A 57,671-nucleotide genomic window follows, 5' to 3' on the forward strand; every position below is an offset into this window, starting at 1 on the left:
TGTCGGCGTCGGCCTCTAAAGCTGCTACAAGCTCTTTTACTTCAGTAAATTTTTTCATTTAATTACTCCTTTTAAATTTTGAGGTTTATTGTTTTAATTAAAGCTAAGCTAAAATGTTTTTTGTTAATTAAAAACTTTTAAAGCCAAAAAATACGGCCTTAATAGTGGTTTTTTTCCACATTTTAAGCTCTTTAAGTTTATTAGCGCCCGTTTATTTTTTATTAAAAAGTTTAAACCAAACCTATACTTTAAAATAAGTTTTATTAATAATTAAAATACGAAACATAAACTACCATAAATAATATTTACAGCCAACTATACAATCTAAACACAGTATTTAAATACTATTAAGTATTAATATATTCAGCAGGTTTAAAAAGTCTGCTGCAGTATGTCAGGATAGTGTTCGTGCACTTTTAGTATCAATTCGCCAAATAAAGTGTTAGCCCAGGCAAACCATTTGCGGGTAAAGTCCTTTGCATCGTCTTTATTAAAGGATTCGTGCATGAAACCGGTGCCTGCATGTGTGCTTTTCAGCCATTTGATACACTGTACAATCTCTGCTTTATCGGTTGATGTAATACCGCGCATAATGATTGCCATTGGCCAAATATAACCTATACCCACGTGCGGACCACCAATGCCTTCGGCAGCTGTGCCTTTAAAATAGTAAGGATTACTATCGCTCAACACAAACTTACGGGTGCTTTGGTACAGCGGGTCATCAACTTTTACAGAATCAAGATAAGGCAGGGCCAACAGACTCGGAACGTTCGAGTCATCCATGAAAAGTTGATTTCCATAACCATCAACTTCAAACGGAATAACCTGGCCAAATTGCGGGTGATTACCCACAGCGTATTGCTTAAGCGCTGCCTGAACCTCATTTGCTAATGCTTTGCAGGCATCAGCGGTGGCACTATCATGGCCTATAGTGCTGTACATTTCGGCCATCTGATTTAAGCTTGCTACCGCGAAATAGTTTGACGGGATCAGGAATGGATAAATGGTTGCATCATCCGACGGACGGAAGATAGAGCAGATCAAACCAACGGGTTTAACGGGATTCCCATAGCCTCTGTTTGGTGCGGTATCACTTTGTGTTTCGGTTTTACGTTGGAAGAAGTACGGGCCTTTACCATCCTTACGTTGCTGCTCTTTAAAAGTAGCGAGGATGATCTTACCTGCCTTTTGCCAGTTATCGTCAAAGAAGCTGCTGTCGCCACTTATTTTCCAATAATTGTAAGCCAGCCTTACAGGGTAGCAAAGTGAATCTATTTCCCATTTGCGTTCGTGCAATTCGGGTTTCATGGTAGTGCGATCGCTGTCCCATTCGCTGCCGGTTGGGCCCTCGTTAAAGGCATTTGCATACGGGTCAATGATCACGCACTTAGCCTGGCGGCTCAATACACCCTGGATTAATTTTTTTAATGCCGGGTCATTTTTAATAAGTGGTAGATACGGCCAAACCTGTGCCGATGAATCACGCATCCACATAGCGTTGATATCGCCCGTGATTACGAAGGTATCAGGCTTACCATCTTTTTCAGAATAGTTTACGGTAGTATCTAAAGTGTTTGGATAGCAGTTTTCAAAAAGCCAGGCAACTTCAGGGTCTTTGATGTCGGCCTTAACCTTTTTAATGATGGCTTCAACAGCCTTGCTGGTGAACTTACGGTCGGCCAGTTTTGGGCGCTGGCTTTCAAAGGCAGGAGCCACAGCCGAAGCAAATACAGGAGTTACACCTAAACCGATACCGGCAGCTGCAACGCTGTTAATTTTTATAAAATGTCGTCTGGTTAATTTCATGGTTTTGATATGGTAGGCGTAAAAATAGAAAAGGGTTTTTGTTAAACAAAAAAGCTTGCTAAAATAATTTAGAAACGTTTTATCAAGGATTTTTAAGGGGTAGCAATCTTCAACGTAGAGACGCATCACATACGTCTGCCCAAAGGGCAAAAGCTCCTCCCCATTTATTCACCATAGCGGCATTTCAAACTGGAGATGCATGTGATGCCTCTACATCAAATGCAAAAAAACAAAAAAGCCTCGGATCTCTCCGAGGCTTCTAAGTATTATCAAATGCGTTTAAGCAATCTCTAATTTATTTTCTTTGTAATAACCGGCCTTTAATTTTTCACCGATAGCGCTGTACGCATCAAGGGTACGTTGTACATCCTCCAAACTATGAGCCGCTGTTGGGATCAGCCTTAGTACAATTAAGCCTTTAGGGATAACCGGGTACACTACTATCGAGCAAAAGATACCATAGTTCTCGCGCAAGTCTCGGGTTAGGGCTGTGGCCTCAAAAAGATCACCCTTTAGAAATACCGGGGTAACCATCGTGTTTGAAGCACCCAGATCAAAGCCACGTTCTTTTAAACCTGCTTGCAAGGTATTTGCAATCAACCATAATTTCTCGCGAAGTTCTGGTTGAGTCTTTAACATTTCAAAGCGTTTTTTCAAACCTAATACCATAGGCATTGGCAACGCCTTGGCAAAAGTTTGCGAACGCATGTTGTAGCGCAGGTAGTGGATAATATCCTGATCGGCAGCTACAAAAGCGCCAATACCCGCCATTGATTTGGCAAAGGTGGCAAAGTACACATCCACCTCGTCCATACAATGCTGCTCTTCATGCGTACCCGCACCGGTTTTACCCATGGTACCAAAACCGTGTGCGTCATCAACCAGTAAACGGAAGTTAAATTTCTTTTTAAGATCGGCAACTGCTTTAAGTTTGCCTTGCGCACCCGACATACCAAAAACACCTTCGGTAATTAACAGGATACCGCCGCCGGTTTGTTCGGTTAGGCGAGTTGCACGTTCAAGCTGTTTTTCGCAGCTTTCAATATCGTTGTGCTGGTAAACAAAGCGTTTACCCATATGTAAACGTACGCCATCAATGATACAGGCGTGCGATTCGGCATCGTAAACAATAACGTCATTCCGGTCAACTAGTGCATCAATTATAGACACCATTCCCTGGTAACCGTAATTTAGCAAAAAGGCCGATTGCTTGCCAACAAAAGCAGCGAGGTTGTTCTCCAGCTCTTCGTGATGAATTGAGTTCCCCGACATCATCCTTGCACCCATAGGGTAAGCCATACCGTAATCGGCAGCGGCTTGCGCATCAGCCTGCCTTACTTCGGGATGATTAGCCAAGCCAAGGTAATTATTAAGACTCCAAACTAAATGCTCTTTTCCCTTAAACTCCATGTGCGGGCCTATCTCACCTTCCAGCTTAGGAAAAGAAAAATAACCATGCGACCACTTTTGATGCTGACCTATCGGCCCACCCAAGCTTTTTGTTATTTTATCAAATAAATCCAAAATGAATTGTTTTTATAAATTTAGTTGCAAATATAGCCGTTAAAACACCTTTAAACAATAGCTATAACTTTTTAGAATAGCTTATAACCTACGGAAGAGAAACAAGAAACCAAGAGGGAAGAATCAAGAGAAGAAATATTCTTTGGCCTAAATATAAAACGGCTGTCATTTCGACGAAAAGAGTGATGGCCTGTGTGATCAGGTGAGGAGAAATCTTATACGCCCTGCAATTACTACATACAACGCGCCACTGCATAGCATACAAGATTTCTCTTTCGCCCCAACGCCCTCTGCCCCCCCTTGCTCTATCGAAATGACATTTTTTATTTACTATAATAACAAAAAGGGAGATCAACTTTCAGATTTAATTCTTTTGTTGACCTCCCATTCAATTATTGTGGTTTTTCTATTTTATCTTGTCTCTTGATTCTAAAAGTCCTGACTCTCTTAGTCCGCGTTTCCGTGAAGGTATGAATTGTTATTCCTTATCTCTACGTTACCTTCGCTATCCTGCATCAGGGAAAAACGTGAGATCTGGCTTTCGTCAGATGCAGGCGTATCCTGCAATGCTATCTCTTTACGTTTGTAAGCCGGTACATTTTCCAATTCCTGGATATTACCTGTACGCAGTTTCATGCTCAGGTCTTTCAGCCTCATAATACGCTCGCGCGATTTTTTTAACTGCTCTTCTATCGATTCGTTGGTTTTATTATCATCGGCGCCAACCGGTTGCGGTGCAGGAGTTGGCTCCGGCTCAGGCTCGGGCATACGTGGCTGTTCCCTTACAGGCTGCTCGTAGCTAACCGGTTCACTCATTTTAAAAGTAAACCCGGCAGTATCTGGCTCGTTATCAACCTCTGGCTCTTCATTCATTAGGCTATGCCTTACAACAGCAGGTTCTTCCTGGCGACTGCCGGCAAACATATCAAACAACCCAGCTTGCTTTGCATCTTCTTTAGGTGCTTTAGCATAAGGCTCGGCAGGAGCATCAACCTTAACTGGTTTAATAAACTCGTTAACCGGCCTTGCCTGCTGAGGCTCTTCAGGAACCAGCATTGAAACTATTTTCTTGTTGCTATTTTCCTTTTCGCGCTCATCTTTGGTTTGGAAACCGGTAGCAATGATAGTTACTGATAATTGCTCGCCCAGGTTTTCGTCGATACAGTTACCCCAGATGAGGTCGGCAGCTAAGCCGGCTTCTTCCTGGATATAATCAGTAATTACGCTGATCTCATCCATGGTAACCTCTTTAAGGCCCGAGCTGATGTTCAGCAAAATATATCTTGCGCCTTCAATTTCATTATCTTTCAACAACGGCGATGCCAACGCGCCTTCAACGGCTTTAAGAGCACGGTTTTCCCCATCGGCGCTAAAGCTGCCCATGATTGATACACCGCTATCCTTCATTACCGTGCGCACATCCTTAAAGTCCACGTTTATATAACCCGGCAAGGTAATGATCTCTGCAATGCCTTTAGCAGCCGTAGTCAATATATTATCAGCCTGTGCAAATGCAGAGCTCATGGTAAGGTTACCAAAGATCTGACGAAGCCTGTCGTTCGAAATAACGAGGAACGAATCGACATACTTGCGCAGTTCTTCCAAACCTGCATCGGCCTGCATTTTACGGCGTTTACCTTCAAAAGAGAAAGGTGTGGTTATGATACCCACCGTCAATATATCCATTTCGCGCGCAGCCTTGGCAATGATAGGGCTTGCGCCTGTACCTGTGCCACCGCCCATACCAGCTGTGATAAACAGCATTTTGGTATTAACGCCCAACATCTGTTTAATATCGTCGATATTTTCAATAGCCGAATTTTTACCAACTTCGGGTATTGAGCCTGCACCCATGCCCTCGGTTAAACTGGCACCCAATTGCACCTTGTTAGGTATAGGGCTCAGCTCCAATGCCTGGGCATCAGTGTTGCATATTATAAAATCAACACCGGTAATTCCTTGCCTGTACATATGGTTTACCGCGTTACCACCACCACCGCCAACACCAATTACCTTGATGATTGACGATTTTTCTTTTAACATTTCAAAATGCATAATCTTCGTTTTCAGCTATATGTAATTCAACCCAACATTAGATTTTACCATCGTAATAATAACACTTTTTCAACAAGGTTTATCCACATTTGTGAGCAATGTGAATAAGTTTAACCCTTGTGAATAAATATTATTTCAGAAAGTCCTCATCCTTAATGTCATCCTTAATAAATGTTATACTTTTTTTCAGCAGCCTGTCTAACAAACCACCTTCTTTACTTTTCGCATCGTATTTTGGCTTAGCCGTTTTCACTTCGGCAGGGATTGCTTCATTCATGTATTCCATTTTCTGGATACCTTTTATTAACAAACCAATACCAGTAGCAAAAGTTGGGCTTTGCAATTCTTCGTATGTACCTTTTGGCAGCACTTCGTTTTTGGCCAGATGCTCGGTAGGGTAACCTACGCGGCAATCTAAACCGGTTACAAACTCAACCAGTTGACGCAAGTGTTTCAACTGTGCACCGCCGCCTGTTATCACGATACCAGCAATCAGCTTTTTCTCGTAGCCTGATGATTTGATCTCGTAGTAAACATGCTCCACGATCTCTTCCATACGGGCTTGAATTACATAAGCCAGGTTTTTCACCGAAATTTCTTTTGGCTCACGGCCACGCAAACCTGGCACACATACAATCTCATTTTCCTTGTTCTCATCGGCCAGGGCAGATCCAAACCTTACTTTCAGTTGCTCGGCAATGTTGCGCATTACTGAACAGCCTTCGCGGATATCCTCAGTTACACTATTGCCGCCGAAAGGGATAACAGCTGTATGGCGAATGATACCTTCATGGAAAATAGCTACGTCGGTAGTACCGCCACCGATATCAACCAAAACCACGCCGGCTTCTTTTTCCTCTTCGCTCAAAACAGATTCTGAAGATGCCAGCGGCTCAAGGATCAGTTCCTGGCTCTCCAGGCTGGCCTTGTTAACACATTTTACGATGTTTTTGATGGCCGTAACCTGACCAGATATGATATGGAAGTTAGCCTCAAGCCGAACGCCAGCCATACCTATCGGATCTTTAATACCGGGCTCATTATCCACAGTAAACTCCTGCGGTAATACGTGGATGATCTCCTCGCCAGGAGGCATCACCAGGTTATACATATCTTCTATCAGCTTATCAATATCCTTACGACCGATCTCTGATTGCAGATCGCGACGGGTTATTAAACCACGGTGCTGTAAACTTTTAATGTGCTGACCGGCAATTCCCACGTTCACTACCCTGATTTCTACATTTGATTGCGAGCCCGCCACCTCCACCGCCTGATGAATGCCTTGTACTGTTTTATCTATATTTGAAACCACGCCGCGCGTCACACCCGCAGATTCGGCCTTGCCAATCCCTAAAACCTCAATCTTCCCGTTCTTGCTCCTGCGCCCAACAATGGCACATATCTTGGTAGTCCCGATATCCAATCCTACTACAATTGGCGAACTTTTTTCCTGAGTTGAGCTTTTGTCCATATTACAATTTAATTTGAGATGTATCCCTTTTCGTCCTAAGCGAATCCTGTTTGGCAGTTTTAGCTGCCTTAATTGAATCTGCTTTTATATTTTCATTTTTTATACCAATAACCTGGTTGGTATATTTTACATTGATCACTTTATAAGTATCCCAGCCCACCTTTGGCAGCACCTGCTTGTAAAAAGCCTGCAGGTTGTTCAACTTTACGTTAAGCGAATCCGCGTTGCCGATCAGGATCCTTTGGTTACCTACCCTCGGAATCAGCTCAATCTCACGCTCGTTGTTTACATACATCTGCGCTATCTGTGCATCCCAAAGCGAATCCTTACGGATATAATCAGCCGTTTTAAACAAATCTTTAGCCAGGCGCGTATGTAACGAATCAACCCGGTTGGTAAACAGCTCTTCGATAAAACCATTAGCTACCAATACCCTCGCGGTAAAGTTTGATGATAACGGAATCTTTAAGCCGTTTTGATCTACATAAAAATCCATATCATAATGGTTCATGATCCGCAATATCGGTTGGCGCTGGCTTACCTCAACCCTCAATACACCGTCCATTTCAGTATAAACTTTGGCAAACTCAATAAACGGGTTTGCTTTCAATTTATCCTCCAGTTCCTGGATATTGATATTTTCGATAGGCCTGCCTACCAATGAGTGACTGGTAACTTCAATAATATGATCAACCTCCTGCTTGTCAATAAAATATTGCCCGCCGGGGATGCTCACGTTTACCGCGGTACACTTTACACCCGCTTTTTTTGCTTCAATAAAACTCATGAGCACCACAAGGCCACCCAGGCTTATTACCCAGGCGCAACCAATCAACAGGCGCTTCCAAATGAGTTTTTTATTCATTACTTAATACTTGTTTTAATGGCTGCACCAGCGTGTCAATATCACCGGCACCTACCGTTAATAATAATTCGGGCTTTTCGGCAGCTACTGCGGCTACCGCGGCCTCTTTACTTAATATGCTCTTGTTTTGCAGTTGCATGCGGTTAAGCAGCATCTGCGAGTTAACACCTTCTATCGGCAATTCGCGCGCCGGATAAATTTCCAGTAATATCAGTTCATCAACCATGTCAAGCACTTCGGCAAAGCCATCGGCAAAATCGCGGGTGCGGGTAAATAAATGAGGCTGAAATATGGCCGTTAACTTCTTAGCCGGGTATAATCTTTTTATTGATGATATACAAGCCCTCAATTCTTCGGGATGATGCGCATAATCATCAATGTAGATATGCTCTGGCGCTTTAACTATGTATTCAAACCTGCGTTTAACCCCTCTGAAGGATGCCAATGCTGCTTTAATGTTTTCCGGTGATATATCCAGTTTCAGTACCGCTTCAATGGCAGCTACGGCGTTCTCCACATTATGAGTGCCTGCTATGCCCATTTTTATATCGGTGATATTTACCGCCGCGCTGTTATAATCAAAGTAAAAATCACCGTCAATTATCCTCACGTTTGAAGCGTGTGCATCGGCAGTTTCATCTTCAAAAGCGTAGGTGTAACCACCATCCAAAGGCAAACCATTTTTATGCACCAGTGTACCTCCCGGTTTTATCTGCGAAGCGAACAGCTTAAACGATTCGGTTAGATGCGCGTGATCACCATAGATATCCAAATGATCGGCATCCATTGAGGTAATGATAGCAACATCCGGATACAGGGTAAGGAACGAGCGATCATACTCATCGGCCTCAACCACCATTACGTTGTTTTTGCCATACAGCACATTGGTTTGGTAATTTGATGAAATACCACCCAAAAATGCAGAGCAATCATTACCCGATGCTTTAAGCAAGTGCGCTACCATGGTTGAGGTGGTAGTTTTGCCATGTGTACCGGCCACAGCAATAGTAAATGAACTCTTGCTGATCAAGCCTAAAACCTGCGAACGCTTGAACAACTCAAAGCCCTGATTTTTAAAATAGTTTAATATGTGCGAATCCTTTGGTACAGCAGGCGTATAAATAATAAGCGTATCGCTGCATGGTTTCTGGAAGCTCATGGGAATGTAATCCGCATGATCTTCAAAAACAACCTGGATCCCCTCATTGTGCAACTGGTTGGTTAAATCAGTCGACGTTTTATCATATCCGCAAACAATACAACCCAAATGATGGAAATAGCGTGCCAGGCCGCTCATACCGATGCCGCCTATGCCTATGAGATAAACTCTTTTTATGTCGTGCAGTTCCATTTTTAAATTTGTTTAAAAAAGGCCCTCCTCCCTTTAGAAGAGGAGGACCATCATTCTAATTGTTACTTATTATTTGGATAAGTTCCTTTGCTATAACTTCATCAGCATTTGGCATGGCCATTTTACCAATGTTATTGCTCAATTTCTTTTGCAGATCGCGGTCTTCCAATAATTCAAGCGCCCTGTCAACCAGTTTTGCTTCGGCATCACGGTCGGCCACAAAAACAGCTGCGTTTTCATGCACCAGGGCCAAAGCGTTTTTAGTTTGATGATCTTCGGCCACATTTGGCGAAGGCACCAGGATCACCGGCTTTTTGATGGCACACAGCTCGGCAATAGTGCCTGCACCCGCCCTTGATATGATAATATCAGCCGCGGCATAAGCCAAATCCATCCGGGTTAAAAATTCCCTGATCTGCAAATCGGGGTGATAATTTTCGCCCAGCTTTTCGATAATGCTTTTATAGTAAAACTTTCCGGTTTGCCATATCACCTGTACATCAGCAGCCAGCAGTTTATCAATACCGTTCATGATACTGTTGTTCAGCGTACGTGCCCCAAGGCTACCGCCGGTTATTAGTATCGTTTTTTTAAAGGCCGAAAGATGGTACAACTCCAAAGCCTGCATGTGCTTGCCGGCAATGTTTACCGCATCCTTACGGATAGGATTACCGGTTTTGATGATCTTATCGGCAGGAAAAAACTTCTCCATACCATCAAAGGCCACGCAGATTTTCTTGGCATGCTTGCCTAACCATTTATTGGTAATACCTGCATACGAGTTTTGTTCCTGTATGAGGTACGGTATCCCTTTTAACGATGCGGCATACAGCAATGGGCCTGAAGCATAGCCGCCAACACCTACTGCAGCGTCTGGCTTAAAATCTTTTATGATCTTGATAGCCTTCCGTACGCTATTGGCAAGTTTGATAGGGAACATCAGGTTTTTTACGATAGAACCACGCTGAATCCCCTGAATATCCAAACCGATGATCTTGTAACCCGCCGCCGGAACCTTATCCATTTCCATGCGGCCGTTAGCGCCCACAAACAGGATTTCGGTATTGGGATCAATATTTTTTAAAGCATTGGCAATAGAGATAGCCGGGAAGATGTGTCCTCCCGTTCCGCCACCGCTTATGATGATACGAACCCCCCCCACCCCCTGAAGGGGGTGCTTTTGAGTTGCGTCTTTCATATTGCTTTTATCTTTCATTTGTTAGTTACTCTTTTTCAGTCACCTCTATTCCTCCCCCTTTAGGGGGTCGGGGGGTGCCTATGCCGTCCTGATCTCTCCCACTATAATCTTATTAGGCCCGGCATTGTCCTCTTTAATAGTCTTATCTTTTTTAGGTTCTTCAATATCCTTACTTACCGATAGTATGATACCAAAGGCGATGCTTGTAAACAATATCGAAGTACCACCCATACTTACCAACGGTAGCGGCACGCCGGTTACCGGCCCTAAGCCTACAGCTACAGCCATATTGGCAAAAGCCTGTATGGTTAAACTAAAACTTAAACCACAGGCCAGTAATGCCCCAAAGGCTTTTGGCGCTTTAGTTATGATCTTGATACATCGATACAACAAGAATACATAGATCCCCACTACGATTATACCTCCTACCAAACCATACTCCTCAACTATAATGGCGTAGATCTCATCAGAGTATGACTCGGGCAGGTAATTCCTTTCGGTGCTGTTCCCGGGACCTTTGCCAAATAAACCACCTGTTGCGATGGCAATTTTTGCGTGATCGCTTTGGAAAGATTTATCGGCCTTTGCCAGTTCGGGGTGCATAAACACCTTCATACGGGATACGTAAGTATGCCTCCTCGGCCCTAAGAATATTACGCCCAGCAACAATATAAAACCTGCAGCACAGGTAATAGCTATTTGCCTGATACTGATCCGGCCGATGATCAACAACAATATGCTAACCCCAAACAGCATTAAAGCTGTTGAAAGGTTGGCTAATGCAATCAGGATAAATACCACACAAACCGAACCCATGATAGGCAAAAAGGATTCTTTAACATTCTTAATGTTTTCCTGCTTGCGCGATAATGTACGGGCCAGGTAAGTAATCAATGCCAGCTTGGCCAAATCCGAAGTCTGAAAGCTCAACCCTGTTCCCGGGATAGCTATCCAGCGGCTTGCGTTATTAATATGACTACCAAAAACCAATGTATACAGCAACAGCGGAATGGTAACGATCATCATTACCTTAGAGATACCGGCATAATAGCGGTAATCAAGCTTGTGCGAAAAATACATCAGCGCAATCCCACCTACTATCATGAACACGTGTTTCATCAGGATGATCTCGACCCCCTTACCCTGCTTAAATGCCAGCGTACCTACCGAGCTGTATACCGCCAACAAGGATATAACAGAAAGCAGTATGACTATAAGCCATATCCAGCGATCTCCTTTTGTATTGTTTAATATCCTATGCATTGCAACTTTATTTTCTTTATTTGCCCATAGCCCATAGTCAATAGACCTTGATTTAATTTTCATAATCTATGGACTATCGACCATCGACTATGGACTGTTTTACTTACAACTCTTTCACAGCGTCTTTAAACTGCCTGCCGCGGTCTTCGTAGTTTTTAAACAGATCGAAGCTTGCGCAGGCCGGTGATAATAGCACCGTATCGCCTTTAGTTGCCAGGTGATAAGCTACGGTTGCCGCTTCCTGGGCTGATGACGTGTTTACTATAATTTCAACCATATCATCAAAGGCTTCGTGAATACGTTTGTTATCCTTGCCTAAACACACAATAGCTTTTACCTTTTGCTTAACCAAATCATTAAGCATACTGTAATCATTTCCTTTGTCAACACCACCTAAAATCAACACTACATCGCTAGTCATACTTTCCAGGGCGTACCATGTTGAGTTAACATTGGTAGCTTTTGAATCGTTGATGAAGCGAATGCCCGATATATTGGCAACAAACTCCAGGCGGTGCTCAATGCTTTTAAAGTTGCCCATGCTCTCCCTCATCGTTTCGTTGCGTAACTCCAACACTTTTGCTACAATACCCGATGCCATGGAGTTGTAAATGTTGTGTTTGCCTTGCAGGGCCAGATCTTGAATTGACATTGTAAAATGTTCTTGTGTTGTGTTAATGACAATATTGTCGTTGTTATCCAGGTATGCGCCCGGTTCAAATTTTTGCTGTATGGAAAACGGCAACAGCTGTGCCCCGAACGTTCGCTCTTTCATTCCCTTTATTGTTTCCGGGTCATCGGCACAATAAATAAAATAATCTGCTGCAGTCTGGTTCTGCGTTATCCTGAATTTGGATGCCACATAATTTTCCAGTTTATAATCATACCTGTCCAAATGATCAGGTGTGATGTTTAGTAGTACCGCTATGTCAACTTTAAACCTGAACATATCGTCCAACATAAAACTGCTTAGCTCCAGCACATACCAGTCAAACTTTTCGGTAGCAACCTGGTAGGCAAAGCTTTTGCCGATGTTGCCCGCCAACCCAACATTCATTCCCGCATCTTTTAAAATGTGGTAGGTTAAGCTGGTGGTGGTCGTTTTACCGTTTGAACCTGTTATACCAATGATCTTTGCATCAGTGTACCTCCCGGCAAACTCAATCTCCGATATTACAGGTGTCCCATTTTCATGCAGTTTTTTAATGATCGGGGCCTTATCCGGAATACCGGGGCTTTTGATCACTTCTACCGCATTCAGGATCAGTTCATCTGTATGCTGTTTCTCTTCAAAAGGAATATTCCAATCTTCGAGTTGCTTTTTATAGTTATCGGCAATGCCGCCAAAATCCGACACAAAAACATCAAAGCCCCGCTGCTGCGCAAGAAATGCAGCACCAACACCGCTCTCACCCGCGCCCAACACCACAAGGCGAGTCCCGGCCCCCCCTTGAACAGGGTGCTTTTGATTGGTCTCTTTGTTATTGTTGTCGTTCATTTTTATTTTCTTTTGGGATTTCACCGATTGTTTGATGATTTCACCGACTCATTTTCTTTCTTGTCTCCTGACTCTTGACTTCTTGCTTCTTTTCTTAACGAAGTTTCAGCGTTATCACCGTCACTATCGCCAGTATGATACAGATGATCCAGAAGCGTGTGACAATCTTAGCTTCATGGAAACCCTTTTTCTGATAATGATGATGCAGGGGGGCCATTAAAAACACACGCCTACCTTCGCCAAATTTCTTTTTGGTGTATTTAAACCATGACACCTGGATAATCACCGAAAAATTCTCTACCAGGAAAATACCACACAGCAATGGCAGCATCAGTTCCTTACGGATCATGATGGCAAACACCGCTATGATACCACCTATAGCCAAACTACCAGTATCACCCATAAACACCTGTGCCGGGTACGAGTTGTACCATAAAAAGCCTACGCAAGCCCCGACAAAGGCACCGGCGAAAATTACCAGCTCACCCGAATTAGGAATGTACATGATGTTCAGGTAATCGGCAATAACCGTGTTACCCGATACATAGGCCAGTATAGCCAGCGTAATACCTATAATGGCAGATGTGCCCGTCGCCAGACCATCAATCCCGTCGGTAATATTGGCACCGTTTGATATGAACGTAATGATGATGATCACAAAAAACAGGAACACCACCAACGCATATTGCTCATAACCTTTACCCAAAAACTTCAGCACTTTGCCGTAATCAAACTCATTGTTTTTGTAGAATGGCATTGTTGTTTTGGTAGAGTGTACGTCCTGAGTGTAAACAGGAGTATTGCGCTTCATGTGAAACTCAACAGGAGCATCGTCTTTCACCGGAAGCACAACTTCCTGGCGGATGATGATATTACTGTTGAAATACATTGTCCAGCCAACAATAAGTGATAAACCCACCTGACCAATGATCTTAAACCTGCCCGCTAAGCCCTCTTTGTTCTTTTTAAATACTTTAATGTAATCATCCAGAAAACCGATAGCACCCAGCCAAACGGTAGTAATGATCATCAGGATCACATACACATTCTCCAGCTTGGCAAACAGCAGTGTTGGTATTAAAATACCCAGCAAAATAATGATACCACCCATAGTTGGCGTACCTGATTTTTGCATCTGGCCTTCCAAACCCAAATTCCTTACGGTTTCGCCCACCTGTTTAAAGCGTAGATAATCTATTAGCCGCCTGCCATAAACAGTAGTGATCAGCAATGAAGTAATTACAGCCATCGCCATCCTGAACGTGATGTATTGAAATACACCTACCCCGGGGATACTGTAATTTTTGCTTAAATAGTTAAACAGGTAATACAACATTGCTCTTCTCTTTTACTATATAGTATCTTCTTAATCTATCCAGCCACTTTTATAATTGGCCCTTCTTTTACACCAAATCTTTGAACCGGTTCTCCAGCTCTTCCATATCATCGAAGTGGTTTTTCACCCCGTTTATTTCCTGATATTTTTCGTGCCCTTTGCCCGCTACCAGGATAATATCACCGGGGTTAGCCAGCATACAGGCTGTTTTAATGGCCTCATGCCTGTCGATAATGCTTACTGTATGACGCTTAAATGCCGGGTCAACACCTTCTTCCATTTCCTTGATGATCTGCGCCGGATCTTCGGTACGCGGATTATCGGATGTCAGGATCACCTTATCGCTCCACTCACATGCAGTTTTGGCCATGATGGGGCGTTTAGTTTTGTCCCTGTCACCACCGCAGCCAATTACAGTGATCACCTTTTCATTACCCTTGCGGATATCATGAATGGTACTCAATACGTTTTGTACAGCATCAGGTGTATGAGCATAATCAACAATACCTACAACTTTATTTGGCGCTGTGATATATTCAAAGCGGCCTTCGGCACCTGTAAGTTTGCTCAGGCTTGTAAGCACTTTCGCTTTATCCTGCTCAAGCAGCATCGCGGTAGCGTAAACACCTAACAGGTTGTAAGCATTGAATGTGCCCACCATTTTAAACCATACTTCCTCGCCGTCAATTTGCAGTAATAAGCCACTGAACTGATTTTCGAGAATTCGGGCTTTATAATCGGCCATGGTTTTAAGGCCATAGCTTTTTTTATGTGCTGCTGTATTTTGCAGCATTACATTACCATTTTTATCATCGCTGTTGGTAAGTGCAAATGCATCTTTAGGTAAACCATCAAAAAATTCCTTTTTGGCATTCAAATACCTCAGGAAGGTTTTATGGTAATCCAAATGATCGTGCGTTAAGTTGGTAAACACACCACCCGCAAAAACCAAACTCTCGATACGTTTTTGCGAAATGGCATGTGAGCTTACTTCCATAAAGCAATAGTCACAACCGCTGTCTACCATTTCGGCAAGCAAACTGTTTAGCTCAACCGGATCAGGCGTGGTATGGGTTGATGGGATCACTTTACCATTGATCTGATTTTCGACAGTTGAAAGCAGGCCACATTTATATCCCAGATCGCGGAACAGTTGATATAACAATGTTGCGATAGTTGTTTTGCCATTAGTACCAGTTACCCCAACCAGTTTCAGTTTGGTTGATGGATTATCATAAAAGTTAGCAGCTACAATACCAAGTGCCACCGCCGAATCGGCCACCATCAAAAAGTCAACTTCGCCGGTAGTATGGGCAGGCAGGTCTTCGCAAACCACTGCTACAGCACCTTTTTTTATTGCCTGGTCAATATAATCGTGCCCGTCAACAACGGTGCCTTTTACAGCAACAAACATTGCTCCGGGTATCACTGCCCTCGAATCAAAAGCTATCGCCGTGATCTCCACATCAGCACTTCCCTGCAACTCAGTGAAGGCCAGTCCATCAATTACATCGCTTAAATACCTCATTGCAGTTCTATTAAAATTCGTGATCCTTTTGGTATTGCACTTCCTCCGGTAACCGATTGATTGGTCACTATACCGCTTCCGCGTACAGTAACCTTATAGCCGGCGTTACCCATTACATATAACGCATCGCTAAGCCCCATGCCTGTTACCGCAGGCACGGTGCCGTTTTTATATTTTACCTCTTCAAACGGGATACCATTGCTTGTATCAACAGTGCTGTTAGCCGAAGCATACAACGGTTTAACACCCAATTTTGAATAAACCTTTTTCAGGGCCTTCATATTTCCCTGTTTTACCTGCGGCATTACTGTATTGCCTACATAATGGGCCTGCGAGGTTTGGTTAATGTCCAGATCGTTAGCATAAACCCTGTCGGCCACCTCCCTGAATACCGGACCGGCAACCTTTGCAGCCAGGTAGTCACCCTGGGTTGGGTTATTGATGACCACAATCATCGAATATTTAGGATGATCGGCCGGAAAATAACCGCAAAAAGAGGCCTGGTATTTTTTATCCTTATAACCTTTTGTTCCGTTAGCCACCTGTGCTGTACCGGTTTTACCCGCCACACTGTAAAGCTTATTTTTAATAACGTTTTTACCGGTTCCGTTCATTACAACTCCTTCAAGCATTCCGCGTACTTTACCTAAAGTTGCTTCAGAACATACCTGCTCGGTAATTACCCTTGCCTGAAACTGCTCGATAGGGTTACCCAATCTTCTGATCTCGCGGACCAACAGTGGAGCTATCATTTTACCATTGTTGGCAACTGAATTATAATAAGCCAGCATTTGCAGCGGCGTAATATTCATTTCGTAACCGTAAGCCATCTCCGGTAAGCTGTAATTTTTGTTCCAACTGCGGTTTGACGGATTTTTAATTACCGGCCTGCCTTCACCCTGAATTTGCAAACCAAGCTTTTCGTTCAGGTGGTAGCTGTACAATTTATTAATGTACTCCCAAGGGTTATTGTGGTAAAACCTATCAACCAATTTCGCAGCCGCCACATTTGATGACTCTTCAAAAGCACGCTTTACCGACATTTCATAATTGTCATGCTCGGTATCAGTAATTGTCGGCCCTTTCGGGAATTTATATTTACCACCCTCAGCATTAACTATGGTGCTGGTATCAATCTTATGCTGATCGAGCATAGTCATGTACGATGCCAGTTTAAAGGTTGATCCCGGATCGATAGCGTTACTGATAGCATAGTTCATTTGCTCTTTGTAATCGCCGTCTTTAGTACGGGTGTAGTTAGCAATAGCCCTGATCTCGCCGGTAGATACCTCCATAAGCACAACGCAGCCATGATCAGCCGCACTTTTAACCAGTTGTTTTTTCAATGCATCCTGCGCCACATCCTGAAAGTTTACGTTGATGGTTGAAATAATATCAGCACCATCTTTGGGTGCAATTTCATCATCATCGTCAACAGGCATCCAGATACCACCCGGAATGCGCTGCATTAAACGCCTGCCGCTTTCGCCGTTTATATAAGCCGAATAAGCACCTTCCAAACCCACCGGGTTCTTTACGTTTTCGTTTTTATAACCGATAGTACGTGCAGCCAGTGATTGAAATGGCAGGATCCTCCTGTTTTTTTGAATAACAATTAACCCTCCTTTATATTTACCCATGTTAAACACAGGGAACTGCCGGATCTTTTTCAAGTCCTGGTAAGATACCTTACGCCTGATCAACACATAACGGGAGCTATCCCTGCGTGCTTCACGCAATACGCGTGAGTATTCTCTTGCCGACCTGTCACCAAACATACCCGATAGCTTTGCAGCCAACAGATCGATATTGTTGTTAAACGCCGTATCCGATGCAATACCACCGGCCAGCATATCCATATGCAACTCATATTCAGGCACCGAAGTTGCCAGCAAACTTCCATCTACAGAAAAAATATTACCCCTTGCCGCCTCAACAGTTTGATATTGTGCCGAAAGATCGGCAGCCATAGCCTTCCATTTATCGCCCTGAATATATTGCAGGCGGCAAAGCTGAACCACAACGGCAATAGCCAAAAGCAAAACAAGACCAAAGGCTAAATAAACCCTGGCCAGTATGTTAGTCCTAATTCCCATCTGCAACCTCCTTCACTGTTATTTTTCCCGGCGGATCTACGGATTGACTTAAGCCTAAAGTATCTGCACGCTTGGCCACCTCGGTAAGCGTACTTTTAAAAGCCATATCGGCCTTTGTCGATTTATAATCCCAGCCCAGTTCCTTAACCTCTTTGGTAAGCGCATCAATTTCACGCACCGATTTTTCGGCATAGTGCATATTTCCTATATACACCATCCCCAAAAAGGCTAAAAACAAAATAAAGGGCAAAGCATTGGTGGCCTTCTCGGTTGTAAGAAAGCCTTTGGTAAAAAGTTGCGTAAAAAAGTTATCAGGCAGCTCCCTCGCAGGCCTCTCCTCAATTACCTCTTCAACTTCTTCCTCCTCCTGAATTTCTGTACGTAAACGATTGGTCATTTTTTTACAGCTATTCTTAATTTAGCGCTCCGTGCCCTGTTATTATTGGTTATCTCATCTGCCGATGCTGTTATAGCTCCACGACTTACAGCATCAAGCGGTTTATTATCATTCCCATAAAGATCCTTCTCCACCTCGCCGCTGAACTTGCCTTTGGCTATGAAGTTTTTTACCAGCCTGTCTTCAAGCGAGTGGTATGACATTACTACCAGTCTGCCCCCAACGCCCAAAACCTCAGCCGACTGCATTAAAAAATCTTTTAATGCCTCTAACTCCTGGTTAACCTCTATCCTCAATGCCTGGAACACCTGTGCCAGGTATTTATTTTCTTTTCCTTTCGGAATGCGGTTACTGATCACATTTTTCAGATCAGCAATAGTAACTATCGGCATATTCAACCTTGCAGTAGCAATAGTTTCGGCCAATGATTTTGCATTTTGAATTTCTCCGTAAATGCCAAAAATCCGATGCAGGTCGGCAACCGAATAATTATTTATAACATCCTTCGCAGTCAGCTCGCCCAACTGGTTCATACGCATATCCAACTCGGCATCAAACCGGATGGAAAATCCGCGGTCGGCCTCATCAAACTGGTGCGATGACACACCCAAATCGGCCAGAATACCATTTACGGGAATAGCCCCATGTAAACGACAAAAGTTTTTGAGATACCTGAAATTCTGATCTACAAAAACAAAACGCTCATCATCAATAATATTCCGCTGCGCATCGGCATCCTGATCAAAAGCAATCAACCTGCCTTTTGGCCCCAAATGCTTCAAAATCTCGCGCGAATGCCCGCCACCTCCAAAAGTCACATCCACATAAGTACCGTCCGGATCAATATTCAGCCCATCAATACACTCCTTCAGCATTACCGGTACATGGTACTCACTCATTCCTGCTCCTTACTTTTATTACCCATCACCTTTTTTGCCAACGCACCAAAACTTTTTGGCTCATCATCCATCAGTTTACGGTGAGCTTCGGCATCCCAAACCTCTATTTTATTCAACTGGCAAGCCAGCACTACATCACCTTTTATACCCGCATATTCCAACAGGAATTTTGGCAACAATACCCTGCCGGCAGCATCAGGCATAAGCTCGGTGGCCCCACGGGTAAAATATCGTATAAAGGCTATATTATCCTCTTCATATTCATTAAGTTTGCTCAGTTCTTCAAGTCGTTTATCCCATTCCTTTTTAGTGTATATAACAAGGTATTTTTCAAACCCGCGATTGATCACCAGGCCTTCAGATTCCAGTTCAGGAAGCTTTTTTTTAAGGCCAGCCGGTATCATCATCCTAAATTTAGGATCAAGCTTACACTCAAATTCACCGGTTAGAAACGACATTGTATGACTTGGGCAATTTTGTAACGTAAAAGTAAATACTTTTACCACTTTCTACCACTTTCCCCCACTAAAAGTTTTCAACAATTTTTAGGTGGCTCTGTTTTAAATTTTTTAAAGATTATTCAAAACCCCATCACCAACAAAAACCGCTAATAAACAGACAGTTACAACACATCTCTGCTATAAATTCCGAACCACTAAAAAGTGGGAGAAAAAACGATTTATTGCCGAATCATCGCTTTGATAAACTACAATTGCTTAACCAATAGCAGGGTACTAATATTTTGTATATTAAGCCGTTGAACTTAACAAAAACATGTACACCTATAAATATAAAGACCTGGCTTTAGCGTTATACGAAGCCCTCATCTCCGACCCTTTTTACATAGAATTGTTGCGGGAGATCTCCGGCGGCGAGCCCGAAAAGCGGGAAATACTAATGAGATATATGGATTATTCCATGACAGAAGGCGAAAAGTACGGTCAATTAACCCTTGCCGGTGATCCACCCTACGGCGCAGCCATCTGGAGTCGCCCCTTAGAACCAGCTATAGATAACGAAAAGAGCTTAACAAAGAAAGATTTTATAAAAACATACATGGGCGAACCGGCACTAAAAGCCTATTCAACTATAGTTTCTTTCATGAGCGAGCAACTTGACACGTTGCTGCAGGACGCCTGGTATCTATCAATTGCAGGCATCAAACCAACTCGCCAGGGGCAAGGATTGGGGGCTAATCTTCTGATGAAAGTACTTAACGAAACAGATAAAAACGGGATATCAACCTATCTTGAAACGTTCACTCCGCGCAACATCAGGTTTTATGAACGGATGGGATATAAAATAACAAAGGAAGTAAGCGAGCCGGTTACAGGCCGCCCTTACTGGATCATGGTCAGGGAACCTTTAAGGTAAGTAAGACATAAAAGTCTCATCAGGGGGCCTCAACGAGAGGCCCTGATGAGAAAAAGATAATCTTTTTCATTTTAGACAGCCTCTGCCGGAACAACCGCATTACCTCTGCCACGAACCGGTTTCTTGTTCTTTTTACCGGTGCGGTTAAGCCACATCATTACCCCTGTTACCGGGAATATGAGCGAAACCAACGTAATAAGAAAAGCTAAAACCTGGGTAGGCCAGCCATAAATGGAACCGGTATGGATTGGTTTAATTACCCCCCTGATACGCTGGCCAAGGCTTTTATCAGCATATAAAGCAGAGCCGGCAAGCTTGCCGCTGTATTGATCTATATAATAAGTATCGGTAGCCAATTCGACAGAACCTTTTTTGAGCACATTAAAAGTATAAACCGCTGCTGTATCGCGCGGATAACGGATGGTATAATTTTCGACATCGGTTATTTTATCACCCAATGCGACAACAGCCGCGTCAGGTGAAATGGCGGTAACGCCGGGTTGATGAACGGAAAGCGGAGCTTTGATATCCTCTTTGGCAACAACTTTTGAACCTGTAAGGAAAAACAAGGTACTATTTGCCCATTTAAATGTCATTACCAAACCCGAGGCAGAAATGATGATCAAAAATATAGAAGTATAAAAACCGGTAACGATGTGCAGGTCGTGCGTGAGGCGCTTGCCGCTGCCGCTCCATTTTATTTTAAGGCGCTGCTTCATGATGCCCTTGGTTTTAGGCCACCAGAGTACCACACCTGTAATCAGTATTATCAGGAAAAGCAGGGTTGAAATACTGATCACCCAATCGCCTATACTATTCTTCCCGCCTAACAAAAAACGGTGAAACATTTCTACCGAGTACAGGAACGTTTGCCTGCGGTTAAACTGGTCGACCAATTGCCCGGTATAAGGATTCACAAAAGCTGTAAGATTCGAGCGCTCAGCATCTTTTGCTTTGGCCCCTTTTTTTTCATGGTTTGCTGTATGCTTTTGTGCTTTTGGGGTGCCGGCAGGTTTCCGATCTTTTTTTTCGGGCACAATAAGCCCAACCTCTACCGCACGCGCAGGATCATCATAAACCATAACCATTGCCAGCTTTGATTTAGGGATCTGTTTTAATACCCCTGCTGTCAACTCAGATATTGGCAGCCTTTTTTCAAGTGGTTTTACGAAGTACCGCTGAGGATGAAGCGCTTGCTGAATTTCTTTTTCAAAAACCAGCATTGTACCTGTTAAGCATGAACAGAAAATAATCACCCCGGCTGCCAGGCTTAAATAAAGGTGTATGGTGCGGAAAAATACTTTCATCAGTTTGTTATAAGCATAAAAACCGGGCATGTTGCCATGCCCGGTTAGTTTAATCAATTAAAATTTATAACTCAATGTGGTCAGGAACTGCCTTGGCGGTATAGGGTTAATGCTATAGTTTTCGTGCACATTGTAATTAAGCACGTTGCCAATATTAGAGATCTTACCAATGATGGAAATCTTTTTATAAGTATAACCCACCGAAGCATCAACCGTTGTAAAGCCTGGCACATTAACCAACCTTGATATAGTTTGGGTTTGACCAACTGTATTGGCATTACCCGCAACACGATCGCCCAGGTAATAAACCGATGCGCCTACTTTAAACCCTTTTAAATCGCCGTTGTAAAAAGTGTAAAATACGCTTGTGTTAGCTGTATGCTTTGGTGTGTTCAATAATGGCTGCCCTGCTATATTGCTGCCAATTGCAGTTCCTGTTTTAGTGTATTTGGCGTTGGTATAGCTGTAGCCTGCCAATACATCCAATCCTTTTACCGGGTGACCGGCAATATCAAGTTCCACACCATCGCTTCTTGTTTCGCCGCCCAGCACTTTGATATTGGTATTGATGTTTGGCGTAACACCGTCGGCCTGAAATGGTGCTGTTTGGGCCAGGTTATTATTTTTAATGCGATAAGCGGTTACGTTTACCGACAGGTTACCGTTCAGGAAATCATTTTTAACACCGACTTCATACTGGTCAACAATAGAAGGATCAAGCGGGCTGCCGTTAATATCGGACCCCGTATTCGTGATGAAAGAATTGGAATAGCTTGCAAACAAGGCAGTATTGGCTATTGGCTTATAAACTACACCCACACGAGGTGAAAACGCTTTATCTTCTTTCCCGGCTGCCTGGGTTGCGGTAGCAAGTGTATTATAATTGCTAACCGATGTTGGTGATACATATTGATATGACCAGCGGATCCCGGCAAGTACTTTAACTTTTTCAGACAAACTAATAAGGTCATTAGCATAAGCGCCAAATCGATTGGTAGGCGTCAAGATGCTATAAAACGGGGTCATCTGCGGTTTATCAGTACGGAGCGTGTATTTATCCAGGTCGAAAATATTGATCTTATCATAAATAGCATTTTGCGCGGCGCCGTTTTGGTCAAGATAGCTTGATACTTTATTTACGGTAGCAACGTAGGTATAGGCATTATTACGATACCAATCTGCATCAACGCCGGCCAAAATATTATGCTTAATGACGCCGGTATTAAATTGGCCTGTAATATTAAATTGCCCTGTGTAATAATCTTCAAGCGTCCTGGCTCTGTTCAGGGTACGGCCCCAGTCGCCATTGGCATCTGGTAATACACGCTCGGTAGTTTGGTATGAGCGGTTAAAATGTTGGTATGAAAAACCGCCGCTTAACTTCCAAAGGCTATTGAGCTGATGATTGATAGTTGCTGTGGCTGTAGTTTGTTTGGTATTACCTGTTGACCATGACGCGCCCAAATACCGGTTACGAGGAACGTTGGCAATAACGTTGTTGATTTGCCCGGTTCCGAAATCGGGGGTAAAATCATAGTTAAGATAATCACCTTCAACAATTAAGGTTGTTTTATCACTTATTTTATATAGGAACGACGGGTTAATATACTCCCTTTCTGATTTTACATTATCGCGGTAACTTTTAGCATTTTCATAGGTACCATTTACGCGATAAGCTAATTTGGAAGATATAGGGCCGTAAACATCAAACGACGGGCGGTAAAGATCATAGCTGCCATAGGTCATTGATACCTGGCCACCCTGCGTAAATAAAGGTTTTTTAGTTACCATATTTAGGATGCCTCCGGGCGCAACGTTTCCGTATAACAACGCGGCACTGCCTTTCAATATTTCAACACGTTCCAGTGAACTGATCTCCGGCACAACGCCCGAGTTAACCCTGAATCCGTTTTTAAAAATGTTATTGCTTCCAAAATTATAACCACGGGCGCCAAATGTTTCCTGGGTATTGCCACGGCCGCTATAAAGGTACACGCCGTTCACATTTTTGATAACATCACTTAAACGTAATGATTGTTGCTGATCAAGCACATCGCGGCCTATTACAGTAACGCTTTGTGGCAGGTCCATTGGCGATACGTTCATTTTGCCGATGGTTAACTTTTTACGGTTGATGGTTTTAGTTGATGAAACTACAACCTCATCTAACTGGGCCGAGCTTTCGTTAAGCTTAAAGGATACAACCGTTGTTTTATTTGCGGAAACTGTCACGGTTTGCTCTTCGGTTTTTGTACCAACGTATGAAGTAACCAGGATGTAGGTACCCGGTTTAACATTATGAAAGGCAAATGATCCGTTATCGGTAGTGGTAGTACTTTTGTTTAACCCTTTAATGGCAACATTTACAAAAGACGCCGGTTTATCGTCGCTGGTTTTAACAACACCGGTTATTTTACCATTATTGCCTTCATCATCAGCTTTAAGGATTAATGTATTTGCAAACAGGAATAATATAAAAAAAGGGACTGTGCGCAGGTAATTGTAAAGGTTATTCATTATTTTATTTAGATTAAGTCTAATTAAGCGCAAAAATATAAAAAACTTTTTATCTGCAAGCTTTATTTATAATTAGTTTAAATAAGCGCAAGCGTAAAGGCCGCAATTTCCACTTGCAGTCTTTTATCGTAGGAAAAAAATGTACTAATTAAACACTATAGTAGCCGGACCGGATACTTTAGCTATATGGCAATTACATCCGCCCGAAATTTTAAACAGTGCGGTTTGGGTGGCACCTGTTTGGATGTTGGTTACAGTAAGCTCCACGTCATCGCCTTCGGTCGAGAACTCATTTTTATTATTATCTGTAGCGATGGTGTACAAATGCGGGCCTACAGTTGTTGAAGGAGGGCCCGGGTTTCCTTTAGCTATTATGGTTTGTTTGGTACGTAAGTTTACAACCTTTACATCTTTTCCAAATGCCATTTGACCATCCTTATCAACAAAATTCACATATAGCGATGCGAAATTCAGCGTGCAGGCCTGGCTTGGACAGCCGGTTTGCTGATTATGTTTTTTACAACCCAATAATACTGAAGCTATCATAAAAAGGATGATGTATTTATACATGGTTATAGGTTTAATTACTAACCGTTACGACATCATGGTATAAAATGCGACAGCCCCATGTAAATACATGAGGCTGCCGTGCTTAGATTGCATGTATTTTATTCAACAACCCTAACCTTTAAATAACTTGGATTAGCTTTTGAGGTATAAACCTTATGTGTGGCTTTTTTAAAGTCGGTATCTTTAGCTTTCATGATATCCTGAAACTGCTGTGTATTTCTGTCGATAAGCGGGAACCATGTGCTTTGTACCTGAACCATCATACGGTGCCCTTTTTTGAAGGTGTGCAGCACATCCTGCAGTTCAAAATTAACCGGGGTTACTTTACCAGGCACAAAAGGCTCTGGCTTATCAAAACCATTACGAAATTTACCCCGCATAGCCTCGCTGCGTATCATTTGCTGATAACCGCTCAGGTATACGTCTTTACCTGCCCATTTGGTGTTTTTGGTAGAATCAGGATAAACATCAATCACTTTAACCACCCAATCGGCATCGGTGCCGGTAGTTGATACTTTAAGATTGGCCCAGATATTACCGGCAATAGTTACATCATTATCTAGAATATCAGTTTCATAAGCAAGCACGTCCGGGCGTTGCGATGCAAAACGCTGATCGGCGGTCATGTATTCGCGTTTCATGTCCATATCAATGCTGTTGATAAACGGCACCGGCTTATTCGGGTCAGATATAAATTCGTCATGGCTATCGGCTACGCCTGTTGGAGCGGTAAATGATAGTTTTCCGCCCGGTAGCAGGTACAGGTTATTTTCTGCCGATTCTTTCGGAGGCCAGGTATTATAGGTTTTCCACTCGTTAACACCGGTTTCGAAGGTAGATACCGGCTTCAGGTCGAAATCAGCAGTACCCTTTAAATAATGACTAAAAAACGCAAACTCAATTTTTTCGCGATAAAACGGGCCTGTAGAACCGCCGAAGCCAACATCACCTAAATGATCTCCTTCACCACGTGCCCAACCGCCGTGTACCCATGGCCCCATGGCAAAGTAAACCGGGGTTTTAGGGTTTTCTTTTACCAGGGTTTTATAGGTATTGATAGCTCCGTATAAATCTTCGGCATCGTACCAGCCACCGGTTACCAGTACCGCTGTTTTTATATCATGCAGATGATAAAGCACATTACGATCCTTCCAATGCTGGTCATAATTAGGGTGATCAAGCATTTCGTTCCACAGACGAATGGTATCTTTATAATATTTAGTGTTTGAATTTTTTACCGATCCCATCTTCAGGAAAAAGTCATATCCATCTTCGGTGCCTGCATCAAAACCTTTGCCGCGGCGTTGGGTTGGTTTATCGTCCTGCCTGTTGGTAAAGCCCGGATAAAAACCAAAGTTTGCTACCAGCATAAAGGCACCGTTATGAAATGCGTCATCGCGATACAGGTCGGCAATTGGAGCCTGCGGCGATGCGGCTACCAGGGCCGGGTGACGGCTTAACAAGGCTGTTGTGGTATAAAAGCCCGGATAGGAAATGCCCCATACCCCAACCTTGCCATTGTTATTGGGGATGTTTTTCAGTAACCAGTCGATAGTATCGTAAGTATCCGTGCCCTCGTCAACATCCTTATTGGTTTTATGATCTTCTTTTTCGGGAGTCATTTCTTCGTAAATGCCTTCACTCATCCAACGTCCTCGTACATCCTGGTAAACAAAGATGTAACCATCATGCGTAAATAACGACGATGGGCCAAGGCTGCCTTTATACAGTTCGGTACCGTACGGCGCCACACTGTACGGGGTCCGGTCCATCATGAAAGGATATTTTTTAGATTGATCCTTTGGCACATATACCGAGGTGAACAGCTTTTTACCATCCCGCATCGGGATCTGGTATTCATATTTTTGATAATTGGCTTTGATGTACTCAGCATCGGGCGCTTTGGGTTGTGCGTAAAGACCTGATGCCGAAAGCAAAAGGCAGAGAACGAAAAGTAAATTTTTCTTCATAAATTTTTTGTCAGTCAATCAAATGTAACCGAATAAAATAAAAAGGGCAACTAACGATATGGCTATTTACAAAAAGCCTCTTTTTTGTTACAGAAAAAAGGTTTTCACTATAATTAAAATCAAGCACAATAAGCACCTTTATTAAAACCTGTAGGCAATTATACCCGTTTAATGGTCTATTACTTTGAGCCAAATAATACCCGAGCGAGAACCTAAGCGCCCGGCAACCTAAAATATTTAAACAGTTTTTTTAAGAGATAGTGACTATCCCCTGGCTATGCCATGGGCCGGCTTTTCTCAAACCAGTTATGCTAAAACAATTTATCTTTTTATAAACAATTTAACAAACACACCAATTATGAGAACAAACCTTAATCTGCCACTTACAAAAACACTAACCGCCTTATTCGGCGCAGTTGTACTCCTCACATCCGCCTGTAAAAAAGAAAAAGCTGCACTGCCTACTGATACCGGCAACACCCCGTCAAAGTTAAGCACCAAAGCCATAGGCGTGGCCGGGCCTAAGGGTGTTTGCTATGTGGAGGTAAATAATAATGATATCCGCAATGTGGGTAACTACACCCTCTCAACCGGGGAGCAGCTTTTTGATATTGCTATTATATTTGCGGCCAACATCAACTATGACACCGGCACGCAAAAAGCAGTATTGTACTTTAACCCGCAGGTAACCAACGTACTCAACAATAAAGCTACTTACATTCAAAGCCTGCAGGCTAAAGGTATTAAGGTATTGTTATCTATTTTGGGCAATCACCAGGGCGCGGGGATCTCTAATTTTCCTTCTCAGGCTGCCGCAAATGATTTTGCTCAGCAATTAAGCAACGCCGTTACCACTTACGGACTGGATGGTATTGACTTTGACGATGAATATGCCGATTATGGCACCAATGGTACCGGCCAGCCAAATGACAGCTCATTTGTTTACCTCGTTACTGCCCTGCGTAACCTGATGCCTACCAAAATAATTTCATTTTACTTTTATGGCCCGGCAGCGTCACGGCTGAGTTACAATGGAGTAACTGTAGGCTCAAAAGTTAACTATAGCTGGAACGCTATTTATGGCACTTATTCTGTTCCAAACGTTCCGGGACTCACCGCCGCCAACCTTGGCCCGGCCGCTATTGATATTCAAAGCACCAGTTCATCAACCGCTGCGTCGCTGGCAACCCAAACCGTAAATAATAATTATGGTATTTATCTGTATTACAATTTGCCTAATAGCGACGTTCATACTTACCTTTCGAGTGTATCAAACGCGTTATACGGCAAATCTACAGTATATACGGGAACCAGTACTACGGGGGTAACTTTTTACCAGGACATCAATTACGGAGGCACAGTTACCAGCGCCATACCTAAGGGCACTTATACCCTGGCACAACTGCAGGCTTATGGCTTTGTAGATAACTGGGCTTCATCGGTAAAAATCCCAACCGGCTGGACAGTGACCATGTATGCAAACGATAACTCTACGGGCACATCATGGACACGGACATCGAACACATCTAATTTTACCACCCTATCACCAAATGCAAACGACGTGGTGACTTCGGTTAAAATTCAATAAAACAAACGGGGCGGGATATTCTTGATGTCCCGCCCGCTCTTATTCATTCTTCATTAAAAAATAATCACCTAAAGCATCACTGCCTTCTTCCATAATTTCCCAACCCAATGCTTGATAAAACTGAAACGCCGCTTCATTTTTAACAAGACACTTTAACCTAAGCGGAGAGGGATAATTTTGAGCAGCCAAAGCCAACAGGGCTTTTCCGATGCCTTTTCCTCTGTATGCAACGTGCACATATAAATGATGAACAAAAGCATCAGGAGGCCATACAGCCATAAACCCAACTGTCTCATTATCGCAGGTTGCTACCCATATATCCTCATCGTGCGTATGAGCATCAAAATCATTTAATGTAAACAAATTGCTGTCCATCCAATGAAATGCCTGTATGCGACAAAGCAGGTAGATTTCCCTAAGCTTATCACGATCTGCTTTATTAATTGGATGGATAAGTACGTTAGTTGATTTCAATGCAGTTACGATACGATTCATTAATCGTTTGACTTTGCGGTTGCAAACAGTTCCTTTAAATTATCATTTTCGAAAACAATCGAAGCAAAATTATATGTTGTTTTTCCGCAATTCATCTGCCGCGTAATTTGCCGCCCTTGCAGTTAGGGCCATGAAAGTTAAAGATGGGTTTTGAGTACCGGTAGATGTCATACAAGCACCATCGGTTACAAATACATTGGGGCATGCATGCAATTGGTTCCATTTATTTAGCAATGAGTTTTTAGGATCGGTTCCCATCCTTACTCCTCCCACCTCGTGGATATCTAAACCAGGGGCCTGCTTGCTATCGTTAGGGACGATGTTTTTACATCCCGCCTTATTAAGCATCTCGGCACCCTGCTGCAAAAAATCGTTCAGGGATTTTACATCGTTATCATCATAATCTACAGAAACGGATAATAATGGTATTCCCCATTCATCTGTTCGGTCTTTACTCAGGCTCACCTTGTTTTCGACCTTGGGGATGGTTTCGCCCTGCATCATCATATATACATTCCAGTTGCCCGGTTCAGAGATATTTTCCTTATAGTTAGCCCCAATCTGATCGCCATCAACAGCATGCCCCCAATTGCTCCTTGTAGCGCTATAAAACGTCATATACCCTCTTAAAAAGTCGGTTTCCTGTTTATAAACGTTTCTAAAATTTGGCATCATCACCGCAGCCGGCCTCCGTCCATAGTAATAGGTATCCAGGTAACCATCAATGGTTGCCGTTAATGATCCGCGATAATTATGAAATGCAATATACCTGCCAAGCAAATCATTATCGTTTCCTAAACCGTTTGGAAACCTGCCTGATTTTGAATTGAGTAAAATAAGGTTAGAGTTTAACGTAGCTGCGTTTACAAAAATAATACGGGCATAATATTCGGTAACCGATTTAGTGTGTGCATCTATTACCCTAACGCCTGTCGCCTTTCCTTTTTGTTCGTCGTAAATAATTGAATGTACTATGGCATCGGGCCGGAGGGTAAGATTCCCCGTTTTGGCCGCCCACGGCAAGGTTGATGAATTAGAGCTAAAGTACCCCCCAAACGGACAGCCGCGTTCACATAAGCTCCTGGCCTGGCATTGCCCCCGGCCCTGTTGTAAATGAATTGGTTGAGGTTTGGTTAAATGTGCGCACCTTCCGATAACAACATGCCTGTCCTTATAAGCATCCATGATGCCTTTTTGAATGTGTTTTTCAACTACATTCATTTCCCATGGCGGTAAAAACTCACCATCCGGCAGCGTTTCCAATCCATCCTTGTTACCGGCTATGCCAGCAAATAACTCTACATGACTATACCATGGTGCAATATCGTTGTAACTTATAGGCCATGCTGTAGCAAAGCCATCTCTTGCTGGGCCTTCAAAATCAAAACTGCTCCAGCGCTGGGTTTGCCTGGCCCATAACAACGACTTACCTCCCACCTGGTACCCGCGGATCCAATCAAACGGCTTTTCCTGAACATACGGGTGTTCTTTATCTTTAACAAAAAAATGAGTTGTAGCCTCGCTAAATGCGTAACATTTTTCGGCAATCGGGTTTTCGCTTTTTATACTATTAGGTAAATGTCCCCGATGGGGGAAATCCCAGGGATTTTTAGTTGCGGTTGGATAATCTTTTAAATGAGCAACATTCCGGCCACGTTCCAGCACCAACGTTTTCAGCCCTTTTTCGCACAGCTCTTTGGCAGCCCATCCGCCGCTGATGCCCGATCCAATCACAATGGCGTCAAACGTGTGTTGAGCCTCTCCTCCGGAATTAATGTTAATCATATTTAATAATTGGCTTAAATGCAAAAATCGATTTGAAGTTAAGATAATTATCAGGGAATAAATTGATCGGCAATGGCTTTAAACAAAAAAAGCTCCGTCACCGGGGCTTTTCTTGTTTGTTTTAGTTCTTATTAGTCGTTGATTGCTTTTACACCTGGCAATTCTTTACCTTCCATGTATTCAAGCAAGGCGCCACCACCGGTTGATACGTAGCTTACTTCGTCGGTCATGCCAAATTTGGCTACCGCAGCGGCAGAATCACCACCACCGATCAGCGAGAAGGCACCGTTTTCAGTAGCTCTGGCCACAGCTTCGGCAATGGCTTTGGTTCCGCCTAGGAATTTCTCCATTTCAAAAACCCCCATCGGGCCATTCCATAAAATAGTTTTTGATTCTTCAACTACCTTGCTAAATAAAGCAACCGTTTCCGGGCCGATATCAAGACCCATCCAGTTATCTTTTATTTCGCCGGTTTTGGCAACATCCGTGTTAGCATCATTTGAAAATGCATCGGCAATGATGTTATCTAAAGGCAATAACAGGTTTACACCTTTTTCTTTAGCTTTTTGCCTTAGGCTGATTGCCAGATCAAGCTTGTCCATCTCAACCAGTGAGGTACCAATGTTACCACCATCAGCTTTAGCAAATGTATAAGCCATACCACCACCAATAATCAGGTTATCTACTTTTTCCAGCAGTTTTTCGATAAGCTCAATTTTATCCGATACTTTTGAACCGCCCATAATAGCTGTAAATGGCTTAGGTGCATTGTTCAGGATCTTTTCGGCATTGTTTAATTCGGCTGCCATCAGGTAACCAAAATATTTGGCATCAGGAAAAAACTGAGCGATGATAGCAGTTGAAGCGTGCGCGCGGTGAGCGGTACCAAAAGCATCGTTCACGTATACATCACCTAATTTCGAAAGCTTTTCTGCAAAGGCAACATCACCTTTTTCCTCTTCTTTATAAAAACGCAGGTTCTCTAATAATAAAACCTCGCCGTTACCAAGCGCTTTTGCTTTTTCAACAGCTTGCTCACCAATGCAATCATCAGCAAACTGAACCTGCTGACCAAGCAGATCAGACAAATGAGATACGATATGTTTTAATGAATATTTTTCTGTAGGACCATCTTTCGGTCTGCCAAGGTGCGACATCAGGATAACTTTGCCGCCATCTTTCAATATTTTTTTTATGGTCGGCAAAGCTGCCGTCATACGGTTATCGTCGGTAATATTGTAATTCTCGTCAAGAGGCACGTTAAAATCCACCCTGATGAGGGCTTTTTTACCGGCAAAACTAATTTGATCTACTGTTTTCATATCTATTAAAGGGTCATTTGTTATGAACGGGCGCAAATTGAGCATTTTAATTCAAAATACTTAACGAAAAACGAAAAAAGCTGTTTCAATCCGCCAAAATTTCATCTTATTTTAACATACATTACATGGTGGGGACCAATGCCCGGAACCTCAAATTCAGGCGAAACTATTTCGAAACCAAGGCCGCTGTAAAAGCGCACCGCTTTTATACGGGCGTTGCACCACAGGTAATCTGCCATTTGACCGCGCAGGTAAACCAGGGCAAAGTTAACTAACTGGTTGCCGAAACCTTGGCCCCGGTATTTCTCGGTTGTTGCCATGCCCCGTAGCTGGTAGCCGATACCGCTAAATTCGCCATAGCTTTGCGGGTGAAACGAAGCTATACAGGCCAGTTCATCATCAACAAAATAACCAAGGTGAAAATTCCCTTCATTATTATCTGACGGAAAACGACATTCATCAAGATTGAGCCTGCCCTCACGCAGTACCTCATTACGCATATGCAGCAGCTCATCAACTTTTATAAACTTGATCATGCAGCAAAATTGAAAAAATTCATGGAACAGGAAATTTTAATTCCATTAAATTAAAGCAGCAACGCTTATTTCACGTATTCCGGGAGCTACTCAAATTATACAGAAAATAACTTATACTACTGTTTAGGCAGGCTGTTTTTTAAGTTCGGCTATTCGTACTACCAAATCGGCCAGCCGGCTGCTGTATCCCATTTCATTATCATACCAGCCAACAACTTTTACAAGGCCACCCACTATTGATGTTAGTTGGGCGTCAAAAATGCAGCTGTGCGGATTATCCAATATGTCGGTTGATACAATAGGGTCTTCCGTATATTCCAGTACATTTTTCATTGGCCCGTTTGCAGCTTGTTTAAATGCTTCGTTAATTTGAACTATGGTTGGTTGCTTTTTGAGACTGCAGGTAAAATCAGTTAATGAACCGTTAAGTACCGGTACACGAATTCCTGCTCCGCCCAAACGGCCGTCCAAATGAGGGAATATAGCGGTTATTGCTTTAGCAGCACCCGTAGTAGTGGGTATTATAGAAGCCGATGCGGCCCTTGCCCGCCTAAGATCTTTATGAGGTGCATCATGCAGGCTTTGATCGCCGGTCATGGAGTGAACGGTGGTTATGTAACCATCAATGATGCCCCAGTTTTCATCTAATATTTTTACCATAGCGGCAACATTATTAGTTGTACATGATGCGTTTGACAGCACAGGAGATTGCAGGTCAACCTCCCGGTCGTTTACACCAAGCACTACAGTTGGTACATTTTTATCGGTTGATGGTGCAGATATGATAACCTGCCGTGCCCCGGCGGTTAAATGCGCCTCAGCACCACCCCTGGAAGTGAATTTACCTGTAGATTCTACTACGACATCAATATCCAGAGCCTTCCAGGGCAGGTTAAAAGGATCGCGTTCGGCAAATACCCGTATACGCTTACCGTTAATAACAAGACTGTTATCATCAAAACTCACCGTACCCTTAAACCCCCGATGAACAGAGTCATACTTAAATAAATGCGCGAGGGTTTGCGTGTCGGTAAGATCATTTATAGCTACCACCTCTATATCGGGATGCAATAAAATATTCCTTAAAAATACGCGACCAATCCGGCCAAACCCGTTTATAGCTATCTTCATGGTGTGCTGATAAATAAAGCATCAAAGTTAATGAAGATGAATGGTTAATTTGTTTATTTACGGTATTACTACTTGCAGGTTACAATTGGTTATTAGTCGCTAAAATTCCGGACTACCAGGGCTTCGCCTTTTTTTGAACGGATAAAATAAGTGATCATTCCGTTAAAAGATATCGACAATAAAAATATAAAGGCAATAAGCCAGGAGTTATTTAAATTATTAAACACCAGTACCATTACTATCGAAACAAGGTTCAGGCATCCTAAAACAAAAGTAGTTTGCAGATGCGTTAAACCCATTTTTAACATACGGTGGTGGATATGGTTGCGGTCTGCATCGAAAGGGGATTTTTTGTTTAAGATCCGGATAGTAAAAACCCTGAGCGTATCAAAAACAGGACCTATAAGTACTGCTACAATTAAAGCCGGAGCAGTATATATAAAAGGCAATTTAACAGTCGAAACCTTGCTCAACTCAATAAATCGAATGGCCATTACTGCAGATACCAGGCCAATAAGGAGGGCACCGGTATCGCCCATAAATATTTTGGCAGGGGTTATGTTAAAACGCAAAAAACCAGCCACCGCTCCAACTATAGCAAGCGAAATTGCTGCAAGCTCATATTCGTTCATATAAATAAAAAGTGCCGCAAAAGTGCTATTGGCAATAATACCCGTGGTTGCAGCCAGGCCATCTATACCATCAATAAGGTTAAAAGAATTGATGATGAGCATAATAACCAGTATTGACAACATTACGCTGGGTATATATGGCAAGGCCGTAATATTAAAAACGCCATACATACTGCTGATCCTGATATCTCCGGGGATAACAAGTATGGCAGCAACCACAAACTGGATCATGAACTTAGTGCTTGAATTAACCCCCGAAAGATCATCCTTTAACCCCATGGCAAACAAAATTATACATGCGGTAAGCAGGTAACTAACGGGCAACGACTTATCGATAAACAGCAAAACTGTAATAGTAAAGCTTACAAAAATAGCAACGCCTCCCAAGCGGGGAATACCATGATCATGCTGTTTCCTGAAATGTCCAACATCATCATATAAATGGCGGGCACGTGCAACATGTAATATTGAAGGGATACATAATAATGTTATAAGGGTTGAAAATACAACTATTAGCACATTATAAACAAAATGATAAGAGCGTAGAAATTCAAGCATATGCTATAAATATGTTAGTGACCGGCTTATTCATTTATAAGTACTTGTACGAAGTGTAACGCAAAAAGTTAACTAAAAATTAAAGAAATTGAAAAATCTTTCTTACGGGTTTCAGCACAATTGCCAAAACGGGTAAAAACACATTATTTTTACGCATTGCTTTCAAATCAAATGACCACGCCTTAAACCTGTTCATTAAATTGCTGTTGCTTATACCCCCTACCTGCATTTTAACCATAACTTTGTTAAGATAAAAGCTCCTTACCTGCCACTTATGCAGAAACCTCGCCATTAATTCATAATCGCCTGCAGAACCGTATTCAAGGCTGTAAAAACCGTATTTATCAAACAAGATGCGCTTACAGTAAAAGGTAGGATGTGGGGGCATAAAACCACGGTTAAAGGAATTTTTTCCACATTTGTGACTTTTCCATTTACGGGTGATTTTACCTACAGAATTTATATAGTCAAGGTTTCCGTAAACGATCCCGGCTGCGCTGTCTGAAAAAGCCTGCGCTACTGCTGATATAACTTCCTGATTAGCAAAAAAATCGTCGGCGTTAAGCGTGCCAACTATTTCGCCTGTTGCTAAACGGATACCCTTATTGACTGCATCATAAATGCCCTGGTCCGGCTCAGATATCAAAACTTTGATGTGCGATTTATATTGGTTAATTATTTGCAGGGAACTATCTGTTGAGCCGCCATCAATTATAATATACTCAATGTTGTTGTAATTCTGGCCGATAACAGATTCGATACATCTTTTAATAGTATCCTGAGCATTGTAAACAACAGTAATAACCGAGATCTTCAACCTTGCAACTTTGGGAAAAATACAACGTATTAATACCCCGAAATTATGTAATTTTGACTTTGCAGCCTAATTATCTTAAATATAACTTGGAACTTTATAGCTGAACATGCGCAACTATACATCTATCTGCCTGATAATTGGGATACTTTTTTTGTTAACCTCCTGCTCAAGCAAACAATATCAATATCTTTTTGACCAAAAGTATAATGCTACTGATACCGCATCAAAAGGAAGCGATGCAACAGTAGGCCCGTACCGTATTAAAGCACAGGATATACTGCAGATCAGGAACCTGCAAAGCATAAAGTATATAGTTGACGAAGCGCCTGCAACCAATGCAGGGGGCAGCGGAGGTGGAGGTACTGCCGGGCAAACGTTTCAGGTTGAAGACGACGGCACTGTTGCGCTGCCTGTTATCGGCCATGTAAAAGTTGCTGGTCTTACCAGGCCGGAAGCAGCAAAACAAATTGAGGAGCTTTACCGTACAAACCTGCTGAAAGACCCCATAATTGAGTTGAAGATCGTTAACCTTAAGGTAACCATACTTGGCGAAATAAAGGGGCAGGGGAACTATACGTTAACAAAAGACAGGACAACTTTGGTTGAAATGATTGGAGAAGCAGGAGGCCTGACAGATAAGGCTAATGAAGCAAATGTAAAAATAATAAGAGGCGATCAAAAAAACCCGCAGGTTACTGAAATTAACCTTCGGGATATCCAATCAATAAATGATCCCCGTGCTATTCTTCAAAGCGGAGATGTTATTTACATAGCACAAAACAAGCGTGCCGTTCGCAATGATAAATTGCAAAACCTTTCGGTAATAACGCAGCCGGTTTTACTGCTGCTTAATACCGCCTTGATTATTTTTACGCTTTCTCATCGGTAAATGGAAGAGTTAGAAAAAGTACAAAGAAAGCTGCCCAACCAGGAAATTGACTATTTTAAGATCGGCAAAATACTCCTCAGCCGCTGGTACTGGATATTGGCATCCGTCGTTATTACATCAGCTATTTCATACACTTATTTATGGTATACACCCAAAACATATGCCACCGGGGGAACACTTAAGGTAGAAGAAAAAAAATCAGAGATTTCTGACATTATCAGTGTAATGACCACGCCCGAACGCGGCCCGTCAAAAATTCAAAGTATAACTTCGGTATTAACCAGCCGTACCCTCATCCTAACAGCAATAAAAGACCTCGACTATCGTATCAGCTTTTATATCTCGGGCAGGGTACGTACCTCCGAAACCTATCCGCAAAAACCTCTCGGTATTACTCTGGTAAAGTTTGATAGTCTTAATTTTTTCCATAGTCTGATAACTTTTAAGCCGGTCAGTGCTCAAAACTTCAATCTTACTTATAGCATAAACGGTAAGGAGATTCAAAACAACTACAAATACGGCGATATTGTAACCATTGGCAATACCAGTTTCCGAATTAAATACCCGGGGTTAATTCCATCCAAAACAATTTATTTATTTAAGTTCAATATCCCCGAAGATTTTATCGGCCGGGTGCAGGGTAATTTATATGCTGGCGAAACAGCAAAAAACTCAAATATAATTGCCATCCAGCAAACAGATTCCAATCCGCAGTTTGCAGCAGATATACTTAATGCGATTATGAACAATTATGTGATTTTTGACCGAAACCAAAAGGCGCAGTCAGCTTCACAAATGATCGATTTTATTGACAGTCAGCTGGATTATCTGTCAACTGAAGTAAAAGGCTCTGAAAACTCGATAGAAAAATACAGGAAAAAATCCAAGATACTTGACGTTACATCCGCATCAACTACTTCAGTAACCAAGGCAACCGAGCTTGAATCAAACAAATCGTTATTAAAAATACAATTAATAGCGCTCGACCAGCTTAGCAGCGAAATAGCCAAGGAAAAAAACAATGTAACCTTAAACTTTAATGTCGGCAGCGCTAATCTACCGTCGTTAGAAGTTATGGTAAGCCGCCTGGACAACCTGATTACAGAACGGGCAAGTTTATTAACTACCTATAATGCCGATTCGCAGCCTATTCAAAACATTAACCAAAGCATTATCCAAATTAAAACCACCGCTTTAAACAATATAAAACAGATCCGGGCTGGCATCGAAAAAAATATTCAATATCTTGATAATCAACTTGGCCAGGTTAACTCAACTATAGCGGCATTGCCTGCCGCCCAGCGTGATATGGTGAGCCTGCAGCGTGATTTTGATATTAATGATAAAGTATACTCTTTTCTGTCCGAAAAAAAACTGGAAGCGCAGATCAGCCGTGCCGGGATTTTGCCTGGTGCAACTATTATTGAACTGGCTCAACCAAACTATAATCCAGTTTCGCCTAATGAACATAATATCCACCGTACTGCCACTATATTAGGTCTGGCTATAGGCCTGGGGCTTATCATTCTCATCAGGATATTAAACCCCTATATTTATGATAAGGAAACCATTGAAAGTCTAACCAGCATACCTATCCTGGGCGTTATCCGAAAATTCCCGTATGCCCTTGACGAAAGTAGCGAACAAATCCTTGCTATCAGCAAACCCAAATCAATTTTTGCAGAATCGGTCCGTTCTGTACGTACTAATCTTAGTTTCCTTTCGTCAGAAAAAGCAAGCAAAGTTATTTGTATAACCTCGGAAGTAGCCGGCGAAGGCAAATCATTTGTTGCCGTAAATTTGTCAAGCACGCTTTCACTTATTGATAAAAAAGTAATATTAATAGGAGCCGATTTACGTCGTTCAAGGCTACATAAAACTTTTCATGTGGCCAATGATATTGGCTTGACCAATTACCTTGCACACCAAACTGAAATTGACGATATCATTCATCACTCTGAACAGGAAAACCTTGATTTTATAGTGTCGGGGCCCGTACCGCCTAACCCATCAGAGCTACTACACAGCAAAAGGATGAACGCTTTAATTGAAACACTTAAAACAATGTATGATATAGTGATGATTGATACCGCTCCGATCGGACTGGTATCAGATGCTATACCGCTTATCAGGATAAGTGACATCAATGTTTTTGTGATCCGGTCGGGCAAATCAAAATATTATGCCGCAACTGTGCCACAGCGCATAGCGCAGGAATATCACCTCGATAATACCGTGATAATTTTAAATGCATTCGAAGAAGATTTGCTGCATTCAAGATATTACACTACCAAATTTACCGGAGAAAATGCAGGCACGCGATATTACTATTATTCAGATTACAGCGGCTACGAAGGTTCGGGCTATTATCTTGATGATGAAAAGAAAAAATGGTGGAATTTAAAACGATGGTTTAAATAAGCTTGTCTATTTAAAAAGATTGTTACTAAAATCAATATGGCAGTAAACAAATGGTACCCGGTTTACACCAACCCACGAGCCGAAAAAAAGGCATATGAAGCATTAGTGAGCAAAGGCATTAATGTTTACCTGCCACTGCACCGTCAGCTTAAACAATGGAGCGACCGCAGAAAATGGGTTGAGGAACCATTGTTAAAATCATACCTGTTTGTAAATATTGCCGAACAAGAGCAGGCCGAAGTGTTAATGACCAAAGGCATTGCGCGGTTCCTTTATTTTTCGGGCAAGCCTGCAGTTATGCCTGATAAACAGATCCATGAACTTAAATTACTCATGGCAAGTCCATATGAACTGGAGGTAACAGAGGAAGACCTGCAGCCGGGCGAGAAGATTATCATCAGAGCAGGTGCACTAAAGGGCATGACAGGCGAAGTTGTATCACGCAGATCGCAAAAACAACTGATATTACGCCTGGAAAGTATTGGTTACTCTATTATCGTTAATGTTGCTGCATCGCTCATTGAGCGGTTTTAAAATAAAAGGAATTGTTTTGGACAACAGATAATATTTCATTATTTGCGCCGAAAATTCAATAAATAGACAGCTTGTGCCCCGCAACACAAGTAATTAATAATTAATTAGTTACAAGATATCAATGTAACTTACGGGGCGAAGCTATGAAATTTAATGAACAATGTGCCGTATAGCAGGAATCGTTTCTAAAAAAATATCCCAGAACGAGATCAGGAATAGCGTAAAATTAATGTGCCACGCGTTACAGCATGGCGGGCCGGACGATGAGGGCATATTTGAAGATAAAAAAGCCTGCCTTGTTTTCGGTCACCGCAGGTTATCAATTATTGACCTCAGCAGCAACGGGCATCAGCCCATGGCAGATGTGGGCCAAAATGCATGGATCACCTTCAATGGCGAAATTTACAACTACCCTGAATTAAAACAGGAATTGCTAAGATCAGGAGCACAATTTAAGTCAGGCACTGATACCGAAGTTATACTCCAGGCCTATCTTAATTGGGGCACTGCAGCTTTTGCAAGGTTCAGAGGTATGTTTGCTTTTGCCTTGTATGATGTTGGCAAAGCCCTTACTTACCTTGTACGTGATACTACCGGTATAAAACCGCTATATTATTCGGCTGTAAACAACGAGCTTTGTTTTGCATCTGAAGTACGGGCATTTAAACAGTCGGGACTGAATATCGAAAAAGATCCGGACTGGCCGGTAAGACTACTGGCATTTGGCCATATTCCTGAACCCTATACCACATTAAAAAATGTATTCAGCTTGCCCAAAGGACATTTTTTATGCTGGGACCACAGGAGTGCAGGGTATACTTTAAGCAAATATCACATTGATGGTTTGCAAAATGTAATAACCGATAAAAACGAAGCCCATCGGATAATCTACAATGCACTTAGCCTGGGCGTAAAAAGGCAATTAATTGCCGATGCACCCATAGGTGTATTTTTAAGCGGGGGGATTGATTCAAGCCTGCTCACAATGCTGGCCAATCGGCAAAAAAAAGAGCAACTTAAAACCATTTCTATATTTTTTGATGAAAAAAGTTATGATGAACGCAGCTATCAAAACATCATTAACAATAAAATAAATGGCCAAAACTTTTCACACCTGGTAAAACAATCAGATTTTGAAGCATTTTTTTCGCAAATCATGGATGCTATGGATATGCCTACCACCGATGGCATTAACAGCTGGTTTATAAGTAAATATGCCCATGACGATGGTTTGAAGGCGGTATTATCAGGTGTGGGCGCCGATGAACTTTTTGGAGGTTATCCCTCATTTAACCGCATAAAATATCTTGGCTATCTGCGTAAACTGCCATCTTGGATGTTAAAGATATCCAGTCATTTTTTGCCTGATCATTATAAGAGATTGGCATTCCTCGCTGTTAACCATCCCGTAGCTGATTACCTGGCTTTGCGTGGATTGTTTTCATTGGCTGATGTTTCTGCTCTACTGGATACGAGCATTGATCATATTAATGATGTATTGTTCGGCACAGCTTTGTCGCCCGCACCACACGGGTATAATAACGAACATGCAGAATGGTTTGAAACGCATTTCTACATGCAAAACCAATTACTTAGGGATACCGATATAATGAGCATGAATCATGGCCTTGAAGTCAGGGTTCCGTTTTTGGATGAAGATTTTAACCGTGCAGCCCGGAATATCGCACCAGCCATCAGATTTAATAAACGCCAGCCGAAAAAACTTCTTATTGAAAGTTTCAACAACCTTATTCCGCCTGAAGTTTGGAACAGGCCCAAAATGGGTTTCACATTCCCCTTACAAAAATGGATGAAGGGGCACCGGCTAATTAGCGATACTGATAATTACAAAGGAAAAGCGGCACAAAATGTTATAAAACAGTTTAAAAACGACAGCATTCATTGGTCAAAGGCTTTTGCCTTGTACCAGGTTCAAAATGATGGCTAAAAATGTAATTCTTTTTACTTTACAAACATTTAGCACTACCGGCGGCATCCAGAAAATGACACGCACACTTGGTCATTCCTTGCATCGTGCTGCCTTAAAAAACAATTGGAATTTTGAGCTTTGGTCGGCTTATGATAAGCAGGATGACCTGATGGCGCAATATTTACCTTCTGCAAATTTCAAAGGGTTTGGCATAAACCGGGCAGGTTTTGTTTTAGAAACCATCGGCCATTCCGCAAAGCCCCATGTTGCTATATTAAGTCATATTAACCTGGCCATCATTGGCCTGTTAATTAAACTGATTAATCCGAAATGCCGGTTATGGCTTGTAGCACACGGCATTGAGGTTTGGCGTCCGCTTTCGTTTTTAAAGCGGCTGATGCTTAAACACTGCGACTGCGTAATTTGTGTAAGCAATTATACCAAACAGCAAATGATAAAAAGGCATAACCTGAATGCAGATAAATGCATTGTGCTAAATAATGCAATTGACCCATTTATGCGTTTGCCAGATATCTTCGCGAAGCCACAAAAACTGTTGCGCCGTTATGGTTTAAACCACGATGATTTTATCATATTTTCGTTAACACGCATGGCATCTACCGAGCTATACAAAGGGTATGACCAGGTAATTAGTGCCCTGGGCAGCCTTAAGTCACAATTTCCGCAAATAAAATATATACTTTCGGGCAAATATGATGAGCAGGAACACATCCGTATAAAAGAATTAATAGCGGCGCATGATGTAACGGAACAGGTAATTTTAACCGGCTTTATTGATGAAGCCGAACTCACCGACCATTTCCTGCTGGCCGACCTGTTTGTTTTACCAAGCAAAAAGGAGGGATTTGGCATTGTATTTATTGAAGCCCTTGCCTGCGGCTTACCCGTTATTTGCGGTAATGCCGACGGTAGTATTGACGCCATCCGGAACGGCGAACTGGGAGAAGCCATTGACCCGGACAACCTTACCGAACTTAACAGGGCAATAACAAAGCATTTGCAAAAACACTTAGCTGCTGATACCCGCAAAAGCTTACAGGAAAAATGTTTAAGCCATTTTAACGAGCGCGATTATATGACCAAACTTGAGCAGCTGATAAATGACTGATTTGCATCCGGAAAAATGGGACATTGAAATAAATGCCAAAGGCAGCCTGCTCGACCTTAAGCTTAAAGAGGTGTGGCATTATCGCGACCTGCTTGTGCTACTCGTTAGGCGCGATTTTATTTCCTTTTATAAGCAAACCATTTTGGGCCCGGTGTGGTTTTTTATTCAGCCAGTTATTACTATCCTGTTTTATACCCTGATATTTGGCAATTTGGCCGGCATCCCGGTTGATGGCCTGCCAAAGCCACTTTTTTACCTGGCCGGCACCATCATTTGGAACTATTTTGCCGATTGCCTGAACAAAACGTCAACTGTTTTTAAAGATAATGCCGGTATACTTGGCAAGGTATATTTTCCAAGACTTATTATGCCCCTAAGTATTGTACTTTCAAACTTGATCCGTTTCGCGGTTCAGTTTCTACTTTTCATAATCCTGTACATCATATTTATCTTAAAGGGCGAACATATTATTCCCAATATAGCAGCCTTGCTGCTGCCATTACTCATTATCATGATAGCATCACTGGGTTTAGGCTTAGGTATGATCATATCGGCTGTTACCACAAAATACAGGGATATAGCGTTTATAGTGGCCTTTGGCGTACCACTTTTAATGTATGCAACAACGGTTATATACCCTTTATCGGTGGCACAGGCTAAATATCCTAAATACAGCTGGCTTATTAAGTTTAACCCCATTACGGCCATAATTGAAACGTTCAGGTATGGCTGTTTAGGCAAAGGAAGCTTTAACTGGGAGCTGTTAGCTTACAGTATCGTTAGCACTATTGTAATACTGCTTACAGGCATAGTAATATTTAATAAGGTTGAAAAAACTTTTGTTGATACTGTATAAATGAGTAAGGCAATAAAAGTTGAAAACTTATCAAAAGCCTACCAATTAGGCGATTTTGGTACGGGCACTATCTCCCGCGACCTGGAGCGTTTTTGGGCACGTCTGCGGGGTAAGGAAGATCCTTTTTTAAAAATAGGCGAAGTGAATGACCGTACCATCAAAGGCGAAAGTGATGTGGTATGGAGCTTGAACGATATTAATTTTGAAGTTGAACAGGGCGATGCTGTTGGCATTATAGGCCGCAACGGAGCAGGTAAAAGTACCCTGCTTAAAATTTTAAGCCGTGTTACCTCTCCTACTACCGGCTCAATAAAACTAAGAGGCCGGATAGCCAGTTTACTTGAAGTAGGCACAGGTTTCCACCCGGAACTGAGCGGGCGGGAAAATATTTATCTCAATGGTGCCATCCTTGGGATGCGCAAGGCCGAGATCAAACAAAAGTTTGATGAGATCGTGAGCTTTTCGGGGGTTGAAAGGTATATCGATACGCCGGTTAAGCGTTACTCGTCGGGAATGTATGTACGGTTGGCCTTTGCGGTGGCTGCGCACCTTGAAAGCGAAATTTTGATAGTAGATGAAGTACTGGCAGTTGGCGATGCCGAGTTTCAGAAAAAATGCCTCGGTAAAATGGGACAGGTAAGCAAGAACGAAGGGCGCACGGTTTTGTTTGTAAGCCACAACATGGCCGCTGTGAAAACATTATGTAACCGGGGCATTGTGCTTGCAAACGGGCAGTTGATATATGAAAACAAACAGCTCGAAGCAGTAGGCTTTTATCAAACTAATAACAATACCCGGTCAACATTTGAACACCAGGGCGACCTAACCTCAGCACCTGGGAATGAAAATATAAAAGTGCTTAAATTTGTCATCCGGCCGCTTACCGGCGACAGCATCTCCATTTCGACAGGCATTAGCTTTGAGATGATCTTTTTTAATCAAAAGGCAGGCATTAACCTCGATGCAACCTTTGAATTAAAAAATAGTGATGAAATCCCCGTGTTTCATAACGGCGTGCTTATATCAACCAATAATGATTCAAAAACCGGGTTTTATACAGTTAAGTGTACTATCCCGCCTAACCTGTTGAACGCCGGCAATTATTCATTCAAGTTGATTTTTGGCGAAAATCAACGTTACCAATTATTTGGTGCTGATGATTTTATCGGGTTTGAGGTTGAAAATGAAAGTAAAGGAAGTAACAGCGCTTTAGCTCCGGGTGTAATTCACCCCAAACTTGATTTTGATATTAGTTACCAGGCATAACAGCATATGGAAGCCCCGCGCATCATACAATTGCCCAAGTTTTTAGACGACAGGGGGAACCTTTCTTTCATTGAAGAAAACAACCATATCCCCTTTAAAATTGAGCGTACCTATTGGATTTATGACGTACCCGGCGGCGAACGGCGCGGCGGCCACGCTTATTTAAACCTGCAGGAATTTATTGTCGCTATTAGTGGTAGCTTCGACGTTGTGCTTCATGATGGTGTAAAGGAAATGCGGTATAGCCTTAACCGTTCATATTACGGGCTGTATGTTCCGAAAATGATGTGGCGGGAGATTGAGAACTTCTCGACCAATTCACTTGCCCTGATCCTGACCGACGGCAAGTATGATGTAAATGAATATATCAGGGGTTTTGATCAATTTGTGAGCTGCAAACATGGAAGGTAAAATATCAACTGTTTTTGATTGTAACATCATCCACCTTAACCGTATTAATAACCGGGCTGGTAACATCACTCCTGTTGAAAACAATATCCATATCCCCTTTGCTGTTAAACGGGTATATTATTTGTATGATATCCCTGGAGGAGAATCACGCGCGGCGCACGGACATAAGCAGCTTGAACAATTTATCGTAGCAGCCAGTGGCAGCTTTGATATCACTATTGACGATGGTATCAACAAAAAAACAGTACAGTTAAACCGCCCGTACATAGGGTTGCATATCCAGCCCGGCATCTGGCGCGATATTTCAAATTTTTCGTCGGGTGCTATTTGCCTTGTATTAGCTTCCATGTTGTATACAGAAGCCGATTATCTAAGAGAGTACAAACAGTTCAAAGATTACAAATCATTATAAGTGGAGTTCCCTTTTTGTAAATTTGACTTAATATTTAGATTGGTTGAGGAAAGCGATGCCGAATTTATTTTAAGTTTAAGAACCGACCCGGTACACGCCCGGTACCTGACACACACCGACAATAATTTGCAAAAGCAAATTGAATGGATTAGAGCATATAAAAAGCGGGAAAAAAAACGGCAGGAATATTACTTTTTATTTTCTAACCATGATTATCAGCCGCTCGGAGTTATAAGATTGTATGATATAACGGCTGATACCTACACCAGTGGCAGCTGGATCGTAAAACCCGGATGCGATGAATTTGTAAGCATAAAATCAGATCTGTTTATTTCTGAATTTGCAGCCAGCGAATTAAAAAATAAAAGATGTGTGTTTGACGTAAGGAAAGACAATAAAAAAGTGTTACAGTTTCATAAAATGTTTGCAACAATAACAGGTGAAGACGAACTCAACTATTATTTTACAATAGACGAGGAGAGCGTTAAACGCAAGGTTAGTTTTTTAATAAGTATAATACAACCTCAAACTTAACTATGAATATTGAAAAATTTATAAGCGAATTTGCTGATCAGTTTGACGACTTGGATACAAGTTCTTTTACTGCCGAAACATTATTCAAAGAAAACGACGAGTGGAGCTCCATGACAGCACTTTCAGTGATTGCCATGGTAGATGACGTTTACGCAGTCAGACTGACAGGCGATGACATTCGTAATTCAAAAGTTATACAGGATATATACAATATTGTATTGAAAAAATCAAATTCGTAAACCCAGACACTGACGCTAATATCCTATGGATAACCCATTCTGTTTAAAAGGTAAAAAAATTTTGGTTACCGGCGCCTCATCAGGCATAGGCAGGCAAATTGCTATAAGCGTTTCAGGAATGAGAGCCGAAACTTTTATTACCGGCAGAAACGAGCAACGACTGTCAGACGTTTTTAACTTGCTGGAAGTACCCGGCACCCAATATGTTGCCGATCTTGATATTGAGCAGGAACAGGACAACCTGATTGAGTTAATGCCGAATTTAGATGGCGTCGTATTATCTGCCGGGATTGTAAAAACTTTGCCTTTTAAATTTATAAACAGGAAAGACCTGGATTCGATCTTCGAAACAAATTTTTTCTCCCCCGCTATTTTGATCAATAAGCTGTTAAAAACTAAAAAGCTAAACAAAAATGGATCGGTAGTATTTATATCATCCATTGCCGGCAACTATGTTGGAACCGCTGGTAACGCGATGTACAGTGCCTCAAAAGGCGCCATAAATGCTATGCAAAAGGTATTAGCTATTGAACTTTCCGCCCAAAGGATCAGGGTCAATAATATCTCTCCGGGCATGATAAAAACCGAACTCATCTACGATCCTATATTTACAGAGGAGCAGCTGAAAGACGATGAAAAAAAATACCCCCTGGGATTTGGCGAACCAATTGATGTTGCCAACGCGGCTATTTACCTGTTATCTGACGCCAGTAAGTGGGTAACCGGAAGCACCCTGATAATAGACGGAGGATTCACCATACAATAAATGCAGGCCTTTATAAAAGCTATTTCATATCATTTGCCTCAAAATCAGCTTACCAATGCTGAGCTATCGGCCCTGTTTCCCGAATGGGGAGTAGAGAAGATAGCCAGCAAAATAGGTATTAGCACCCGTCACATTGCTGCCGAGGATGAGTTTGCGTCAGATATGGCGATAGCCGCGGCACAAAAACTGTTTGCCGCGCATAACATCAATCCAACTGAAATTGATTTTATATTATACTGTACCCAAAGCCCAGACTATTTTTTGCCTTCAACAGCGTGTATTATACAGGATAAGCTGAGTATCCCGGTTAAAGCGGGCGCACTTGATTTTAACCTGGGCTGTTCGGGCTACGTGTACGGCCTTGCTTTAGCCAAGGGTCTTATAGCGGCAGGTATAGCCACCAATATCTTGCTGCTCACGGCCGAAACCTATTCAAAATTCATACATCCTAAAGATAAGGGAAACCGTACCATTTTTGGTGATGCCGCCGCCGCTACCCTCATCAGCACCGAAGGCTTTGCGGCTATAGGCAACTTTGAATTGGGTACGGATGGTAAGGGTGCTGAAAATCTGATGGTAAAGCAGGGAGCTATCCGTTACCCTGAAAAAAGTGCCGATACCGTACATGATGACTATGGGAATGAGCAATCACCAGGAAGTTTATATATGAACGGGGCCGAAATATTTGCTTTTACCTCTAAAGAGATTCCTGCTTTAATAATAGATACCCTAAAAAAAAATGGTGTGCGCAAAGACGAAATCGGGCAGTTTATCCTGCACCAGGCCAACCGGTACATGCTGGAGCACCTGCGTAAAAAGATGGATATAGCTTCCGAAAACTTTTATATCTATATGGCCGCTGTTGGTAACACGGTATCATCATCGGTACCCATTGCACTTGATGAAGCCATGAAAGAAAAACAAGTTACTCCGCAAACAAAATGGCTTTTGGCCGGCTTTGGTGTTGGCTACTCATGGGCCGGAACCGTAATAACATTTATATAAAAGCAGAAAGCCTAAGGCTCAAAGTTGGACCGATGAATATTCCGTTTCTATCTTTAACCAGTCAGAATAATTTAGTTGAAGCAGAGATTCGTGCGGCGTTTGAGCGCGTTTTTCAAAATAAATGGTACATACTTGGTAAGGAAGTAAGCGATTTCGAAAATGCTTACGCTGCCTTCAATAACGTACAACACTGCATTGGGGTAGGCAACGGACTTGATGCCCTGTGCATTGCGCTACGGGTGCTTGAAGTTGGTGAAGGCGATGAAGTGATCGTCCCTTCAAATACGTTTATAGCCACCTGGCTGGCCATATCGCAGGTAAGGGCTACCATTGTACCGGTTGAGCCCGATAAGGATACTTATAATTTAAACCCGCGTTTGATTGAGGCAGCTATCACCTCAAAAACAAAAGTTATCATACCCGTACACCTTTACGGGCAGGCCTGCCAAATGGACGCTATTATGCAGATAGCCCATAAGCATAATCTTTTTGTGATAGAAGATAACGCACAGGCGCAGGGCAGCACATACAACAACAAGCTTACCGGCAGCTTTGGCCACGTTAACGCTACCAGTTTTTATCCAACAAAAAACCTGGGCGCGTATGGCGATGCAGGGGCTTTAACCACCAACAATCCAGGCCTCGCACAAAAAGCAGGCCTGCTGCGTAATTATGGCTCCGAAAGAAAATATTACAATGAGGTTATAGGTGTAAACTCAAGGCTTGATGAACTGCAGGCTGCTTTTCTTTCGGTAAAATTGAAATATCTGAATGGATGGACAACTGAGCGGCAGACCATAGCTTCTGCCTATACTCGTCAACTTAACGGAATCGACGGCCTTATCTTACCAGCTTCCTCCCCAGGATCATCACATGTATACCATTTATATGTAATCCGTACTGCAAAACGAAATGAGCTGGAGCAACATTTAAACAACAATGGAATAGGCACCGGGATCCATTATCCTGTACCCGCCCATTTACAAAAAGCCTATAGGCACCTCGGTTACCGGAAAGGTGACTTCACCATAGCGGAGGAATTGGCAGAAACGAGCTTGAGCCTTCCGCTGAATCCGGGCATGAGCAGTGAGGAAATTGAGTACGTAACTAAAACTATCAAAAAGTTTTATGCGTAAAATTTTGATAGTGAATGGTGGCCTGGTAATTGGAGGTGCTGAGAAGCTTGTTCATGAACTTGCTGTTTTTGCCCAGCAAAACAAAATTGCCCCAACTATACTGATCCTTGATAATTACAACCAGGAATATTACGACTTTATTTTTAAACAGAAGAAAATAAGGGTGGTAAGAACCCGGCTTGGCGTAATAAAGAACTTCAGAGCCCCTTTAAAAATGTTGAGATCGATATACTGGAAGTTAAAATTAAAATTTCTTGCCAACAGCATATATGAAAGTGTTCATGTGATCGGCTTGTATAATATTTACAGGGTAAAAGACACAGTTGATCATGATCACCGGTTTTATTGGCATGTAACCAATGCGGCGCAAGGTACCTATAACTTTCCCGAAACATACTTTGACAACCCCGATGACACCCTGATTTGCATTAATCAATACCAGTTAAACGAGCTCGATACACATTACGGGAACGCCGTATTTAAATGTAAAAGAGGCTTATTTCCACTTTTTTTGAATGATTAATTTAAACGTTATATCAAGAATAGCTGAAGACAAGAATTACTTCCCGGATCTGGTAAAAATACTACACGTGTTAAAAAACAAGGGGATCACTGATGTCCAGATACTATTCATAGGCACGGTATATAGCCCGAAAGTTTATCAAAACATTATAGATATGGCCAGCCGGCTTAATGTTTCCTCAAACATCGCATTTACTGAAAAATCCATTCCTATGAGTGAACTAAGCGATGAAATAAAAAACGGATATTTTATCAACTTCACCATCGGTGAATTTACCGGCTTCTCAGGTTTGGAAAGTATCAAAAACGGGTTTAAAACAATTTTTTATAACATTGATAAATCGCTTAAAAACGAGTGCGATAATGTAATTGCTTACTGTCACACGCTTGATAAATTGACGGATCTGATAATAAATATAAGTCAAAATCAAGCGCTGATGAACGAAGAAGTTACAGCTTGTAATCAGGAAATGCTTAACAGGTTTATATTAAATAGTGTTATGAAGCGGGAATTGCTTGCTATGATGCTGCCAAAATCAAATCGTTCTGATAAACTGGCTTGATCGATCGTCTTGTAGTTTTATGTTATCCAATTCCTCAATAACTTGAGTACCGGCATATCGGTTATAGTTTGCTGTTATAACAGCAGCGCGCGGCTTCCCCTAACCATTAAACACCTGGCCTTACAAAAGGTACCGGGAAGTGTTGGATGGGAGGTTATTATTGTTGACAATGCATCAACAGATGGCACAGCGGCCACAGCCAGGGCCGAATGGGGAAAACACAATTTAGCCGATGTTCCTTTCAGCGTTGTGAGCCAACCCATTGCAGGGCTAAGTCATGCGCGGGATATGGGTTTAAATCACGCTCGATATGAATACCTTCTTTTTTGCGATGATGACAATTGGCTTTTCGACGATTATATTGAGCGTGCCTTTAAAATCATGAACAGTGATAGCCAAATAGGTGTATTGGGGGGATGTGGATTAATAGAAGCTGAGCAACCGGCCCCTCTTTCCGAAAGCCTGCTGAAATTTACTACCGTTTGGGGTCCCCAAACTTGGGCAGTCGGTAGCCATTGGGTTTATGGTGCCGGATCTGTTTACCGGAAAAGTATACTGCTTGAACTGAAGAACGCAAATTGGCGCCAGGTAACAACCGGCCGCATAGGCAAAAAGCTGGTTTCGGGCGAGGATGTTGAGATTTGCCTGATGAATTATTTGATGGGCTATAAGATCATCACCGATGATAACCTAAAGTTTAAACACTTTGTTCCCCATCAAAGGCAAAATATCAACTATATATTAAAAGTTGCATTTTGGTTAAATTACAGCAGCGTTTTGCTCAATGGCTATTTTGCACTGGTTAATGATAATAAACGGCCTATCGAACAGATCATAAATCACGATCTGCTTTCCGCAGCAAAATCCTTAATCAAGTTAACGGTTAACTTGTTTTATCAAAAGGTTATCAGATTCCGGCCTGTAAGCGTCGAACAAAAAATCTCATACTACCAAAAATCTGGCCAGCTCAAATCGCTGTTAACTAACAGGCAACTGATAAAAAATCAGTACCAGCATATAAAACAATTATTAAAAACTGTAAAAACAGCCCAGGCTTTCACAAGCTATTAAGCTTATGGGATATTCCGTACCGATACTTTTTTTAATATTTAACCGCCCGGCTTTTACAGAAATGGTTTTTGAAGCCATAGCTAAAATTAAACCTAAATACCTGTATATAGCTGCCGACGGACCAAGGCCTGATAAACCCGATGACATCGACCTATGCGCTAAAACACGTTCGGTAATTGAGCGCATAAACTGGGATTGTGAAGTTAAAACATTATTAAGGGATAAAAACCTCGGCTGCAAATCGGCAGTTAGCGAAGCCATCAACTGGTTTTTTGAAAATGTTAACGAAGGCATCATTTTAGAAGACGACTGCCTGCCCGATAGAACATTTTTTCCCTTTTGCGAAGAACTGTTGACAAAATACCGTTTTGACGATAAGGTAATGTCAATATCCGGTTCAAATTTACTAACCGATGGCTGGAAAAAAGATGCCCAATCATATCATTGGGGGCATGGCGGTATCTGGGGTTGGGCAACCTGGAAACGTGCCTGGAACCTTTATGATATAGAAATGAAAGACTGGCCCAAGCAGCAAACAAAGGATAGAGTTGAAGCGCAGCTTGGTACTACCGACTGGTACAATAGTTATTACGGCATGTTTGAATCATCCTTTAACAAATCCTTAAATACCTGGGATATTCAATGGTTCTATAGCATTCTGATCAACGGTGGCATGGCTGTTAATCCTTGCGTAAATCTTGTAAAGAATATAGGCTATGGAAATGGGACACATACGCATTCGGCAGATGATGCTATTACCGATCTACCATTGGGCACAATGATATTCCCGCTAAAACATCCTAAAAAAATGCTTCTGGATGTCGCTTATTTAAAACAGGTTTATGCCCGGCTTAACAAAAAATACAAAAGTTCTGTTATACGCAGGGCGCTTAAATTTTTTAAGATAGCATAATGAAACAATTCATAAAACGGTTATTGCTTGGCCTTTTTGAAAAAATAAACCTTGTCCATTTAATTTACCTGCTTAATGAAAAACAGGCAAAACGCAACATTCAGTTAAGCATTACCGATCTCGGGGCCACTTTTTATCCGGAGGCGGTGGTTTCGAACTCGCTCGACAAATCAAGAATTGTGGTTGGCAAAGGAACCCATATCAGGGGGATGCTCAATATATTTAAGTACGGGGGTAGAATTGTGATTGGCGAAAACTGCTACATTGGCGATCACACCAGGATCTGGTCGGGCGAAAGTATAACCATTGGCAATTTTGTGCAAATCTCACATAATGTAAATATTATGGACACAAATGCGCATGAGCTTGAAGCCATTGAAAGGGCCGAACGGTGGATGGACCTGGTACACAACGGGCACTGGGCCGATAAAGGCAACGTACACACTGCACCGATAATAATTGATGACTACGCCTGGATCAGCCTGAACGCTGTAATTTTAAAAGGCGTTACCATTGGCAAAGGCGCCATCGTAGCAGCAGGAGCAGTGGTTACTAAAAATGTTGAACCATTTACCATGGTTGCCGGCAACCCGGCACAATTCATAAAAGCATTACCACAGCAATGAAAATACTTGTCATAGGCTCCAAAGGATTTATCGGTTCGGCCTGTTACAGCTATTTTAAAAATCAGCCAGGTTATGAAGTGTATGGCGCTGATGTAATGGTAGAATATGACGATCCCAACTACTTTTTAATTGATGCCACCAATGCCGATTTTAAGAAGGTATTTCATGAGCAACAGTTCAATTGGTGTATTAACTGTGCAGGGGCTGCGTCAGTGCCCGAATCATTCAATAACCCTGAGCGCGATTACCTGCTAAACGTTCATCACCTCGTGAGCATCCTCAATGCCATAAAAGAAGGTAATGGCAATTGCAGGCTCATCCAATTGTCAAGCGCGGCAGTTTACGGTAATCCGCAAATGCTACCTATTGCAGAATCTCATGCGCTTAATCCGCTCTCACCCTATGGTGTACATAAAAAACAAGCCGAAGAGCTTTGCCAGCTATATCACGATCATTTTAGCTTAAATGTTCATATCTTCCGTGTGTTTTCCGCATATGGAGCCGGTTTGAAAAAGCAGTTGTTTTGGGACCTTTACAAAAAATCGCAGGCTCAAACAAATATCACATTGTTCGGTACCGGTAACGAAACACGCGAATTTATTCATGTTACCGATATTGTAAACGCCATGAACCTGTTTATCAATGCCGACAAGCCCGGGTTCAGTATTACAAACATTGCTAATAATAATACCATCACTATAACAACAGCAGCCGAAACTTTTTTGAAATATATAGGCTTTAGCGGCGGCTTGTCATTTACAGGCACCAACCGCGTTGGCGATCCGTTATACTGGCAAGCCGATAACAGCCTGCTAATTAGCCTGGGCTACCAACAAAAAGTAAATTTTGACGATGGTATTAATACCTATTGTAAATGGCTAAAAGGAAAAGAATAGGACTAAGCTACACCTACAATGAAAACTGGATAGGCGGTACTTACTATATCGAAAACCTGGTAAATGCGTTAAACGCCCTTAATGATGAGGAAAAGCCACATATTGTTTTACTTACCGATAGTTACGAAAGTTTTTGGACCGCGCAGCAAAAATTCAATTATCCTTATATCAGCTTTCAGTTGGGTTCGGGCGAAGCAAACAAAGGTTTCCAATTACTAAACAGGATAACAAACCGGCTGTTTAAAATCCGTCTGTTTAGCCAGAAAATTAAAGCCCTTGACGCTGTTTTTCCTTATTATAAAAGTGAGCAACAATCGGCTGCTAAAAAGAAAATATATTGGGTAGCTGATTTCCAGGAACATTTTGCCCCTGAATTTTTCAGTGAAGATGATATTGCCTCGCGCCTGCAAAACCAGCAGGAAATTCAAGCCTCGGCCGGGCATTTAATTGTGAGCAGCAATACCGCGCTTGGACATTTCAAATCTATTTTCCCTAAGCATACAGTTGAGGTAAGCGTTCTGCCTTTCGCGGTAGCACATCCTCCGTATCAGGATATCAACATCAAATTACTGCTTGAAAAATATCAGTTACCCGCACGTTATTTTATCTGCCCTAACCAGTTCTGGAAACATAAAAATCAGCTGGTAGTTCTAAAAGCGGTTAAAGAACTAAAGGCGGAAGGCATTGAAACTACAGTAGCTTTTACCGGTAATACCAACGACTACCGAAACCCACATTATTTTACAGAGATGAAAGCGTTTGTTGAAGACAATAACATCGGCAACAACGTTAAGTTCCTGGGTTTTATCGACCGGCGTGATCAGCTTCAATTGATGAATAATGCCATTGCCATTATACAGCCATCATTGTTTGAAGGCTGGAGCACTGTTGTGGAGGATGCTAAGCTAATGAATAAATTTTTACTGGTTTCAGATATTGAGATCCACAGGGAGCAGTTGGTTAACAGTTCGGCACGCTTTTTTGATCCATATAATGTTAACCAGTTAGCGCAACTGCTTCAGCAGTTCAGTGAATATCAAAGCCCTCCCCTGCTCTTTGAAAATAACACTTATCATGAATGTGTTGAAAAATTTGGCCGAACATTTCTGCGGATAATTGACTGAACAAAAACATGAACCTTCCGGATCTTCAGTCTTACCGTTCAAACTTTATCAATAAAGGCGTTCAATTGCCCCTGCCCATAGTAGCCGGTACCGAAAACGGACTATTGCACCAGTTGCCCCCACCTCCGTTCGGCAAAGCCGGCTGGCCCTGGGATGAGCAGGTTGCACAAACGGTTTATGATAATAAAATAAACTGGCCTAAGCTTACCATCGTAACCCCATCATATAACCAGGCCGGTTTTCTGGAGCAAACCATCAGGGCTGTGCTTTTGCAAAATTATCCCAACCTGGAGTACATCATCATCGATGGTGGCAGTACCGATCAATCCAAACAGATTATTGAAAAATACGCCCCATGGCTTAGCTATTATCAAAGCGAAAAAGATAATGGCCAAAGCAATGCCATTAATCAGGGGTTCAGTCTTTCATCGGGCCGGTACCACGCCTGGATCAATAGTGATGATTACTATCTTAAAGGCGTTTTCCATAAGGTGTTAAATAAATTCATGAGCACCAATACAGATTTTATATACGGTTACGGGAACGACTACAATGTTGTGTCCGGCAAAACAACCACAACGCGGGTATTGCCTTTTATTGATTATTTTATCAAGATCCCGAGCCTTGTGCAGCCCTCCACTTTTTGGAGCGCCGCCATTCATGAACCCGTTTGGGAGGAGCTTCATTGCTCTCTTGATTTTGAATTATGGCTCAGGCTGGTAAAAGGACACAGCAGGGCATTAATCAAAGAGCCACTTTCCGTTGCCAACGTGCATGACCAGGCCAAAACTCATTCGCCAAAAATGAAGGCGCAATGGGAGGCCGATCATCAGAAAATATGGGGAACAGATGCTCACGGCACTGTTTATGAATGGAAGAAAATTGTTTTTTTTAACAGGATCAGGATCAAATTATATAAGGTATTTGGATATTACTCATGATGTTACTAAAAAGAAGTACAAACAAGATCCTGAGGATCTTATTCCGTTTCTTTAACGAAACGTCCCTTCCTTTTAAAAGTAACCGGATTTTAATTGTAAGACTTGATGCTCTTGGCGATTACATTCTTTTCAGAAACTATATAAGATGTATCAAACACGCACCAAAATTTAAAGGCTATAAACTGACGCTCCTTGGGAATATAGGATTTAAAGATATAGCCGAGGCATATGATAAAAATGTCATCGATGAATTTATCTGGATAACGCCATCAATAATTTATGATATAAACAAAAAAATAAGGTTATCATTAGCCATTAAAAAAAAGGCATTTGATATCTTAATCAATCCGGTTCATTCAAGAGTATTGCACACTGATGAGTTTATATCCCAACTTGGAGCCAAACAAAAGATTTGCAGCAGCGGGGATGATACTAATATGGAATCATTAGAAGAATTAAAACGCTCTTATAAATTTTATGACAGTATTATAGATGTTCCCGGAACTGATTATTTTGAATACCTGAGAAATCACAAATTTATTGAAACCCTTACAGGTCAGAGAATTGATACCTTATTAAATTTGCCAACCGAAAGTAAGTCAACCAAAAAAAGGGCCTTGCAATTGGTAATATTTCCCGGTGCGGGCCAGGAGTATAGAAGGTGGGGAACAAACTTATTTGCAACAGCAATTGATTCCATAATGGCAAATTCAACATTTAAAGTTACGGTTACAATTGCGGGCTCATCTGCAGATTCATGCCTGGCTACGGAAATAATATCACAATCAAAAAACAAAGAAAAAATTGAGGATAAAACCGGTAAAACTAATCTTGTTGAATTAATTGAACTTATCAACAATGCAGATTTACTAATTTCAAATGATACCAGTGCTATACATATAGCTGCAGGTACACAAACTACCGCAATTTGTATCTCTAATGGCAACCATTTCGGTCGTTTTGTCCCCTATCCCTTAACCATTGCAAACAATATATACACGTTTTATCCTTCTGAAGAGTTTAACAATAAAGATAATTATGCGTTACTCAACGATTTATACAAGCGCGGCTCCAACCTGAATATCAACAATGTCGATCCTATAATTATCAGTAATAAGGCAATATCAATTCTTAATAATGCAAGCTAAACCAGGCGCTGACGTCAAAATTATTGTAAACTAAATTATATATCTGCTTTTTTAAATGCTTTTTAACTCCCTGTTGTTCCTTGTATTTTTTGTAATTGTAACCATTACATATTACCTGCTGCCACATAAATTAAGATGGATGTGGCTTTTAGCCGCAAGCAGCTATTTTTACATGTACTTTAAGCCGGTATACATCCTCATCATTCTGTTTACCATTATTGTTGATTATTGTGCCGGTATCCTGATAGAAAAAGCCACAGGCAAAACCCGCAGGTTTTATCTCATTTTAAGCCTGATCACCAATATTGGTGTACTGGCCTTTTATAAATATTTCAACTTTTTGGCCGCGAACCTGAATTTGCTATCTGACACATTCCATGGCCCGCAATTACCATTGCTTGATTTTATATTGCCTATTGGCTTATCGTTCCATACATTCCAGGC

General features: G+C 42.1%; 53 protein-coding genes (2 of these 53 running past the window's edge). 26 read left to right on the forward strand and 27 right to left on the reverse strand.

Annotated elements, in window-relative coordinates; genetic code table 11:
- From J3L18_RS19205 to J3L18_RS19280, 16 genes are all read right to left on the reverse strand, one after another.
- A protein-coding gene (locus J3L18_RS19205; protein WP_090529881.1) for a BF3379 family histone-like protein crosses the window boundary here: on the reverse strand, positions 1-58 show its 5' portion. It extends 122 nt beyond the left edge of the window; only the first 58 of its 180 coding nucleotides appear in the window; it begins with the start codon at positions 56-58; its stop codon lies beyond the left edge, outside the window.
- A gap of 314 nt (positions 59-372) precedes the next feature.
- Positions 373-1,809 carry a glycoside hydrolase family 125 protein gene (locus J3L18_RS19210; protein ID WP_129570006.1) on the reverse strand — a complete coding sequence of 479 codons (1,437 nt, stop codon included), beginning with the start codon at positions 1,807-1,809 and terminating at the stop codon, positions 373-375.
- Between the two features lie 279 nt (positions 1,810-2,088).
- A complete protein-coding gene (locus J3L18_RS19215) occupies positions 2,089-3,333 on the reverse strand; it encodes an aminotransferase class I/II-fold pyridoxal phosphate-dependent enzyme (protein ID WP_129570005.1) in 1,245 nt (414 codons plus the stop codon).
- A gap of 447 nt (positions 3,334-3,780) precedes the next feature.
- Positions 3,781-5,388 carry a cell division protein FtsZ gene (gene ftsZ, locus J3L18_RS19220; protein ID WP_090529886.1) on the reverse strand — a complete coding sequence of 536 codons (1,608 nt, stop codon included), beginning with the start codon at positions 5,386-5,388 and terminating at the stop codon, positions 3,781-3,783.
- A 130-nt stretch (positions 5,389-5,518) separates the two neighbouring features.
- On the reverse strand, positions 5,519-6,862 hold the full coding sequence (ftsA, locus tag J3L18_RS19225; protein WP_090529889.1) for a cell division protein FtsA: 1,344 nt from the start codon (positions 6,860-6,862) through the stop codon (positions 5,519-5,521).
- A gap of 1 nt (position 6,863) precedes the next feature.
- Positions 6,864-7,727 (reverse strand): cell division protein FtsQ/DivIB, encoded by an 864-nt coding sequence (locus J3L18_RS19230; RefSeq protein WP_176844556.1) that lies wholly within the window; start codon positions 7,725-7,727, stop codon positions 6,864-6,866.
- Complete coding sequence (murC, locus tag J3L18_RS19235; protein WP_129570004.1) at positions 7,720-9,078, reverse strand: UDP-N-acetylmuramate--L-alanine ligase; 1,359 nt, start codon at positions 9,076-9,078, stop codon at positions 7,720-7,722. Before murC ends, J3L18_RS19230 begins: the two co-directional genes overlap by 8 nt.
- 55 nt (positions 9,079-9,133) lie before the next feature.
- The gene (gene murG, locus J3L18_RS19240; RefSeq protein ID WP_189549269.1) at positions 9,134-10,276 is read right to left on the reverse strand and encodes an undecaprenyldiphospho-muramoylpentapeptide beta-N-acetylglucosaminyltransferase; all 1,143 of its coding nucleotides are present in this window, start codon (positions 10,274-10,276) and stop codon (positions 9,134-9,136) included.
- 78 nt (positions 10,277-10,354) lie between these two features.
- Positions 10,355-11,539, reverse strand: a complete 1,185-nt coding sequence (locus J3L18_RS19245; RefSeq protein WP_129570002.1) for an FtsW/RodA/SpoVE family cell cycle protein — start codon at positions 11,537-11,539, stop codon at positions 10,355-10,357.
- 103 nt (positions 11,540-11,642) lie between these two features.
- A complete protein-coding gene (gene murD / locus J3L18_RS19250; protein WP_129570001.1) occupies positions 11,643-13,037 on the reverse strand; it encodes a UDP-N-acetylmuramoyl-L-alanine--D-glutamate ligase in 1,395 nt (464 codons plus the stop codon).
- A 94-nt stretch (positions 13,038-13,131) separates the two neighbouring features.
- Entirely contained in the window at positions 13,132-14,373 is a 1,242-nt protein-coding gene (mraY, locus tag J3L18_RS19255; RefSeq protein WP_090531268.1) for a phospho-N-acetylmuramoyl-pentapeptide-transferase, read from the reverse strand.
- A 67-nt stretch (positions 14,374-14,440) separates the two neighbouring features.
- Positions 14,441-15,901 (reverse strand): UDP-N-acetylmuramoyl-L-alanyl-D-glutamate--2,6-diaminopimelate ligase, encoded by a 1,461-nt coding sequence (locus J3L18_RS19260; protein WP_129570000.1) that lies wholly within the window; start codon positions 15,899-15,901, stop codon positions 14,441-14,443.
- Positions 15,898-17,997 (reverse strand): PASTA domain-containing penicillin-binding protein, encoded by a 2,100-nt coding sequence (locus J3L18_RS19265; protein WP_129569999.1) that lies wholly within the window; start codon positions 17,995-17,997, stop codon positions 15,898-15,900. Before J3L18_RS19265 ends, J3L18_RS19260 begins: the two co-directional genes overlap by 4 nt.
- The gene (locus tag J3L18_RS19270; protein ID WP_091173863.1) at positions 17,987-18,394 is read right to left on the reverse strand and encodes an FtsL-like putative cell division protein; all 408 of its coding nucleotides are present in this window, start codon (positions 18,392-18,394) and stop codon (positions 17,987-17,989) included. The genes J3L18_RS19265 and J3L18_RS19270 overlap by 11 nt, the downstream gene beginning before the upstream one ends.
- Complete coding sequence (rsmH, locus tag J3L18_RS19275; RefSeq protein WP_090529906.1) at positions 18,391-19,293, reverse strand: 16S rRNA (cytosine(1402)-N(4))-methyltransferase RsmH; 903 nt, start codon at positions 19,291-19,293, stop codon at positions 18,391-18,393. The genes J3L18_RS19270 and rsmH overlap by 4 nt, the downstream gene beginning before the upstream one ends.
- On the reverse strand, positions 19,290-19,751 hold the full coding sequence (locus tag J3L18_RS19280; protein WP_090529909.1) for a division/cell wall cluster transcriptional repressor MraZ: 462 nt from the start codon (positions 19,749-19,751) through the stop codon (positions 19,290-19,292). Before J3L18_RS19280 ends, rsmH begins: the two co-directional genes overlap by 4 nt.
- 316 nt (positions 19,752-20,067) lie before the next feature.
- On the opposite strand from J3L18_RS19280, the gene J3L18_RS19285 reads away from it, so the two are divergent.
- Entirely contained in the window at positions 20,068-20,667 is a 600-nt protein-coding gene (locus tag J3L18_RS19285) for a GNAT family N-acetyltransferase (protein WP_129569998.1), read from the forward strand.
- A 71-nt stretch (positions 20,668-20,738) separates the two neighbouring features.
- On the opposite strand, the gene J3L18_RS19290 is transcribed toward J3L18_RS19285, so the two are convergent.
- The 4 genes from J3L18_RS19290 to J3L18_RS19305 all read right to left on the reverse strand — a co-directional run bounded on the left by J3L18_RS19290 (position 20,739) and on the right by J3L18_RS19305 (position 27,031).
- Positions 20,739-22,031, reverse strand: coding sequence for a PepSY-associated TM helix domain-containing protein (locus J3L18_RS19290; protein WP_129569997.1), 1,293 nt, complete (start codon positions 22,029-22,031; stop codon positions 20,739-20,741).
- Positions 22,032-24,491, reverse strand: a complete 2,460-nt coding sequence (locus tag J3L18_RS19295; protein WP_223266187.1) for a TonB-dependent receptor — start codon at positions 24,489-24,491, stop codon at positions 22,032-22,034. It lies immediately after the preceding gene.
- A gap of 144 nt (positions 24,492-24,635) precedes the next feature.
- The gene (locus tag J3L18_RS19300; protein WP_129569996.1) at positions 24,636-25,061 is read right to left on the reverse strand and encodes a hypothetical protein; all 426 of its coding nucleotides are present in this window, start codon (positions 25,059-25,061) and stop codon (positions 24,636-24,638) included.
- Positions 25,062-25,159: 98 nt separating this feature from the next.
- Positions 25,160-27,031 carry a CocE/NonD family hydrolase gene (locus J3L18_RS19305; protein WP_129569995.1) on the reverse strand — a complete coding sequence of 624 codons (1,872 nt, stop codon included), beginning with the start codon at positions 27,029-27,031 and terminating at the stop codon, positions 25,160-25,162.
- Positions 27,032-27,389: 358 nt separating this feature from the next.
- Here J3L18_RS19305 and J3L18_RS19310 point away from each other — a divergent pair, with 358 nt between their 5' ends.
- Positions 27,390-28,619, forward strand: a complete 1,230-nt coding sequence (locus J3L18_RS19310; protein ID WP_129569994.1) for an endo-beta-N-acetylglucosaminidase H — start codon at positions 27,390-27,392, stop codon at positions 28,617-28,619.
- Positions 28,620-28,658: 39 nt separating this feature from the next.
- On the opposite strand, the gene J3L18_RS19315 is transcribed toward J3L18_RS19310, so the two are convergent.
- The 7 genes from J3L18_RS19315 to J3L18_RS19345 form a co-directional block, all read right to left on the reverse strand.
- A complete protein-coding gene (locus tag J3L18_RS19315; RefSeq protein ID WP_091173891.1) occupies positions 28,659-29,114 on the reverse strand; it encodes a GNAT family N-acetyltransferase in 456 nt (151 codons plus the stop codon).
- Between the two features lie 69 nt (positions 29,115-29,183).
- On the reverse strand, positions 29,184-30,899 hold the full coding sequence (locus J3L18_RS19320; protein WP_129569993.1) for a GMC oxidoreductase: 1,716 nt from the start codon (positions 30,897-30,899) through the stop codon (positions 29,184-29,186).
- A gap of 131 nt (positions 30,900-31,030) precedes the next feature.
- On the reverse strand, positions 31,031-32,221 hold the full coding sequence (locus J3L18_RS19325) for a phosphoglycerate kinase (protein ID WP_129569992.1): 1,191 nt from the start codon (positions 32,219-32,221) through the stop codon (positions 31,031-31,033).
- 101 nt (positions 32,222-32,322) lie between these two features.
- On the reverse strand, positions 32,323-32,757 hold the full coding sequence (locus J3L18_RS19330; protein WP_129569991.1) for a GNAT family N-acetyltransferase: 435 nt from the start codon (positions 32,755-32,757) through the stop codon (positions 32,323-32,325).
- Between the two features lie 123 nt (positions 32,758-32,880).
- On the reverse strand, positions 32,881-33,888 hold the full coding sequence (gap, locus tag J3L18_RS19335) for a type I glyceraldehyde-3-phosphate dehydrogenase (RefSeq protein ID WP_129569990.1): 1,008 nt from the start codon (positions 33,886-33,888) through the stop codon (positions 32,881-32,883).
- Positions 33,889-33,980: 92 nt separating this feature from the next.
- Positions 33,981-35,078, reverse strand: coding sequence for an MraY family glycosyltransferase (locus J3L18_RS19340; RefSeq protein ID WP_091173907.1), 1,098 nt, complete (start codon positions 35,076-35,078; stop codon positions 33,981-33,983).
- A 79-nt stretch (positions 35,079-35,157) separates the two neighbouring features.
- Positions 35,158-35,895 (reverse strand): glycosyltransferase family 2 protein, encoded by a 738-nt coding sequence (locus J3L18_RS19345; protein ID WP_223266186.1) that lies wholly within the window; start codon positions 35,893-35,895, stop codon positions 35,158-35,160.
- A 106-nt stretch (positions 35,896-36,001) separates the two neighbouring features.
- Here J3L18_RS19345 and J3L18_RS19350 point away from each other — a divergent pair, with 106 nt between their 5' ends.
- From J3L18_RS19350 to J3L18_RS19465, 24 genes are all read left to right on the forward strand, one after another.
- Positions 36,002-36,784 carry a polysaccharide biosynthesis/export family protein gene (locus J3L18_RS19350; protein WP_129569988.1) on the forward strand — a complete coding sequence of 261 codons (783 nt, stop codon included), beginning with the start codon at positions 36,002-36,004 and terminating at the stop codon, positions 36,782-36,784.
- On the forward strand, positions 36,785-39,205 hold the full coding sequence (locus tag J3L18_RS19355) for a GumC family protein (RefSeq protein WP_129569987.1): 2,421 nt from the start codon (positions 36,785-36,787) through the stop codon (positions 39,203-39,205).
- A 36-nt stretch (positions 39,206-39,241) separates the two neighbouring features.
- Positions 39,242-39,739: a UpxY family transcription antiterminator gene (locus J3L18_RS19360; RefSeq protein ID WP_129569986.1), complete on the forward strand. Its 498-nt coding sequence runs from the start codon at positions 39,242-39,244 to the stop codon at positions 39,737-39,739.
- Positions 39,740-39,899: 160 nt separating this feature from the next.
- Positions 39,900-41,687 carry an asparagine synthase (glutamine-hydrolyzing) gene (gene asnB, locus J3L18_RS19365; RefSeq protein ID WP_129569985.1) on the forward strand — a complete coding sequence of 596 codons (1,788 nt, stop codon included), beginning with the start codon at positions 39,900-39,902 and terminating at the stop codon, positions 41,685-41,687.
- Positions 41,677-42,798 carry a glycosyltransferase family 4 protein gene (locus tag J3L18_RS19370; protein WP_129569984.1) on the forward strand — a complete coding sequence of 374 codons (1,122 nt, stop codon included), beginning with the start codon at positions 41,677-41,679 and terminating at the stop codon, positions 42,796-42,798. The genes asnB and J3L18_RS19370 overlap by 11 nt, the downstream gene beginning before the upstream one ends.
- Positions 42,791-43,654 carry an ABC transporter permease gene (locus J3L18_RS19375; RefSeq protein WP_091173928.1) on the forward strand — a complete coding sequence of 288 codons (864 nt, stop codon included), beginning with the start codon at positions 42,791-42,793 and terminating at the stop codon, positions 43,652-43,654. The genes J3L18_RS19370 and J3L18_RS19375 overlap by 8 nt, the downstream gene beginning before the upstream one ends.
- The gene (locus J3L18_RS19380) at positions 43,655-44,920 is read left to right on the forward strand and encodes an ABC transporter ATP-binding protein (RefSeq protein WP_129569983.1); all 1,266 of its coding nucleotides are present in this window, start codon (positions 43,655-43,657) and stop codon (positions 44,918-44,920) included. It begins immediately after the preceding gene.
- A gap of 6 nt (positions 44,921-44,926) precedes the next feature.
- Entirely contained in the window at positions 44,927-45,331 is a 405-nt protein-coding gene (locus J3L18_RS19385; RefSeq protein WP_129569982.1) for a sugar 3,4-ketoisomerase, read from the forward strand.
- The gene (locus J3L18_RS19390) at positions 45,321-45,743 is read left to right on the forward strand and encodes a sugar 3,4-ketoisomerase (RefSeq protein WP_129569981.1); all 423 of its coding nucleotides are present in this window, start codon (positions 45,321-45,323) and stop codon (positions 45,741-45,743) included. The genes J3L18_RS19385 and J3L18_RS19390 overlap by 11 nt, the downstream gene beginning before the upstream one ends.
- On the forward strand, positions 45,744-46,277 hold the full coding sequence (locus J3L18_RS19395) for a GNAT family N-acetyltransferase (RefSeq protein WP_129569980.1): 534 nt from the start codon (positions 45,744-45,746) through the stop codon (positions 46,275-46,277).
- A 2-nt stretch (positions 46,278-46,279) separates the two neighbouring features.
- The gene (locus J3L18_RS19400; RefSeq protein ID WP_129569979.1) at positions 46,280-46,516 is read left to right on the forward strand and encodes an acyl carrier protein; all 237 of its coding nucleotides are present in this window, start codon (positions 46,280-46,282) and stop codon (positions 46,514-46,516) included.
- A gap of 25 nt (positions 46,517-46,541) precedes the next feature.
- A complete protein-coding gene (locus J3L18_RS19405) occupies positions 46,542-47,282 on the forward strand; it encodes an SDR family NAD(P)-dependent oxidoreductase (RefSeq protein WP_129569978.1) in 741 nt (246 codons plus the stop codon).
- Complete coding sequence (locus tag J3L18_RS19410) at positions 47,283-48,287, forward strand: ketoacyl-ACP synthase III (protein ID WP_129569977.1); 1,005 nt, start codon at positions 47,283-47,285, stop codon at positions 48,285-48,287. It abuts the gene before it with no gap.
- 32 nt (positions 48,288-48,319) lie between these two features.
- Positions 48,320-49,423, forward strand: coding sequence for a DegT/DnrJ/EryC1/StrS family aminotransferase (locus J3L18_RS19415; protein WP_129569976.1), 1,104 nt, complete (start codon positions 48,320-48,322; stop codon positions 49,421-49,423).
- Entirely contained in the window at positions 49,416-49,946 is a 531-nt protein-coding gene (locus J3L18_RS19420) for a glycosyltransferase family protein (protein ID WP_129569975.1), read from the forward strand. Before J3L18_RS19415 ends, J3L18_RS19420 begins: the two co-directional genes overlap by 8 nt.
- Positions 49,939-50,508: a hypothetical protein gene (locus tag J3L18_RS19425; RefSeq protein ID WP_129569974.1), complete on the forward strand. Its 570-nt coding sequence runs from the start codon at positions 49,939-49,941 to the stop codon at positions 50,506-50,508. Before J3L18_RS19420 ends, J3L18_RS19425 begins: the two co-directional genes overlap by 8 nt.
- Positions 50,509-50,550: 42 nt before the next feature.
- A complete protein-coding gene (locus J3L18_RS19430; protein ID WP_189549260.1) occupies positions 50,551-51,579 on the forward strand; it encodes a glycosyltransferase family 2 protein in 1,029 nt (342 codons plus the stop codon).
- Between the two features lie 4 nt (positions 51,580-51,583).
- Complete coding sequence (locus J3L18_RS19435; RefSeq protein WP_129569972.1) at positions 51,584-52,492, forward strand: glycosyltransferase family 2 protein; 909 nt, start codon at positions 51,584-51,586, stop codon at positions 52,490-52,492.
- 395 nt (positions 52,493-52,887) lie between these two features.
- Positions 52,888-53,118, forward strand: coding sequence for an acyltransferase (locus tag J3L18_RS31105; protein WP_375339187.1), 231 nt, complete (start codon positions 52,888-52,890; stop codon positions 53,116-53,118).
- Positions 53,115-54,014 carry an NAD-dependent epimerase/dehydratase family protein gene (locus J3L18_RS19445; RefSeq protein ID WP_129569970.1) on the forward strand — a complete coding sequence of 300 codons (900 nt, stop codon included), beginning with the start codon at positions 53,115-53,117 and terminating at the stop codon, positions 54,012-54,014. The genes J3L18_RS31105 and J3L18_RS19445 overlap by 4 nt, the downstream gene beginning before the upstream one ends.
- Positions 53,993-55,138: a glycosyltransferase gene (locus J3L18_RS19450; RefSeq protein ID WP_129569969.1), complete on the forward strand. Its 1,146-nt coding sequence runs from the start codon at positions 53,993-53,995 to the stop codon at positions 55,136-55,138. Before J3L18_RS19445 ends, J3L18_RS19450 begins: the two co-directional genes overlap by 22 nt.
- 8 nt (positions 55,139-55,146) lie before the next feature.
- The gene (locus J3L18_RS19455) at positions 55,147-56,079 is read left to right on the forward strand and encodes a glycosyltransferase family 2 protein (protein WP_129569968.1); all 933 of its coding nucleotides are present in this window, start codon (positions 55,147-55,149) and stop codon (positions 56,077-56,079) included.
- A complete protein-coding gene (locus J3L18_RS19460; RefSeq protein WP_129569967.1) occupies positions 56,076-57,227 on the forward strand; it encodes a glycosyltransferase family 9 protein in 1,152 nt (383 codons plus the stop codon). The genes J3L18_RS19455 and J3L18_RS19460 overlap by 4 nt, the downstream gene beginning before the upstream one ends.
- Before the next feature lie 55 nt (positions 57,228-57,282).
- Positions 57,283-57,671, forward strand: the 5' portion of a protein-coding gene (locus J3L18_RS19465; protein ID WP_129569966.1) for an MBOAT family O-acyltransferase. It continues 1,000 nt past the right edge of the window; the window shows 389 of its 1,389 coding nt (coding positions 1-389); its start codon is at positions 57,283-57,285; its stop codon lies beyond the right edge, outside the window.

This window comes from Mucilaginibacter gossypii (assembly GCF_017569325.2).
Taxonomy (GTDB): domain Bacteria; phylum Bacteroidota; class Bacteroidia; order Sphingobacteriales; family Sphingobacteriaceae; genus Mucilaginibacter; species Mucilaginibacter gossypii.

Bases quoted from the DNA above. Each gene is read 5' to 3' on its own strand.
- asnB (WP_129569985.1), top strand. From the start codon at position 39,900: ATGTGCCGTATAGCAGGAATCGTTTCTAAAAAAATATCCCAGAACGAG.
- J3L18_RS19310 (WP_129569994.1), top strand. From the start codon at position 27,390: ATGAGAACAAACCTTAATCTGCCACTTACAAAAACACTAACCGCCTTA.
- J3L18_RS19315 (WP_091173891.1), bottom strand. From the start codon at position 29,114: ATGAATCGTATCGTAACTGCATTGAAATCAACTAACGTACTTATCCAT.
- J3L18_RS19370 (WP_129569984.1), top strand. From the start codon at position 41,677: ATGATGGCTAAAAATGTAATTCTTTTTACTTTACAAACATTTAGCACT.
- J3L18_RS19265 (WP_129569999.1), bottom strand. From the start codon at position 17,997: ATGGGAATTAGGACTAACATACTGGCCAGGGTTTATTTAGCCTTTGGT.
- J3L18_RS19375 (WP_091173928.1), top strand. From the start codon at position 42,791: ATGACTGATTTGCATCCGGAAAAATGGGACATTGAAATAAATGCCAAA.
- J3L18_RS19320 (WP_129569993.1), bottom strand. From the start codon at position 30,899: ATGATTAACATTAATTCCGGAGGAGAGGCTCAACACACGTTTGACGCC.
- J3L18_RS19295 (WP_223266187.1), bottom strand. From the start codon at position 24,491: ATGAATAACCTTTACAATTACCTGCGCACAGTCCCTTTTTTTATATTA.
- J3L18_RS19330 (WP_129569991.1), bottom strand. From the start codon at position 32,757: ATGATCAAGTTTATAAAAGTTGATGAGCTGCTGCATATGCGTAATGAG.
- murC (WP_129570004.1), bottom strand. From the start codon at position 9,078: ATGGAACTGCACGACATAAAAAGAGTTTATCTCATAGGCATAGGCGGC.
- J3L18_RS19360 (WP_129569986.1), top strand. From the start codon at position 39,242: ATGGCAGTAAACAAATGGTACCCGGTTTACACCAACCCACGAGCCGAA.
- rsmH (WP_090529906.1), bottom strand. From the start codon at position 19,293: ATGAGTGAGTACCATGTACCGGTAATGCTGAAGGAGTGTATTGATGGG.
- J3L18_RS19245 (WP_129570002.1), bottom strand. From the start codon at position 11,539: ATGCATAGGATATTAAACAATACAAAAGGAGATCGCTGGATATGGCTT.
- J3L18_RS19455 (WP_129569968.1), top strand. From the start codon at position 55,147: ATGAACCTTCCGGATCTTCAGTCTTACCGTTCAAACTTTATCAATAAA.
- J3L18_RS19260 (WP_129570000.1), bottom strand. From the start codon at position 15,901: ATGAGGTATTTAAGCGATGTAATTGATGGACTGGCCTTCACTGAGTTG.
- mraY (WP_090531268.1), bottom strand. From the start codon at position 14,373: ATGTTGTATTACCTGTTTAACTATTTAAGCAAAAATTACAGTATCCCC.
- J3L18_RS19435 (WP_129569972.1), top strand. From the start codon at position 51,584: ATGGGATATTCCGTACCGATACTTTTTTTAATATTTAACCGCCCGGCT.
- J3L18_RS19415 (WP_129569976.1), top strand. From the start codon at position 48,320: ATGAATATTCCGTTTCTATCTTTAACCAGTCAGAATAATTTAGTTGAA.
- murD (WP_129570001.1), bottom strand. From the start codon at position 13,037: ATGAACGACAACAATAACAAAGAGACCAATCAAAAGCACCCTGTTCAA.
- murG (WP_189549269.1), bottom strand. From the start codon at position 10,276: ATGAAAGACGCAACTCAAAAGCACCCCCTTCAGGGGGTGGGGGGGGTT.
- J3L18_RS19305 (WP_129569995.1), bottom strand. From the start codon at position 27,031: ATGAAGAAAAATTTACTTTTCGTTCTCTGCCTTTTGCTTTCGGCATCA.
- J3L18_RS19420 (WP_129569975.1), top strand. From the start codon at position 49,416: ATGCGTAAAATTTTGATAGTGAATGGTGGCCTGGTAATTGGAGGTGCT.
- J3L18_RS19340 (WP_091173907.1), bottom strand. From the start codon at position 35,078: ATGCTTGAATTTCTACGCTCTTATCATTTTGTTTATAATGTGCTAATA.
- J3L18_RS19390 (WP_129569981.1), top strand. From the start codon at position 45,321: ATGGAAGGTAAAATATCAACTGTTTTTGATTGTAACATCATCCACCTT.
- J3L18_RS19270 (WP_091173863.1), bottom strand. From the start codon at position 18,394: ATGACCAATCGTTTACGTACAGAAATTCAGGAGGAGGAAGAAGTTGAA.
- J3L18_RS19355 (WP_129569987.1), top strand. From the start codon at position 36,785: ATGGAAGAGTTAGAAAAAGTACAAAGAAAGCTGCCCAACCAGGAAATT.
- J3L18_RS19285 (WP_129569998.1), top strand. From the start codon at position 20,068: ATGTACACCTATAAATATAAAGACCTGGCTTTAGCGTTATACGAAGCC.
- J3L18_RS19380 (WP_129569983.1), top strand. From the start codon at position 43,655: ATGAGTAAGGCAATAAAAGTTGAAAACTTATCAAAAGCCTACCAATTA.
- J3L18_RS19425 (WP_129569974.1), top strand. From the start codon at position 49,939: ATGATTAATTTAAACGTTATATCAAGAATAGCTGAAGACAAGAATTAC.
- ftsZ (WP_090529886.1), bottom strand. From the start codon at position 5,388: ATGCATTTTGAAATGTTAAAAGAAAAATCGTCAATCATCAAGGTAATT.
- J3L18_RS19410 (WP_129569977.1), top strand. From the start codon at position 47,283: ATGCAGGCCTTTATAAAAGCTATTTCATATCATTTGCCTCAAAATCAG.
- J3L18_RS19300 (WP_129569996.1), bottom strand. From the start codon at position 25,061: ATGTATAAATACATCATCCTTTTTATGATAGCTTCAGTATTATTGGGT.
- J3L18_RS19385 (WP_129569982.1), top strand. From the start codon at position 44,927: ATGGAAGCCCCGCGCATCATACAATTGCCCAAGTTTTTAGACGACAGG.
- J3L18_RS19460 (WP_129569967.1), top strand. From the start codon at position 56,076: ATGATGTTACTAAAAAGAAGTACAAACAAGATCCTGAGGATCTTATTC.
- J3L18_RS19350 (WP_129569988.1), top strand. From the start codon at position 36,002: ATGCGCAACTATACATCTATCTGCCTGATAATTGGGATACTTTTTTTG.
- ftsA (WP_090529889.1), bottom strand. From the start codon at position 6,862: ATGGACAAAAGCTCAACTCAGGAAAAAAGTTCGCCAATTGTAGTAGGA.
- J3L18_RS19405 (WP_129569978.1), top strand. From the start codon at position 46,542: ATGGATAACCCATTCTGTTTAAAAGGTAAAAAAATTTTGGTTACCGGC.
- J3L18_RS19210 (WP_129570006.1), bottom strand. From the start codon at position 1,809: ATGAAATTAACCAGACGACATTTTATAAAAATTAACAGCGTTGCAGCT.
- J3L18_RS19450 (WP_129569969.1), top strand. From the start codon at position 53,993: ATGGCTAAAAGGAAAAGAATAGGACTAAGCTACACCTACAATGAAAAC.
- J3L18_RS31105 (WP_375339187.1), top strand. From the start codon at position 52,888: ATGGACCTGGTACACAACGGGCACTGGGCCGATAAAGGCAACGTACAC.
- J3L18_RS19445 (WP_129569970.1), top strand. From the start codon at position 53,115: ATGAAAATACTTGTCATAGGCTCCAAAGGATTTATCGGTTCGGCCTGT.
- J3L18_RS19325 (WP_129569992.1), bottom strand. From the start codon at position 32,221: ATGAAAACAGTAGATCAAATTAGTTTTGCCGGTAAAAAAGCCCTCATC.
- J3L18_RS19230 (WP_176844556.1), bottom strand. From the start codon at position 7,727: ATGAATAAAAAACTCATTTGGAAGCGCCTGTTGATTGGTTGCGCCTGG.
- gap (WP_129569990.1), bottom strand. From the start codon at position 33,888: ATGAAGATAGCTATAAACGGGTTTGGCCGGATTGGTCGCGTATTTTTA.
- J3L18_RS19280 (WP_090529909.1), bottom strand. From the start codon at position 19,751: ATGTCGTTTCTAACCGGTGAATTTGAGTGTAAGCTTGATCCTAAATTT.
- J3L18_RS19400 (WP_129569979.1), top strand. From the start codon at position 46,280: ATGAATATTGAAAAATTTATAAGCGAATTTGCTGATCAGTTTGACGAC.